Origin of the sequence: Streptococcus sanguinis SK49 (assembly GCF_000212815.1) — a bacterium.
Classification (GTDB): Bacteria; Bacillota; Bacilli; order Lactobacillales; family Streptococcaceae; genus Streptococcus; species Streptococcus sanguinis_C.
On sequence record NZ_GL890986.1, the window covers coordinates 402,123 to 459,475 of the forward strand.

Genomic DNA, 57,353 nt, shown 5'->3' on the forward strand with positions numbered 1-57,353 from the left:
GTTCCTTGCCGCGTCATTCGACCAATCACTGACCAAGACAAAAGCAATTATCAACCATAAAACTGAGGTAGGTGAACCTACCTCAGTTTTATTTTTCCAGCAGCCGCGCGATGTCTGCTTCTAAGTTTTCCAAGGAAGTCGGATATTCTAGGGCAAGATAGCGCACATGGCTAAAGCGCTTCATGAGGCTAGGAGCATCTAACTCACCCTCAAATAAACTAGCAATCTCCACTTGACCATTTACATGACGGTAATTTTTGCAGTGGAGGTAATCGGTAACTTCTGCCAAGCTAGCAAAAGCCTGCTCTATATCTTCTCCCAGCCAAGCCCAGTTGCCAAGGTCAAAGACGAAAGCAATAGGCAGGTCTGCTGCGCTGACCTTGTTCATCATCAAACGGCAATTCTTGATACTGGCATAAAGAGAGTCTTGGTTATTTTCCAGCTTAAGTCCGACAGATGATTGAAAACTAGGCGCCAACTCTGCCAAAGAAGCCACCGAAATCTGACCGGCATCGCCCGTGTTTAATTTGACAAAGGGAGCGCCCAAGAGCTCCGCTTCCTGCCGCAAAGTCTTAAGTTTCGGATTGACCCTATCTCCTATGACAAAATCCTCATTGACACTGTAAAAGAGCGACAGCCCTAGCTGGTCGGCTTTTTTTCTGATGTTTTTTAACTCTACATCAATATCCCCTAAAAACTCTCGCCGAATTTCAACCCTTGAAAGTCCTAGCTCTTTGACGCTTTCTAGCAAATCTTCTTGCTTGACTCCCCTGTCTAATTCTTCCTTAAAAGCAATCGTGTTGATAATCAATTCTTCTCGCTTTATTTTCATCCTAACCCTCTATTCTAATGTCGTCCGTAGCTGACAAAGCTCTGCCCAAGCAGGCTCCATGGCTGCAAGCAAACTTTGGTAAACGCGATATTTCCTTTGGTAAAGCTCATGTTCCTTAGCCTGAGGCTCAAAGCGCTCCTTGACCCGAACCATTTTTTCGACAGCTTCTTCTAGGCTTAAATCATCCACCGCTTGCAAGCAAGCAATGGCGCCGCCCAGACCCCCCAATTCTGGCGCTTCAACCGTCTCTACTGGGATATTTAAAATATCAGCGAACATCTGCATCCAAGCTGACGAATTTGTCGCACCGCCTGACAAGCGCAAAGCGCGCGGTCTTTGCTCAACCGTCGCTAGCAAATCATCGATATGCTGCTTGTGCGCATAGACAATCCCCTCATAAACCGCCCGAATCATCTCTGACTTGCTGGACTGGGTTGTCAGACCAAAGAAACAAGCCTCAGCAGCTCTGCCGATATTGTTGCCATAAAGAAAAGGGAAAAAGAGAATCTTGCTGTAAGAAGCGTCCGTCTCCTGCAAAAACACTTCCAGTACATCGTAAATAGAGGAATTTGAAGCCTTGAGATGTTGGATTTCCTCCATCATCAGCATTTTTATCATAGTATCCAAATTGCCCGCCGAAGTTGGGCTGCCTGCCTCTATCAAAAAATCGCGATTGGGAAAATAAGAGTGCATCAAGCCGCTATCTTGGCTGACTGCCGTCTTGCTGGGATAAGTATTGATATTCCAAGTGCCTGAAATCACGCTAAAAGTGCTGGCGTCTAAGACGCCAGAGCCGATTGCGCAAGCATCAATATCAAAGAGCCCACCAACCACAGGCGTTCCTGCAAGAAGTCCCGTTGCTGCGGCAGCTTCTTGGGTCAAGCCACCAACAAGCTCTGCATAGTCCACTTGGGGCGCCAAAAGCTCGTACATTTCTTCAATACCAAAGAAAGCCGTAATTCTTTTGTCGTAAGTGCCCGTCTGGAAGTTAATCCAGTGATTGCCCGAAGCATCTCCTATCTCTTGCTGAATACGCCCAGTCAGCTTGAAGCGGACATAGTCCTTGGCCGACAGAATTGCCCCAATATTCTGGTAAATCTCTGGTTCATACTCTTTGAACCAGCGAAGCAAAACGGGATTTTGCACGGCAGCAACATGCTGGTGCGTCAAGTCCCAGATTTCGTCTAGCCGCTCCTCAAATTCTTGAGCCAGCTCGACCGCTCGCTCATCTGTAGACAAGATACCGCGCGTAAATTCCTGACCGTTTTTGTCCAGCAGATAGAGGCCTTTCCCATGACCAATACAGGCAAGAGCGCTGATGTCTTCTGCCTTAAGCTGGGCATTTTTGACAGCTTGCCTCATAGCCTGACGAATCCCCTGCCAGGTCTCTTTCAAATCCACTTCGCGATAGCCTGCTTTTTCCTCAATCTTCTTGGTACTAAAAGCAGACTGCCCTAATTGTCGCCCTTCTTCATCAAATACGATTGCCTTGGTATTGGTGCCCCCATAATCGATACTTAAAAAATATTTCATTTTTCTCCTCCGATTTCAAGTATAAAAGAAGCTGAGATTGCCTCACAGCTTCTTTATGAACAAGCACATGCGGCTTTAGTACAAGCCTAATTCCTTAGTCGCTGCATCAACCGCTTCACGGTTTGCTTGAACAGCCGACGGCTTAAAGTAAACGCGCTCTGCATTATTGTAGAGGACATCTTCTAGCTCTTCTGGCGTGAAAATATCCACGTGCTCCAGCCAAGTTGCCAACTCTTCATAAGTGTTAAAAGTAGCTGACCAAGGCGAATCTGTGCCCCAGATTATGCGCTTCGCTCCCAGCACTTCCTTAGCAATCCGAACATTCTTTTCAGATTTAGGGAATGGGAAAGTATCTGGACGGTCAATATCTTGGATAGCAGAAATATCTGTGTAGATGTTTGGTAAATCTTTCCACATGCTGAGTTCCGCCCGCAGACGATTTGGTGTATCTGCATGCGGGAATGACAAATGGCAGACAACAAAGTCAAGGCTTGGGTGCAAACGAGCAAGATTGGCAATAGCATCCGGCTGGTGGCTGATTTGGTCAAAGTTGCCATAGTCCACAGTGATAACGAAGCCTGGATAATCCAGCAAGTAGCTCAAAATCAAGCTGACATGCGGGTCGCTGTCCAAGCGGAAAGGCGTCTTTTGTCCACGATAGCCGTGGATACCACCACCTTGGCTGATTTCAAATTTGAGTGCTCTAAAGCCCAGCTCTTCTACATGACGGCGAACAATCTGCATGGCATTTTCAGCAAATGGATCCACCGAAAATGCGCCTGTAAAGCGGTCTGGGTAGCGCTTAATCGCCAGATGAGTATAGTAGTTTTGATAGCCATTCAAGTGTCCTTGCAAAATCACCGCTTTCTCAATATCATTGGCATCCATGTACTTCAAGAAAGCCTCTGCTGTAAAGTCCTTGTCGCCATAGCCGTCTGGAATGAGCTTAATCAATTCGCCGTCGTCCCAAATGGCATAGCCATTGCCCAGAGCATTCAGTCTGCCCTTGCCGTTAAAACCAGCAATGGTATTTAAAATATGTGCATGTCCGTCAATTTTCTTCATGATACAGTCCTCCAAATTCAAATCTGTCATTCATTAGTCTTCGCTAATCATAATCTTTTCTTTACTTCCTTCAAAGCCACTATTTTTATCTGCCATTTTCCGCAAATAAGCGTAGATAGACTCGCGTTTTGTCCGTAGGAAGAAAAGAGACACTAGGTAAACAGCAATCGTCACGCCAATCCAAAGCGGATTGCCCGAAATCCAAGCAAAGAAGACGAGAGCCGTCAAAGGGTGAGCCAAAAGATTGAAACTCATAATCAAGACCACTCCTGCTGGCAAGACCGCTCCATATTGCTGCACAGCTTCCGTATAAATTGGACCGAGGGCGCTGGCCGCATAAAGTCCCAGTGAAAACCAAACGATTCCGTTTAGGATCGCCTTGAGGATATTTCCTTTTGATACGGCAATCATGGCTTCAATCATAAAGGGAATAGCAATCAAGTCAACGACTGGAAGCGCGCGGTTGCCCGGCAAAATCAAGGAAATCAAGACCATGATTGGCACCAGAATGAGCCCCGCAATGATAGTGGCAGGTTCACCAAAACCAACTCCGTCATCCACTGCGATAAACCAGCGTTTCTTGTCTGCCAGTCCGTCTTCTTCTTCGCTTTCTTTTTTCTTGTTCTTTTCGACCGCTTCAGCCAGAGGTCCGAAAGCGCTTGCAAAGACGCCTGTAATCAAGGGGAAAATGGTCATAACGGCTGCAAGTGACATGGCAAAACCTAGAATGCCACCCCAGACTTCCAAACTCGCCAGATTTTTCAAGCTACCGAGAATCCCGATAATCATCCCCAGCAAGAAACCGAGAGTCATGGGTTCTCCGAAAATTCCCAGCTTGGTTTTCAGCGATTCTGGATTGAGTTTGACCTTGTTAATACCGATAAGGTTCCACAGCGGATCCAATACTAAGGCTGGAATCAAGGTTTCGATATTGTGAATAGAGTTGATTGTTGCATTTTTGACTCTGTAGTATTCTGACCAGCGCTCTGCTACCACTTCTGACATAATCAGTGAGTAAAGAAGGACAAAGACCATGAAAGCAAAGGAGAGGATAAAGTTTCCTGTTGCCGCATAAGCCATGGTTCCCCAAATCATGTAACCGAAGTTATTCCAGAGATTGGACGGTACAAAGACCCGCGTAATCCCAAAAAGGAAAAGAAGCAACTCAATCAGCAGACCAAAAACGAAGAAGGACAGACCGATTGAAGAAGAGAAGGCAGTCAGAGAACCCGTTTGCCAACCGATGTCAACGATAGGCAAATTGAGCCCTGCCGTGTCAACCATTTGCTGGATGTACTTGGTTACCAGCGGTGTAAAAGCAGAGATGACCCAGCCAAATCCTGTCAAACCAACCCCCGCGCGCAGGGCACTGAAAAAAGCGCGCTTGGGACTGACTTTCAAGAACAGACTAACAATAAAAATCATTACTGGCACAACGATTGTTGCACCAAAAACATCGAAAAATTTTTGTAAGGCTTCTAGCATAGTTTTACCCTTTTTCCTTTATTTTATTTGTTTACGACATTGACAGGGTTCCCTTCGAAGAAGGAAAGAATATTCGCTGCGGCTTCTGCTGCCAAGGTACGGCGACCTTCAATCGTTCCCGTTCCTGCATGCGGCGCCATGATAACATTGTCCAAAGCGCGAAGCTCTTCAGAAACTTCTGGCTCAAACTCAAAGACATCCAAACCAGCTCCCGCTATCTCTCCAGTTTTAAGCGCTTCAATCAAGTCTTCTTCAGACACAATCGGACCACGCGCTGCATTGATTAGATAGCTTCTGTTCTTCATTTTCTTGAACACTTCTTTGTTAAATTTGTGGTGAGTGGACGGTAGAGACGGAGCATGAATGGTAATGACATCAGCCTTCTCAACCAAATCATCAAATTCCACATAGCTAACGCCCAATTCTTTTTCCCTCTCCTCTGGCAATCGATAGAGGTCGTGATAGAGCACTTTCATCCCAAAAGCCTTGGCGAAGCCAGCCACAGTTGAACCAATACGCCCCATACCGTAGATACCAAGCGTTGCGCCCTCAAGTGTCAGCCCTTGATAGCGTCTTTCGCTCGGGTCAATCCAGTTTCCTGTACGGACAATCTTGTCATAGAAGGCTAAACGTTTGGTAGCGGCTAAGAGAAGGGCAAAAGTCATTTCAGCTGTCGGTACCCGCACGGCTTGCGGCGAATTGGAGACCACAATCCCTTTTTGTTTGGCGTATTCGATGTCCACATGGTCAAAACCAACCGCATTAAGAGAGATGATTTGCAAGTTTTTCCCCGCATCGATCATTTCCTTGTCCCCTTTTTGTCCCATTAAGAGCCAAGCGTCGTACTCAGGCAAGTGTTCCAGCACATAGTCGCGTGAAAACGGCTCCCCGTCTGAGTAGGTCACGTCGTACTTTTCCATTAGCTTGACCAAGCCTTCCTTAGGCACAATTCCCGTCACAAGAACTTTCTTCTTAGGCATTCTTTTCCTCCTTTTGTAGTTCGTAAAGAGCAACTGTATTTTTCCCATTATTCGCCGAAAAGATATAGGATTTTCCAGCTTTTTCAAAAGCCAAACAGTTGCTAGAAGCAACTTCTGGAGCAATCATGTGTTCCAGAAAACGTCCATTTTCATAGGTAAAAGCAAGCAAGTGCTTCTTCCCTGAGCGCCAGCCAAAGACAAAGGTTGGCTGACCGAGTAAAGTCCCCGACCAGATAGCGTGCCCAAAAGGCGTCGCTTCTGGATAGGCAAATAATTCCTCCTTAAAATCTTCTGACAAAATTCGCAAGCTATCGCCATGGAAAGCCTGGATAATCATATTTTCCAGACGACCGTCACCGTCCATGTCCAACTGCACAATATCGCTCGTTTCTTCATCAAAGAGCTGGGTCAAAGTCCAGTCAGACGCACCCTGCGGATAGTCCAAACGATAAATCCCTTCCACCGCTGTGATAAGCGAGTAATGCTCCGCGTGAACAGGATAGTAACCGTGATTTTTCTTGAGCCGAAGTGGCAATTCTTCTACATTTGTCAGCTGCCTTACCTGTTTATCAAAATGACCGACAAAAATTTTCCCGTCATCCGACCAGTCCTCGACAAACTGCTTGGAATTGGCAATCGTACAACCGATAAAAAGAATAGCTCCACGCTCATTGTCAACTAAATCAAAGCGATGCAGATAAGGAAAAGCCCCCACTTCCGTGATTGTCCACTTGCCCTCGCCCTCGAACTGTCCGTGAACAATCCGGCAATCCTTGGCATCAAAACCGGGATAAAAGCGCTGGGTTGCCAAGAAATCCAGCGTCCCTGGCACTTGGATAATGGACATGGTGCCACCAACCTCGCTCCAAACCACCGTCCTTGCGAAATCGCGATTGACATCATAGGCCAAGCAGGCATTTTCGGTCTCCGAAGCCACCAAAAGATAGTCGTTAGCGCTATCGGTCAACCTTGCAACGGCATAGCAGGCATCCAAGGGGTCGCTTAATATTGTTTTACTATTCACTTGGTCTCCTTTCTAGACGAGCAATCAACCTTTCACTGCGAAATTATTTTCAAACTCTGGGCGAAGCGGTTAACTTATTTTCAAAAAATAAAAGTGAACTACGTTTCCCTTATAAAATAATGCTTTAATTATGGTTAACCGTTTCACTTTTCTACTGTCATAGTATACACTATTCTCTTTAGAATTGCAAGCGGTTTCAAAAAATATTTTAAAAAAAGTATCCACTCGTGCGAATACTTCATTTCTAAAAAGAGCTTCTAAGAACTGTAAAGCTAGGAACGACAAGGAGTTGAGCAGGTTCCGCCGCTAGCTCTCCTCTTAATTTTTTGATTAGATGTTCTGCTGCCACTTGACCAATTTTATAAGAATCTTGGCGAATACAGGACACATTCGGATTTAAAACCTCCATCCATTCCAAATCCTCGTAGGAACCCAGACCAAAATCACGGGGATAGCTGTAGTCGGTCTTGTTCAAGATTTTCATAAAATCAAGTAGGGCTGGGCCGTTCATGGTGAAAAAAGCGATTTTTTCTTGCCTTTGCTCAATCAACTGAAGAATTTTTTGAGCTGTCCCGTCTTGTCCCAAAACCAAAAGTTTCTCTGGGTCAGCCGAAACCTCTTCTTTAAAGCCCTGATAACGCATTTCCCGCGTCGAAATCCCCTCAATCGGAAAGGTGACAAAGTAAATGTCTTCATAGCCTGCCTTCTTCATTTCTGCCAGAAAAGCCTTGGTCGAGTTACGATTATTAGATACAACCGTGTCCAGCGTCACTTCTCTCGATTGCCTGTCCACTAGAACCGTCCGCTTCTTACTCAGCTTTTGAATCAGGAGCGAATTGGCATCCACCGTATCGAGAATAATCCCTGAGACATTCTGCTGCTGAAGCCGCTCGATATTTTCCTGCTCAATCAGCTGGTCATTGTCCGAATTGGTAAAGTTAACCGTGTAGCCGTATTTCTTGCAAGTGTCATGAATTCCTTTGATAACTGAGGAAATGAAGGGGTTGGTGATATCCGCAATCACAACGCCAATCGTCTTGGTGTCTCTGGTCACCAAACTCTGCGCCATTTTGTTGGGTTGATAGCCCGTTTCTTCAATGGCCAGCCGGATTTTCTCCCTCGTCTCCAAAGACATTTTCCGCATATTTCCATTTAAGTAATAGGAAATCGTCGCCTTGGACACCCCAACCAAGCTAGCAATATCATTGATTGTTACTTTTTTTGTCATTTTGTTCTTTCTAACTCATCAAATTGCATTTATTATACCACTTTAAAAATCAAGATGCCACTTAAAACCAACACAAAAAAGCAATCCCTGGGACTGCTCTTTGTTTTTTTAATGACTAGCGCCTTTTTGCCCATAGTAAGCGTTCGGTCCGTGTTTGCGGAGGTAGTGCTTGTCCATGAGGTATTTTGGTGCTTCTTTGACATCGGGTTTGATTTGCTCGGTGAAGCGCGCCATTTTGGCAACTTCTTCCAAGACAACGCTGTGGTAAACCGCAGCTTCTGGCGTCTTGCCCCAAGTAAAGGGACCGTGGTTGCGCACAGTGACACCTGGCACTGCCATGGGGTCAATGTCGCGCTCGCGGAAGGTTTCAATAATCACGGTGCCTGTTTCTTTTTCGTAGGCCGTGTTGATTTCGCTTTCTGTCAATGAACGTGCCGCTGGAATGGGACCGTAGAAATAATCCGCATGCGTCGTTCCGTAAAATGGAATATCGCGCCCAGCCTGTGCCCAGCCAACCGCTTCCGTTGAGTGCGTGTGAACAACGCCACCGACTTTTGGGAAAGCCTTGTAGAGCTCCACGTGGGTAGCCAAGTCAGATGACGGATTGAGGTCGCCTTCAACGATATTGCCATCCAAGTCGACCACAACCATATTTTCCGGACTGAGCTTATCGTAGTCCACACCGCTCGGTTTGATGACAATCAAGCCCGCTTCGCGGTCCACCGCAGAGACATTTCCCCAAGTAAACTTAACCAAGCCATGTTTTGGTAGGTCACAATTAGCCTTGTAAACGCGCTCTCTTAATTCTGGTAACAGCATTAGTTTAACCCCGCTTTCTCAATGAGTGGATAAAGGAAATCTTGGGCTTCTTTGATAGCCGCCTTGGTTTCCTCTACCGTTGGACAATTTTCAGACCACATTTCAATCAAAAATGGCCCTTGATAATTGGTTTCTTTTAAAATTCTGAAAGTATCTTCCCAGTTGACACAACCTTGACCAAAAGGCACATCGCGGAATTGCCCCTTGGACTGCTCGGTCACGGCATAGGTATCTTTCAAATGCAGGGCTGCAATGGCTTGATGGCCCAGCAGAAACTCGCTGTAAAGGTCATTGTGCCAAGCAGAGACATTGCCCGTATCCGGATAGACAAAGAGATAAGGCGAATTGATTTCTTTCGCGACAGCCAGATATTTCTCAATGCTGTTGATAAAAGGATCATCCATAATCTCAATCGCCAGCATGACCTGAGCCTGCTCCGCCCAATCACAAGCTTGACGGAGGTTTTTCAGGAAGCGAGCACGAGTTGCAGGAGATTTCTCCTCATAATAAACATCGTAGCCTGCTAGCTGAATGACCCGTACTCCCAAGTCCTGAGCCAACTCGATACATTGCTTCATGGTTTCCAGCGACTTGGCTTCGAGGGCTGGATCGTTTGATCCTAGTGGATAGCGGCGGTGCCCAGAAAAGCAGATAGTCGGAATGCGGACACCCGTTTCATAAACGGCCTTGACCACTTCAAAGCGTTCTTCCTTACTCCATTCCAAGCGCGCTAAGCGAGCATCGCTTTCATCCACCGACATTTCAACAAAGTCAAAGCCTAGTTCTTTGGCAAAAGCTAAACGCTCGCTCCAAGAAAAATGCTTGGGTGTTGCCTTTTCATAAATTCCAATTGGACGTGCCATGGCCTACCCCCAAATTCGCTTGATTTCATCTTTAAAGGCCCGCGCAGCAGCAGCTGGATCTTCAGCTTCAGTAATACCGCGTCCAGCAATGAAGGTGAAGACATCAACTCCTTCAAAGAGTTTGAGCGTATCAATATTCAGACCGCCTGTCACTGATACGCGGAAGCCCATCTCAATCAGTTTCTTGACCTTATTAAGATCCTTTTCTCCCCAAGTTTCCCCAGCCAAGAGAGCATCGCGGGATTGATGGTAAATGGCCTGCGAAATACCGGCATCCAGCCAAGTCTGAGCTTGTTCATAAGTCCAGTCTCCGTAGAGTTCGACCTGAATTTCCCCACGTTGGCCGCGCTCTTCCTGAATAGCTTTCAAGGCCGCCTTCATAGTTGGAAGGGTGGCTGAGCAGATACAGGTCATCCAGTCTGCACCACGCACTGCATTGTTCTTAGCTACCGTTCCGCCGGCATCCGCACACTTGGTGTCAGCTACGATGACTTTCTCTGGAAAAAGACTGCGGAGCACTTCGACGAGCTCGCTTCCCACTTGCAGGAGACAAACCGTTCCTGCCTCAATCACATCCACTTCATGACCGACAGAGACAGCAGCCTTGATAGCTCCCTGCAAATCTGAATGGTCCAACGCCACCTGTAAATTTGGAATCTGTTTTGACATCTTTTTACCTCATTTCTTAGTTTCAGTTGCAATCAATTATCTCTAAGCATGCATTAGGAATCTAAATCCAGACCCTGCAAGTAAGGGCTGTCCTTGGATTCCTCTATCAGAGCCAGCACTTCTTCTTCTGATTGGCAAGCCTTGAGGCGCTCAATGGAATTTTCCAACTCAAACAGAGCAATAATCTGCGGAATGGCCACGCTGGTATGAATCTTGGAACTGGTAGCCGCCAAAGAAAGCAGAATACTAACCTCCTTGCCATCTGAAAAAGTGACTGGTTCTGTCAGTGTAATCAGGGAGAAGGCGTCGCGATTAACCCCTGCTTCTGGTCTGGCATGAGGCATAGCCATGCCTGGCATGAGAATGTAATAAGGTCCATATTCTTCTGTCGACTCGACGATGGCATCGTAGTACTGAGGCTGAACAGCTCCGCTCTCAATCAAGGGCTCTACTGATAGCTTGACTGCTTCCTGCCAAGTCTCGGCTGAAAGACCTAAACGAATGGATTTGTTGTCTGTCAATGCTTGTTTTAAATTCATTTCTCTTCCTTTCATTAGATACAAGGGGCATCTTCAATACTTTCCAGAATTTTAGCCCCTGCGCAATCTCACAATAGACAATAATAGGAAGGTGGGGCAGCCTAACCACCCTACCCTAACTGAGAACCCATCTTCATAGATAGAAATTCTTACAATACCTGACTTAATTTTTCAGTGATTTCCTTATCATCCATCAGGTTGTCCAAGCCGATTAATTTCCCATTGGTGCGGCCTTCCAATTCATTGATTAAATGCAGAGAAGCAATCACGATATCGTAGCCTGAAGCTAAACTTTTAGCCTCCCCGACACTGCAGGAGTTGACTGTGAAGTCTGTCTGTCCCAAATTACGCAGCGCATTTTCCACTTTCATTTTAATCACCATAGATGATCCCATGCCGTTTCCGCATGCTGTTAATACTTTAACCATTTTAGTTTCCTCCGAAATCTTATTTTATAGTCATAGAAGTTTATTCTTCTGCCTGTACCTGACCTTGATAGTAGGCTTCCTTATCCTTAGCTCTAGCGAATTGCAGCTGAGGAATGAGCAAGAAGAAGAAGCAAACCAGAGCATAACCTATAATACCCAGATATTTGAAGATGTAGCCAAAGCCTAACCATGGAATTTCAAAGTCGATATTACCGTGATATCCGCCATAAGAAGCCAAGCCCAGCAGAGCCACACAGAGAGCACCAAGGGCTACCTGCAGCACACCTGAAATAAACGATAGGACAAGGGCTGCTTTCCAGCCACCACGTTTATCAGCATAGACTGCAATCGCTGCATTGTCAAAGAAGACAGGAACGAAACCAGTGATAATCAGGATTGGATTTTTGAAAATAATCAGCAGTACAATGGTAATCAGCTGACCAACCAAACCAAAGACAAAGCCAGAGAGAACGGCATTTGGTGAGCCAAAGCCATAAGACGCTGCCACATCCACCGCAGGGAAGGAACCTGGTAAGAGCTTGCTTGAAATACCTTGAAAGGCATTAGTCAGCTCAGATACGAACATACGCACCCCTTGCATGAGGATGAAGAGATAGACAGAGAAGGTAAAGGCTGTCTGAATGATATACATATAGAAGTCTTGCTTAGCAGGGTCAAATGGTGTACCAGTCGTGATAACTTCTTTGTTGGCCATAACATCTGGGCCCAATACTAAGAGAATAGCACCGAAGAAGACTAGCATCAAAGTTGCAGAAGCAACAACTGTATCATGGAAGATAGACAGAAACTTAGGCAGCTTCAGATTGTCCAGATTTTCTTCTTTTTTACCAAAGAAAGGCGCAACCTTATCAACGAACCAGATAGCAAATTGCTGCTGGTGACCGATGGCGAAACCACCACCGCCAGTCAAACGCTGAGTAGCTTCGACAGTCATATTGGAACTGACAGCCCAGTAGAGACCACAGATGAGGCCGATAGCCAAAGTTCCCCAGCTATTGCGCAGCTGCGGTACCAGCAAGAGCACCATCAGTGATACAGTAGCAGCCTGCTGAACCATGATGTGACCAGTGATGAAGAGAGTCCGAATTTTAGTGACCTTACGGAAAGCTACTAGTAGGATGTTGAAGCCAAAGCCAATCAAGAGCGCTGTTGTAGCTGTTCCGACAAAGTTTGGAAACTCTTCCGCAATCTTTGTATTCGCCGCTGTCAATCCAAAGTAAGGATCAATGACCGCCGCCCCGATTTTGAACTTAAAGTTCAGGGCTGCCAGAATTGGCCGGAAAGTATTCACCAGACCGGCTGCTCCGGCATTAAGAATTAAATAGCCGACCGTTGCTTTAATGAAGCCAGCGAACACATCGTGAGCCGGTTTCTTAAGCAGTGCATAACCGATTAGCACCAAAAGGCCGACGAAGAAAGCTGGATTTTGCAGAATGTTCTGCGAGAACCAATTTAGAATATTAAGAAGGATATTCATGGTAACTCCCCTTTATTTTTTATTTTTCTTATTCTTATAGATTTATTATAAATCTTGAAAACGGTAACAAAAAGACCAAGAATTACACAGGCGACTGTTCACTCTTGGACTGTCAAAAAAATCTGCCCATAAGGACAGAAAAAAGTAAGAAAGTGAGCATGGCTGCTCCTAAATTCGACTGCGCCTCTGGCTTGTCTCATTAAGTTTTTACAGAACCTAGTTTTCGCTTACGCTCAAACTGCATCTATGCCTCTAAGCTCTGCTCGACTCTTCTAGCTGGCAATCACTAAGAAATTAGCGGAACGTAGACTTCGCTTGCGTTCAGTCTGCATCAATGCCTCTAAATTCGACTGCGCCCACGGCTTGTCTCATTAAGAGGCATAGAAAAACCCAGCTAGCCAAATGGTTAACTGGGTTAGGGTTGAGCTACATCATAATTTTAAACTATCCTGCAGCCTTTTGATGAATGGTGATACCATATTTTTCATGGTTCTCTTCATACCAATTAATTAAAGCCATCGCAGTTTGATAGGTTATGTTTTTAATTTTACTAGTTCCTTTAGTTAAAGTCAGGATACTCATCTTGCTGATGTTTGCATCCGTCGCAATTCTATAACTAGTTAAAGTTCCATTAACCAACAACTGAACAACAGCCTCAACTTTTTGGTAGTCAGGCATCGTTGTAATATCCAACTTTTTCATAATTAAATCCTCTCCTAAAATTTAATTTACTAATCTATTATACACTTTTTTCTGATATTTCCATATATAAAAACTTGAAAATATACAAAAAAATTAGAACATAATGTATTGAACTGTCAACTTATGCTATTTTATAGGCTTTTGATGTTTTTTTATAACTACTTTTAAAAAATAGAGATTTTTTTTACTTTCATATATGAAAACAGCTTATAAATATAGATTTTATAAAATATGCTGAGAAATTTTCTCAGCATATGGTTTAGTAAGCTTTATTCTGCCTGCTTGTCTTTTTCAGATGCGGCAGCACCCTTTTCACGAATAACTAAGACACCATCTTCTAAATCGGCTGTCAAGTGCTTAGCATCTAGATTATCCAAGTGGAAGTCAGTCACCTTGTCACGAATTTGCTGCTCGATGACACGGCGGAGCGGACGAACACCCATGACTTGGTCATAACCAGCATCGCGCAGGAATTCCTTAGCTGCATCAGATACAGCCAGATCAATTTCTTTCTTGCTCAAGGTTTGATTTACTTCGATCAGCATGAGATTAACAATCTCCATCAAATCTTCTTTCTTGAGATGAGAGAACTCAATAACCGCATTGAAACGATTGAGGAACTCTGGGCGGAAATAAGCTTTGAGTCGATCCATCAGATCAGGCTTTTCAGCATCCTCTTCCAAGCCTGCTTCGTAGCCAAAGCCAGCATTGGAGGTCGCAATGATAACTGTATTCTTGAAGTTGACTGTATTCCCTTGACCATCTGTCAAACGACCGTCATCCAGAACTTGAAGGAGAAGGGTAATCACTTGTGGATCCGCCTTTTCAATCTCATCCAAGAGAATGATAGAGTAAGGATTGCGGCGTACACGCTCGGTCAAAGTGTTATTGTTGTCATCATATCCGACATAGCCTGCAGTCGTACCAATCAGCTTGGAAACAGCAGTCCGGTCAGAGTATTCAGACATATCCAGACGGATAATGGCCTCTTTAGTACCGAACATATCTAGAGCTAGTTGCTTAGCTAGCTCAGTCTTACCAACACCAGTTGGTCCAACAAAGAGGAAGCTTCCGATTGGACGGTTGCCTTCATCAAATCCTGCACGGTTACGGCGAATAGCTTTAGCCACAGCTTCTACAGCCTTATCTTGGCCAATCACCTTGGCTTTGAGACGGTCATTCATGCCCTTGAGGCGCTCAATGTCGCTGGCACCCATCTGAGATACTGGTACACCCGTCATCCGTTCAACAGACTCTGCTACGTCGTTGACTGTAGCTGTCACCTTCATATCCTCAGTGTGATTTTGAATTTTCTTTTCTAGCTCTTCAATGCGAGTCTTAGCATTCAGAGCTGCTTCATAATCTTCTTTCTCAACAGCCGCTTCCTGCTTGTCTTTCTGTTCAGCAATCTCATTTTCAACCGCATGAACATCAGTCACTGGATGCTGGGCTGCCAAGTGGGCAGCAGTCACGTCGACCAGGTCAATCGCCTTGTCTGGCAGGCTTCGTTGTGGAATATACTGAACAGAGTAATCCACAGCCGCTTTCAGCACTTCATCCGGCAGGATGACATTGTGGTGCTTTTCGTACAAGTCCCGAATGCCTCGAAGGATCTGATAGGTATCTTCGGCCGACGGTGCATTGACCTTGACTTCATTGAAACGACGAGCCAAAGCTGCATTTTTAAGGATAGTATTACGGTACTCGTCCTGAGTAGTAGCCCCGATAACTGTCAACTCACCACGAGAAAGTGCTGGTTTAAGAATATCCGCCATGCCCTTAGAGCCACTATCTCCACCGATAGATCCTGCTCCTAGGATTTGATGGATTTCATCAAAGAAGAGGATAATGTTGCCGGCTTCCTTGACTTCATTGACTAAGTTTTGGATATTTTCTTCAAAGCTACCACGATATTGAGTACCAGCTTCCAGACCGGAAATATCAACAGAGATGATTTCCTTATTCTTGATAGCCGCTGGCACATCACCATTGACGATAGCCTGAGCCAATCCTTCTACGACGGCTGTCTTACCAACTCCGGCATCTCCGACCAATACAGGATTGTTCTTGGTCCGACGAGAAAGGATTTCAGCAGTTTCTTGGATTTCCTTATTGCGTCCAATGACTGGATCTAACTTACCATCACGAGCTTCCTGAGTTAGATTGCGACCTAGCTTAGCCAGGATACCATCCTGCTTAGGTCCTTGAGCAGCAGCTTGTCCAGTTTGCTCACCTGTTCCTTGACCAGGGAGCTTGCCAGTAGCCCGGTACTGAGCAAACTCTTCCGGTGTGACCTCTCTACCATTAATCAAGTAGCGCCGGTGTTCGCTGTTGTAGCCACCCATGCGTCCCATAAGTTGGTTGAAAAGGTCGTCCATATTGTTAAAATTGTTGTAGTTGTTGTTCATAGCATTACCTCGCTGTTTTCATATTTTGCTTTACATAATTTTTGATTTTACCAAAGTTTCAGATAAGAAATCTCTTCCTTATCCACTATAAATATTCATTTGGGAGATCTTCTCCAATCAATTATTTTACATAACTTATTTCATTTCCAAAAATCAAGACTGATTCAGTCTCTATTTTTATGAGTGAATTAAATCTCTTTCAGAAGAAGATGATTTTACATAACTTTAAATCCTCCCAAAAATAATTGCCTTCCGGCTGTATTCATATCTTCTGATTAAATTTACGTAAACTTTTTTGTTTACAGTTGTAATTTTATCATGACAGAATCTATTTGTCAATAGATTTTACATAATTTTTTAAAATAAATTTACAAATGTAATCAAAATTATCATTGAGGCCCTTTTTATCCCTATAAAGACGCTTTTTTATAATAAAAATCTGGACAGAATCCAGATTTTAAATCATATACTCTACACTATAGCTGGCATCCGACAGAATGCGGGACAGAAACTGTTTGGTCCGCTCTTCCTTCGGGCTAGAGAAGAATTCCTGAGGAGGATTTTCTTCGACGATATGGCCTCCGTCCATAAAGATGACATGGTTGGCCACATCACGGGCAAAGCTCATCTCGTGGGTCACAACGACCATGGTCACTCCCTCCTGAGCCAGCTGCTTCATGACACTAAGAACTTCGCCGACCAGTTCCGGATCTAGCGCCGAAGTTGGTTCATCCAGCAGAATAACGTCTGGCTTGACAGCAATGGCGCGGGCAATCCCAATCCGCTGCTGCTGGCCGCCTGATAGCTGGGAAGGATAGTAGTCTTTGTAGGCCAAGAGACCCACGCGCTTCAAGGACTTTTCCGCAATCTCAAGCGCTTCTTCCCTCGGTATCTTACGAGCGATCACTAAGCCCTCTAAGATATTTTCAAGGGCTGTTTTATTGGCAAAGAGATTATAATGTTGGAAGACAAAGGCTGTCTTTCTACGAATTTCCAAAATCTCCTTTTTGCTGAGTTTAGCCAAATCATAGTCCTTACCAGACAAAGTCAGCTGGCCGCTATCCGCTTTTTCTAAGTGATTCAGACAGCGCAGAAATGTTGTTTTCCCAGAGCCTGAGGGTCCCAGAATAACCACAACATCACCTTGATTGACCTTGAGACTGACATCTGCCAGCACCTGGTGCTCTCCAAATCGTTTGGAGATATGTTTTACTTCTAACATAATCATTCCTTCCTAAGCAAGAGCATAGCGCTTTTCCAAGCCCCTAAAAATCCACTGAATCAAGCCACAAATAATGAGATAAATAACAAAAATCACCAGATAAGACTCTGAATACTGGTAAGAATGGGAGGCCTCTATCTTAGCCAAGGCTGTGATATCCTTGACCGTCATGACAAATACCAGCGAGGTTCCCTTGACTAGATTGATAACCAGATTGGCCAGATTGGGCAGGGCAGAACGCAATGCCTGAGGAAAAACAACTCTCCGATAGGCTTGAAAATTCGTTAAACCAATCGCTTGAGCCGCCTCCAACTGCCCTTTATCCACCGTCAAAATGGCAGAGCGCAGAATTTCCGACAAACTGCCTGTCGTCATCAGGCTATAGATGATGAAAGCATAGTAAAGCGGATTGAACTTAAAGACGTCTACCTGACTGCCCAGACTTTTAAAAATTTGATTCAGTAAACTAGGAAAAAGACTGTAGAAAAAGAGAATAAGCAAAATAGGAGGCGTCGCCCGAATGAAGGCCAGATAAACCACCGAAAAGGTCCGCACACCCCAAACTTTATAAATCTGCCCCAGAGCTAGAAGCAGAGCTGGAATAAAGCTGATCAGAATAGCAACCACCATAATAATCAGGGTTACTGGTATGCCTTTCAAAGTAACCAGAAAGGTATTTACAATATAATTCAAATCCATGCTTTACCTCTCCTTGACTGTCAGACTTTTTTCCAGAAGCTGGGAAGCCAGCGAAACCACTAGGGCAATCCCCCAGTAAATCAAGGCCACCGCTGTATAGGTTTCTAGGGAATAATTGCCTAGATTACGGCTGATGAGATTTTGCCCCGCTCCCATGACATCAACAGCTCCAATCGTATAAGCCAGCGCAGCATCCCGCATGAGATTAAGAAGGGCAGTAGTAAGATTGGGCAGGGCGATGCGAAAAGCCTGTGGCAGGACGATGCGCAGAAAAGTCTGCACCGGTGTCAAGCCAATACTGAGACCTGCCTCGGTCTGTCCCTTGGGAACAGCAAGATAGGCTGCCTTGAAGACTTCCGCAATCATAGCCGCAAAGAGCAGAATCATGGTGATGATAACAAAAACAGTCCGCGACCAATTATTGATATCCAGCCCCAGCCACCATTCTAAAAACTCTGGAATGCCATAAAAAACCAAGAAAAGCAAGACGATAGGCGGTGTACACCTAAGGATAAATATATATCCTCTAGCCAGACCAGCGAAAGACTGCTCCTCAGAAATCTGAGCCCAAGCCAACAGACCACCTAGCAAGGAGCCAATCAAAGCTGTCACAAACATAATCCATAAAGTGGTCGGCAGAGCCTGCAGCAGACTAGGCAGCAGACCAAAGACACGGGATAAGTCATATGAGACCATAATTTTCTTCTCCTTCGACAGTAATTAGATAGAATAAGCTTCTCTTGGACGGGCACTTTCAGCTTGGAGCAGCCATGCTCTCGCCTAGCTATCCTCTTTGAAAATTCCTTCAAACAGCAGCAAGGTCAGCTTAGAAACCACCAACTCTATATTCAGCTAGCTTCTCAGTCAGCCTTTTGATTTTCCATAATCAGCAGACAGCAGCAACTAATCCTTGTCCACATAAGAGAAGACATCTTCTCCGAAATACTTTTCAGATAGTTTAGCCAAGGTTCCGTCTTTTTCCAGTTCCTTAATTGCTTTCTCATATGCCTTGGCAAATTCTTCATTTTTTTCGTTTTTATGAAGCAGAGGATAGGTCGGAATCCCCTTGTAAGGGAACCAAGTCAGTTGATCCGCATACTGATGGTATGAACCTTCCTTGTCTGTCACTGCTTTTTCAAAAGACAGCTTGATGTCAAAGAAGGCATCGTAGCGCCCTTCCAGAACCCAAGCATAAGCATCAGCCACCTTGAAGGACTCTGCTGCAGTCAAATCAATAGGAGCACCGCTATGCTTTTGGTTATACTCTTCGATAACGGCCCATTGAGCATTCTGCGGAGAGATTGGTACCAGCTTGCCCTTTTCCTTGGCAAAATCATCAATGGTCTTGTATTTTTCAGAGTCTTCCTTGCGGATAGTGAAACCGATAATGCTAGCGCCGATTGGGCTTTTTGGAATGATGAACTTCTTCGCCCGCTCTTCGGTGTACCATGCTCCCTTGGTTCCGATGTCATATTTTCCAGATTCCAGACCGACTAAGAGATCTTCATCACTGGTACCAGTATATTCAAACTGATAGTCTGGCAGCTTTTCATCAATGGCCTTGAGAACAGCAACCTCATAGCCATCTGATTCTCCCTTTTCATCTACAAAGTCATAAGGAACATAGTTCTGTGTATGAGCCACTTTCAAAGTCGTGACCTTGTCACTGCCTGATGCAGAGCTGCTCGTCTTGCTAGATGAAGCACCTGTCAAGGTCCGCCCCAAATAAGTCGCCGCTACAATAGCAATCACTGCTGCTCCACCAATAATCCATTTTTTCTTGCTCATTCTTTCGTCTCCTTCTTATGCTAAGCTTGCTGCTTGGCGAACCCACTGAATCCGCTCTGCCTCAATATCGCTTGGAATAGTACAGTCAGCCCCGATAATCAAAGCTTCCTTGCCAGCCTCTGCTATCAACCGCTTGGTCTCATCTTGAATAGCCGCTTGGCTGCCCGTGTAAAGCAGGCCGTCCTTGCCATTTTCAAAGCCACCCAGAACAGTCCGGCCGCCAAACAATTTCCGGCCCTCTGCTAGGCTGATGCCTTCTGGCCCCACTGCCCAGTTGATGACCTGAGCTGGATAGTCAGTGAAAAGATGAACATCGTTTCGCGCGCCTTCGTAACCGCAAATATGCAGGATATTCACTCCGCCAGCCGCGTTGGCTGCTTCCAGCACCGCCAATTCACTCGGAGCAATAAAAGCCTTATAGTCTTCAGCCGACACCCGCGCATCCTGAATGCTCTGAACGCTGAGGTAGATTCCATCCGCACCAGCTTCCTTGATAATTCGCTCCGTCAGAGCTGCAATATCTTGAGCAATCACATCCAGCACCCGCTTCGTGAGCACTGCATCCTCTGCCAGGAAATCTGCAATGATATCATCCCCTCCGGCAACCTTACCGACCAACCATTTGAAGTAGGTCACTGGCGCAAAAATATTGTAAATAGCGACCAAGTCCTCTGTAAAGCCAGCCCTAATCTTCTGAACCAGTTCCACCTGCTCACTAATCCAAGGGTGATCAGCACCTAGCGGCTCAATAGCTGCCAACTCTTTGATAGATTGGACTTTTTTCAAGTGCTCGTTAGGATAGGCAAAATAACCATCACTCATCAGCTTGATAAAGTCTGGCTCGACTTCTGCCAGAAAAGCTTGATGACCGGACAGATTTTTATCAATAATGGCCTGATTTCCAAAACCAGCCAGCCACTCCTCTTCGCTGGTAAAATGATGCCAGAAACCAACTGGCACTCGGTCAACGGACTCTCCTCTGAAAGCCTTCAGTACTAATTCTCTTTTTGAAGTCATCTTCTCTCCTTTTTTATTGTTCCTATCTAGCCAATGAGTTGTTTTTTAGCTTTTTCATTGGACTAATTCATCATTTTAAGTAAAATTCTAATCCGACAAGAGCAGAGCAGCGATATCATTGGGCTGCATCAAGCCAGTTGACTGCTCAGGCAGTTTCTTGAGCAACTGTAAATCATCTTCTTTTTTGTCTGAAGACTGATGAGCATAAATCTGACTGATGCTCAGAAAGGTTCCTATTATCAAGAATATCAGAGCAAGAGCTGCAAGCCTTTTTTGATATCGATTCATCTATCTTCCTCCTTGAAAGAGTTGAAAATTGCTCTTTAGGACTTTAGCAAGTCCGTCAGAACTGTCTAGCAGCCTGACGGATCCAGTCCAATCTTTCTATTTCAAAATCATCTGGTACAGTACAGTCAGCCCCTAGAATCACTCCCTGACTGCCAGCTTCAGCCAGCAGCCGCTTGGTCTCAGCCTCTAACTCTGCTCGACTGCCCGTATTCAGAAGAGCTGCTCTGCCATTTTCAAAGCCGCCCAGGACAGTCTGACCGCCAAAGAGCTTGCGCCCTTCCGCTAAGCTGACCCCTTCATGATGGGTTGCCCAGTTAAAGACTTGAGCCGGATAGTCCTTGAACAGTTCCAAATCATTGCTGGCTCCTTCAAAGCCGCAGATGTGGAGGATATTCACTCCGCCAGCCGCATTAGCCACTTCCAGAACCTTAACCGTACTAGGCTCAATATAACGACGATAACTGGTCGCATCTACCCGGCTGTCTTGGACTTGCTGGGTACTGAGATAAATCCCCTCAATGCCCGTTTCCTTAATGATGCGTTTAGTCAAAATAGCAATATCGCCGGCAATGACATCTAAAACATGTCCTGTCAGCTCAGAATCCTCTGCCAGAAAATCTGCAATTTCTCTATCTCCTCGTGACCCTTCCCTGCGGAACCAGCGCTTGAGATAGGAGACCGGCGCAAAGATATTGTAGAAGGAAGCGAAGTCTTCTGGATAGCTTGCCTTTACAGCTTTAACTATCTCAATCTGCTGCTCAATCCAAGGATGATACTCTCCGATAGACTGGATAGCTGCCAAGTCCCGAATGGACTCAATATGATCCGAATAAAGCGCGCTAGGATACTTAAAGAAGCCATCGCTCATAATCTTGACAAAGTCTGGCCGTGCAGCTCGAACATAAGCAGCATGCCCCTCAACACTTTTATTGAAAATCACTGGATTATCCAGGCCCAGCATCTTTTCCTCTTGGCTTACAAAGTGAAACCAAAAACCAACAGGCACTCGGTCAACTTCTTCACCCCGAAAAGCTCTCAGCACTAATTCTTTCTTGCTGACCATTACTTCCTCCTTCTTTGAATTTGTAATATATCTTACCATCCTCTCTTTCTCCTGGGAAATATATTTTCCCTATCAGCCTGATTAAAAATATTTATCAAAGCAAAATAAAAAAGCTAGACTAAGCTAGCTTTTTCAAGGTTTTTCAGCCTCCGCTGAATAACCTTATTTTTTGTACCCTTTTTAGATAAGTACCATATATATTTTCTATAGATGAGATAGGTAATTTTTATCAAAAAACTGCTACTCCGATCTTACTTGCCCTTGGCCGCAAAATACTCCCGCACGAGCGGTGCAACCTTGGTGCCAAAGAGTTCGATAGACTGGAGAACCTGCTCATGCGGAAGCGATCCCAACGGCAGATGCAACATGAAGCGGTCCAGTCCCAGCTCCTCTATCATCTTGATCAATTTCTGAGCGACCTTTTCAGGGCTACCGACAAACATGGCCCCCTCTGGTCCTACCTGATCTAGGTATTGCTCATAGGTCATCTCCCGCCATTGAGGACGGTCCTTAGAGATAGCGTCCACTACCTGCTTGGTCGGATGGAAGTAAGTCCGGACCGCCTCCTCATTATCCTCCATGACCCAGCCCCAAGAGTGGGCAGCGATCTTCAACTTTTCATCTGAGTGGCCACTTTCCTGCCCAATCCGGCGATACGCATCCAGCAAGGGTTTGAAGCGCTTAGGCTGTCCACCGATAATGGCATACGCAATTGGCAGGCCCTTCTGGGCGACCTTAATGGTGGACTCGACATTGCCCCCCGTCGCTACCCAAACTGGCAATGTTTCTTGCACCGCCCGTGGGTAGACTTCCCGATTGTCAATAGTCTGCGTCAGCTTGCCCTTCCAATTTAGCCGAGTCTCGGCACTGGCATAGAGGAGCAGATCCAGCTTTTCATCAAAAAGCTCTTCATAATCCTTCAAGTCATAGCCAAAGAGCGGAAAGGACTCGATAAAAGAGCCACGGCCAGCCATGACCTCTGCTCTGCCATTTGACAATGCATCAATCGTCGCATACTGCTGGTAGACTCGAATAGGATCCAAGCTCGACAGGACACTGACAGCACTGGTCAGACGAATCTTCTCCGTCTTGATCGCACCAGCCGCCAGCACAATCTCCGGCGCAGAGACCGCAAAGTCCTCCCTGTGATGCTCTCCAATGCCATACACGTCCAGCCCCACCTTGTCTGCCAGCTCAATCTCTGCTACCAGCTGCCGAATCCGCTCATCATGAGTATAGGTCTGCCCTGTCCCCTCCAGCGGCGTTGTCTCTCCAAAAGTAGAAATACCTAATTCCACCATGTTTTTGTCCTCCTGATATTTAAGATAAAAACATTTTATAACTAATTAGTGATAAATACAAAAATGATGCTCATCCTATTTGTCCATCTGTATGAAATAGGATGACTGTCGTCATCATGGCTTTGCCATGGTCGAAAGAGACTTCCAAAGAGCATGGTCACAAAAATACCATACCAAAAGCCCCAGAAAAATCTGAGGCTTAGTATTATTATCAAGATTCGTTAGAAAGCTTACTCTACAGTGACAGACTTAGCCAGATTACGCGGTTTATCCACATCCAATCCACGGTGCAGGGTCGCAAAATAAGCAATCAATTGAGTCGGTACCACCATAGAGATCGGTGACAGGTAAGGGTGAACTTGGCTCAAGACAATATCGTCTCCATCCTTAGCCACATTTTCCTCAGCAATAGTCAAAACTTTGGCTCCACGAGCTACGACTTCTGAAATATTGCCCCGAGTATGGCTAGCCAAGACTTCATCAGAAAGCAGGGCCAAAACTGGTGTCTCGTCTTCAATCAGAGAGATTGTACCGTGTTTGAGCTCACCAGCAGCAAAACCTTCACACTGGATATAAGAAATTTCTTTGAGTTTTAAGCTAGCTTCCATCGCCACATAGTAGTCTTGACCACGGCCTATATAGAAAGCATTGCGAGTTGTTTCCAGAAGGCCACGGACCTTATTGTCAATCAACTCCTTTTCTGACAAAGTGGACTCAATAGACTGCGCAACTATGGACAGCTCGTGAACCAAGTCAAAGGCTGCCGCTTTTTCAGAAGCATTGGCATCACCAACAGCTTTAGCCAAGAAAGCCAAAGCAGCGATTTGAGCTGTATAGGCTTTAGTAGAAGCAACAGCAATCTCAGGACCTGCATGCAGCAGCATGGTATGATTGGCTTCCCGAGAAAGCGTAGAACCCGGAACATTGGTCACGGTCAAACTTGGAATGCCCATCTGATTCGCCTTGACTAAGACCTGACGGCTGTCAGCTGTTTCGCCAGATTGGCTGATAAAGATAAAGAGGGGCTTCTTGCTAAGGAGCGGCATAGCATAACCCCACTCAGAGGCAATGCCCAGCTCAACAGGTGTATCCGTCAGCTCTTCTAGCATACGCTTAGAAGCATAGCCAGCATGGTAAGAAGTTCCAGCTGCAAGGATATAGAGACGGTCAGCTTCCTGAACAGCTTTGACAATATCTGCATCTACTGATACTTGCCCCTTATCATCTGTATAAGCGCTGATTAGCTTACGCATCACAGTTGGCTGCTCATCGATTTCCTTGAGCATATAGTATGGATAAGTTCCCTTACCAATATCGGACAAGTCAAGCTCAGCTGTATAGCTTTCACGCTCCAGAGTATTTCCGTCATAATCCTGCACTTCCACACTGTCTTTACGGACAATAACCAGCTCTTGATCATGAATTTCCATAAACTGATTTGTCTCACGAATCATGGCCATGGCATCTGAACAGACCATATTATAGCCATCACCCAGTCCAACTAGAAGAGGTGATTTATTTTTAGCAACATAGATAACATCTGCATCTTGTGAGTCCACCAAAGCAAAGGCATAAGAACCACGGATGATGTGGAGAGCTTTTTTAAAGGCTTCTAAAGCAGACAAGCCTTCTTCTTCAGCGAATTTGCCAATCAGATGCACTGCAATCTCTGTATCTGTCTGCCCCTTGAAGTCATGACCAGCTAGATAAGTATTCTTAATATCAAGGTAGTTCTCAATCACACCGTTGTGAACCAAGACAAAACGGCCGGTCTGTGAAGTATGAGGATGGGCATTGTTTTCACTTGGTTTTCCATGAGTAGCCCAACGAGTATGTCCGATACCAGCAGTCCCAGCAACATCAATGCCAATTTTAGCATGCAGGTCAGCGATACGACCGACCGACTTGATCAGACTAGAAGTTTTTCCTGTTGTTACAAAAATTCCAGCCGAGTCATAACCTCGGTATTCCAGCTTTTCCAAGCCCTGCATCAAGATATCAGTTGCGTTGCGATTTCCGACAACTCCGACAATTCCACACATAACGTTACTTCTGATTTCTGGTCTTAGAAACCAGCCCTTCTTATTGAAAATTGGTATAGTCTTCTTGGAATCTAAAAACTCCAACAAAACTAGTATACACACTGTTTTTTGGTTTGTCAAGCATGAAATTGGTATAGTTGAAAATAAGATACGATTTTTTCTCTGCCATACAAAAGAAGTTGGGTTCCCCCAACTTCTTCTAGTTTGATTTCTCCGAATATTCTTTATATCCGTCAGTTGCAAGCTCTGCCTTCAACCCTTCATAGTCTTGAGTCCCCCAACTAGAAATTTTTTCTGCAGTTTCAAGGTCTAGATTGCCATCCTTCAATAAGTAAGCTTCATAACCATAGTACTTGTAACGTACATCAGTAGATCCACCAATTCCAGTGTGAGTTACTTTATAAACTGTAATCAGCGCAATTTTGCCAGTTGATGTTTTATCCTCACCAGGAATAACTTTTAAGTAGCTTCCCTGTGATTCCAAAACATAAGTATTAAATGAATCGTTTTTGTGTTCAGACTTGCTGTAATCTTCATTCTTCTTCAAAAGATCAGCAAAATTCTTCACATCTTTCAACTCTTTCAAACCTTCAACAGTCACTTCAACAGTCTTGCTATCAACCATTTTCCCTGAAGATTTCAGAGTATCGATATAATCTGAGCTAACGGCTAACGTTACTTTATCCCCATTTTTGAGGTTAGTAGGACGTTTACCATTTTCAAAATCGAAATAAGTTTCGTCGTCATCATTTTTGTCAATAGAGATCGTACCATAACCGTTAAATCCTGAGAAGGTTACTGGGGTCTCTTTAAGCAAATCAGCTGCTGAAACCTTTTCATAATCTTTCAAGTCTTTAACTTCGAAGGTTTTCTTTTCAGCTTTAAATGGTGAATTTTTTGAACTTGTTGTTACAGTGAAAGTAATCTTATCCCCATTTTTTAGACCAGTTGTTTTATCAAATTCATAATGAACACTATTAATCATAGCTTCTGCTTGAACTAGTTTAGAAGCCAACTTAGTGTCTCCAGATACTTGTGCGTAAGTAATAGAGTCTCTCTTAGCCAAGCCAGTTGCCTGCTCTTTATTAAAACCAGCTCTTTGGTAAGATAACTCTGCCACTTTTTCAGTAATATCTTGACTATTATAAGTCACTGTTCCAGATCCATCATAACCAGAAAATTCAACTTTTACAATGTCAATCAAACTTTTTGGTTGAGATTGAATAACATTATAACCTATAAATGCTCCCACGATAACGGCCAAAGTTACCAAAGCCGCAATAACTTCCTTCCGTTTCGTTGCAAATAATCCTTTTGCTTTTTCAACCACTTGTTGGGCATCAAACTGTTGAGCTTGACTTGCAGCCGTCTCATTTTTTACTGGCTCAGTGTTTCCCTTTTCTACCACTTCTTTAGACTGATTATCTTGAACTTGCTTATAATCTGTTGATTTTACTTCCTCGACAGGTTTGTTTTCAACCTTCTCTACCGATTCTTCATTATTCACATTATTTACCGAATCACTCATAAAAAATCTACTTTTTATTTTATTAGTATCATTATTAATATCATTCTAACAAATGAATGAATATTTGTAAATGCTTAATCAAACTTTATTGAGCCTGCATCTTTTTAAAATCCATTGATTCATGATAGACTAAACAAAAACTTTTATGGACTATTTTTAGAAAAATAATTTCATAATTAAAACTTTTATATAATTAAAAGCCAGTAAATCTACTGGCTTCAATATTTTCTACTATCTAAATTGCAAACACCTGTCCTACTGCATAGGTGACCGCCATGGTTAAAAGACCGATCACGAGGTTGCGAATCATAGCATTTTTGAGCGGTGCTTTGCCCAATCTAGCACTGGTATAGCCTGTTCCCAAGAGGGCCAAGGCCACAATCAGAACGGTTGCCCAGATACGGATAGTGGCTGGAAGCAGGATAATGGTAATCATAGGAAAAATCGCACCAACAGCAAAGGCTAAAAAGCTTGATACGGCAGCATGCCAAGGATTGGTAAACTCCTCAATCTCGATTCCATACTTTTCCTCCACCAAGGCCTCCAACGGATCCTGAAGAAAGGCCCGATTGGTCATGAGCTGGGCAGAAGTCTCACACTCGCCATTTTGAACATAGGCAGCATAGAGAGACTGCCTAGCAATATCTGGATTTTTTTCTAATAACTCCCGCTCTCTAGCAACAGCAGCTTCTTCTGTATCCTTTTGAGTAGAAACTGATACATACTCTCCGCCAGCCATAGAAAAGGCGCCCGCAAAGACTGCCGCCAAACCAGACAGAAAGATCATCCAAACATTGTCCGTCGCACTAGCTACCCCAATAACCACACCTGCTATGGAAATAATACCATCATTGGCTCCTAAAACCCCGGCCCGCAATATATTCAGCCGCCCACTAAAGTTCGTATCAATTTTATGTTCTTCCACTATTTTAATTTTCTCTTTCTTTTTATTTATAATGATTATAAATAAAACCCAAAACTAATACAAGAGAAAATCGAAAAATGAGAAAAGTTCTACTATTTAAGAGAAAGAATGGATTAATAAAAATATTTCTCAAAGATAAATCTTAAACTTCATTAATATAATGCAAGTATCATCTCCACAAGCCACCTAAGATCTGTTTTTCTATCAAATCTAAGTCTTCTTCCCTTATTTCGCCATTGTCGCTAACGATATAAAGCTGAGCGAAGTAAGCCAACAATGGACCAACACAAATACGAACCATTTGAGGAATCGTTAACTCTGGATTTACACGTGGATCTGCTAGCAATTCCTTATGAAGTACTCGAAGTTTATCTTGAATAGCATTCCAGATAAAAATCTGTTCATTTTTTAGTTTTTTATTTGAAAAACTCTCCTGCAGAATGATTTTCATCAAAGCACGATTTTTTTTGAGATAGCTCATACGATCGTGGACGAGATAACGAACCCTCTCTTCTGTCGTTTCAAAAGCTAAGAGTTCCTCAAAAAAACTACCGAAAATGCCTGGGACTACAGGATGTAAAATAGCCGTCAGTAAATCATCCTTCGTCTTAAAATACTTAAACAAAGTTGCCTGGCTTAGTCCAGCACGCTCAGCTATGTGAAGAGTTGAGGTCCCATGGTAACTCCTGGTTGATATGAGATCCACTGCTGCCTGCATGATTTTTTTCTTTCCTTGAGGGTAATTCGCTTCTTCTAAGTAATCTTCAAACGATTCAAAAACAGTCTTATCCATCTAATCTTCACACCTTTTTAGCATTATTTATGTTGATTTCTAAACTTTACGATAACGACGCAATCCAACAATATTAAGAATTGTTAAAATGATCAAGAAAACCATTAAAACACTAAGATTTGACAAAATATCACCAAGATTGTGCCCGTAAAGAATAATCTGGCTTATTGCATCACCAGAATAGGTTAATGGCAAAAATTTCCCCACAGTTGGAGCCCATTCTCCCATGGATGACAATGGAATAATTCCTGAGAAAAAAAGTTGGGGCATAATCACGAGAGGAATAAATTGCATCATTTGGAATTCTGATTTTGCTAGAGTAGACAAGAGAATTCCAAATGCCAGTGCTACAAGAGCCAGTACCACATTAACTATTATAACATTTAAAATACTTCCTACAACTTCTACATCTAGTAGCCAAATTGCTGCTAAGACGACAACTGCCGTTTGAAAAATCGCAATAATACCGTAAGACAACATATAGCCATAGACGATTTCAGATCGTTTCACTGGTGTTGCTAACAAACGTTCTAGTGTTCCACTGGTGCGTTCTTTCAAAAGCGCCATACCAGAAATCAAAAAGACAAAGAAGAAGACCACAAAGCCAATTAAAATTGGAATCATACGTGCAAAGAATCCAGTATTTTTATCTCCATATTGGTAAGATTCTTTGATTTCAGGCGCCTTTGCATCTAATTTCAATTGTGGAAGAGCTTGTTTGACACGAGATAATAACTGATTGGTGCCTTCATTGACGATACTTGTTCGTAACACTTGTCGTATCATAGATGTCTTGGAGGCATCTGTGTTTGCGTAGTCGACCTGATACTCACCGTCTTTATAAGAAATCACAGCATCGACTTTTTCATTTACTAGCGCTTCTTTGGCTTGATCTAAGCCTTGATAAATCTCGACGTCCACATGATCGAGCTCATCCATTTTCGTTACCAAACCAGTTGGTAGATCTTGTGTTGCCAACTTGACATTCACGGTTGTACTAGCTGAAAACATGAGGTTCATCAACCACATGATAAAAACAGGTGCTATAAACATCAGGGCTAGAGTTCGTTTGTCACGAAGTAATTCTTTGATGACTTTTTTTGCAATCGCTATTGTTCTCATTTTACTCACCTTCTGCTTTTAAAAATACTTCTTCAATACTTGAAACTTGATAACTTTCTTTTAAGTGTTGCGGTGTATCAAAAGCAATGATTTTTCCGCCTAATAATAAACCGACCTTATCCGTCAACTCTGCTTCATCCATAACATGGGTAGTAACTAATATCCCAACCCCATTATCTCTAAGCGCGAATAATTCTTTCCAGATTTTCTTTCGAAGAGAAGGGTCGATTCCAACTGTCGGTTCGTCCAAAATCAAGAGCTGAGGATTCCCCAGAAGTGCGATGGCCAGAGATAAACGCCGTTTCATTCCTCCAGAATAACCGGATACCGTTTTATTCAAATGCTCTGTCAAATCCACAACTTGAGCCACATGGGAAATTTCAGCTGTCAGATCTCTTTTGGATAGCCCTTTTAGCTGACCAAAAAATTCTAGATTTTCTTGACCTGACAAAGCCTCATATAAGGCATCTGACTGGGCCATATAACCAATATCTCCTAAAATATGGCGATTGGGCATAGTGTGATTTAACACTAAAGCTACGCCTCCATCAGCCTTTTCCATTCCTAACGTAGTCTTAATCATAGTTGATTTACCAGCACCAGACGGACCAATTAATCCTATAATTTCTCCTGTCTGCAATTCAAAGCTGACATGATTCAGAACTATTTGATGGTCAAAAGATTTTACTAAATCTTGTAAATGTAGTAATGTTTTCATTTACTTCCTCCTAGGTGAGTGTATACTCACTTTTTAAATCACAAGAGCTATTATAGTGAGTGTTTACTCACTTGTCAAGAAAAAAGTTGAAATTCTTTAAAAAATAAAAACACCAGATGATATTATCTGATGCTTATAATCGATATCTCTAATTTTAGGAGTGTTTCTGAATCTCTTCTCGATACTCTGAAATGGTCTTTCCTGTCCACTTTTTAAAGGCCCGCGAGAAGGAGGACACTTCGGAATAGCCCAGCAGATAGGCTACATCATCCGTTGTCATGTCAGGATTCTTGAAGTAACCAAAGGCTAGGAGCTTCTGCACATTTTGCAATTCTTGGTTAAACTTAGTGCCTTCTGCCGTCAGATTTCGTTGCAAGGTTCGGCTACTAATCCCTAGCGTCGCTGCGATATCTTCGATACCAAAGACCCCACTTGGGATCGCCTGATAGAGTTTTTGCTGAACGATACCGGTAAAACTTTCACTAGTCACGGCTTCTGCCAAGCGCTCTTTGAGTTGAGGCTCTAGGTAGTCTAGCATGACATTATTGGCAGTTAAAAATGGTTTCTCCAAATCTGACTTTTTAAAGACGACTTCATTGCCTTCCATTTTTTCCACGTGACAACCAAATACCGCAATACTCGCTTCTTCATAGACATATGGAGTCCCAACGTGTGCTGGAGTGATGTTTTCTCCTGTCCCTGTCCGAACCAAATCGACCAATAACAGCTGTTCGTTGAGGAGAGCGAAACGAGGCAAGTCAAACCCTGGATAATCATAGCGATAGCTCACACGGACTAAGTCATCAAAGGTCTCAATACAGACAACAATAGGACCTGTGATTTTCTTATATTTGGCAAAATGTTCAATCGCTGCGAGGCCATTTTTTGACGAAAGTGCCGCAAAGAAAGGTGGCATGAACATTTGAATATCCTTGATGCGGCTCATAGCGATAATCTGCTCATCATTGGCTACCTTATCAAAAGCCATCAAAAGATGGTAATAGTCCAGAGTTGAGAGGTTCATCTCTTCCTTCCATGTGGTATCTGGAAGATTGGCTAGTTCCAGAATCATGTTCAGATCTAGCCCGATCAGTTTTAAATTGTCAATATATTGCTGACTGAGATTCAGACGCATAGGGTTTCTCCTTTTTCTCTTAAGAAGCCCGCTTCATGAGGGCATCAAACCAACGATCTGGCAAGATAGCATGCAAGAATACCAAAGGTTTAGCTCCCATACCTACTAAGTAGCGGGTTTTAGGGCGATGGCTGTTGACTGCTTTTGAAATAGCGTTTGAAATAACTTTAGGATTTGACATCATATTGCCAGAGTATTGCTTACGCATCCCTTCTGCTGCCTTGGTGGCTGCTACTTCATAAGCACCACCTTTAGCTGATTCGGCCAGTTTGTCAGCAGCGATGAAGCCCCAGTCCGTTTTAATACCGCCTGGTTCGATGATAGAGACATCAATGCCATAATCAGACACTTCCATACGAAGACCATCTGAAAAAGCTTCGAGAGCATATTTGGTCGCATGATACCAAGCACCAAAGTAGGATGTCAAACGACCACCCATTGAGCCCACATTAATAATGCGACCTGATTTTTGGTTACGCATATAAGGAAGAACGAGTTGTGTCAAGCGAGCTAGACCAAAGATATTGACTTCGAACTGCATCTTAGCTTCTTCAATCGTTACATTTTCAACTGCACCATAGGATCCGTAGCCAGCATTATTGACTAAGACATCGATACGATTTTCTTTCTTGATGATGAGATTAAGAGCTTCTTTAATGCTAGCTTCATCTGTAATATCCAAACTAACTGGTGTCACGCCAAAGGCTTCAAGTGGTTTCATGGCATCCACACGGCGGGCAGCGCCATAGACAATATGACCTTCTTTAGCAAGTTGTTCAGCAGTTTGGTAACCGATACCTGATGAAGCGCCTGTGACTAAGATAACTTTTTTGTTTGACATGTTCATTTCCTCTTTTGTTTCATTTGATTGATGAGACTATTATACGATACAGAATCCGACAAGAAAATGACAGATTCTGACACGCCAATGACAATTTACGCCAAAAATTCTGGTAAAAAACAATCTGCCTCATTCTATCCATTTTCTGTTATAATAAACTGTTAGAAATTTCTATGAAAGGTCTTCTTATGTCAAATCTTATCAAACACAAACGGGTGGAGTTTAGCGAACTCTTTTATGATCTGGTCTTTGTCTACGCGATATCTAAAACGACTGCCCTCATCCATCATCTTCACCATGGTGTCTTATCCCTAGATGCCATCTTTGGTTTCCTGATGTCGCTTCTGGTTCTGGTCAATTCTTGGATGATTCAGACCGTCTACACCAACCGCTATGGAAAGAATTCTCTTTTCAATATGGTCGTCATGTTCGTCAATATGGCTATGCTACTCTTGATATCAAACATGATTACCAATGACTGGCAATCCTATTTCCATACCTTCTGCTGGACGATTGGGACACTGACCTTGACCTTATTTTTCCAATACTTGGTTGAATATCTTCGAAAATCTACAAGCTCTGCCAATCGTAAAAGCATCAAGGGGTTTCTTTGGATGACTGGTCTCAGAACTGTCCTGGTCTACCTAGCTGCTCTCTTGCCAATTCATCTTGGGATTCATGTCTACATGACTGGGATTCTCCTAACTTTTATCATGCCTGTCCTATTGACCCGAAAAGTTTCCCATTTTCAAATCAATCTGCCCCACCTGATTGAACGCATTTCGCTTTTAGTTATCATCACTTTTGGTGAGATGATTATGGGTCTAGCGGATTTCTTTACACTGCAACATTTTTCCATTCATTCTATCCTATACTTTATCATCATGGTCAACCTCTTTATGAACTATTTCGGTCAGTTTGACCATGCCATTAATGAGAAAGGGGAGAATAAAGGAATCTTCCTAATTTATAGCCACTATCCGATTTTTATCGGCTTAATTATGATCACTGTTTCCATGAGCTTTCTGGTTAATCCAGAAGCTCACCATCTCTTTGCGACTAGCTTCTTCTATGCTGGTATCGGGCTCTTCCAAGCTGCGGTCTTGTCAAATGGTCGCTTCAACAAGAGTTATCTCCGCTATAACAAGTTCTTTTATGGGTTCCAAGCAGGAATCTTCCTTCTCGGATTGGCCTTTTCATTCCTTTTTTCAGCCAGCCCAACCATCGTCATTGCTATCGCAACTCTGATGACCTTAGCAATGGAAATTCATTTTACTCATTTTTATATGACACAGACCAAGAAATTCTCAACACCTAATTGGGAATTGTTCTAACAAAAGACCTTGAGAAAATTTTCTCAAGGTCTTCTTTGTATTTGATAGCAATAGCATTTGTTGTCTAATGCAGACTTGATTGAAATCTCCTGCAAATGCAATAAGCAAACTAATTATTTCACTACAATGTTAACCAGTTTATTTGGAACACTAATCACTTTGACGATTTCTTTGCCAGCGATTTCGGACTTGATTTTTTCATCTGACAGAGCGATTTCCTGCAGTTCCTCACGGCTCAAGTCCTTAGTTACGACTAGCTTAGCACGAACTTTACCCTTGATTTGAACAACGATTTCGACCTCTGCTTCGACCAGTTTGCTTTCGTCATAAGTTGGCCAAGTTACATAGGAAATGCTCTCGCCAGTTTGAGCAACTGCCTGCCAGAGTTCTTCAGCCAAGTGCGGTGCAAAAGGCGCCAGCAATTGGATAAAGCCTTTGGCATATTCGACATAGAGCTTTTCTTCCTTGTTGGCTGCATTGACAAAGATCATGAGCTGGGCAATGGCTGTGTTAAACTTGAGCTCCTCAATCTGCTCTGTGACAGACTTGACCGTTTCATGGTAGACCTTGTCCAAAGCTCCGCTATTTTCAGTGACCAGCTCCTTAGAGTTAAGGAGACGATAAACCCGATCAAGGAACTTACGGCTGCCTTCTAACCCTTCTTCGCTCCAAGCGATAGATGCATCCAGCGGCCCCATGAACATTTCATAGACACGAAGCGTATCGGCACCATATTGCTCCACTACATCGTCTGGGTTGACTACATTCTTCAGAGACTTAGACATCTTAGCAGGCGCTTGCTCCAGTTCTTCTCCAGTTTCGATATTGAAGAAAGAACCATCGCGTTTTTCCACCTTGTCTGTCGCCACTAGAGCACCGCGACTATCACGGTAGCTAGTCCCCAGAATCATCCCTTGGTTAAAGAGTTTTTGGAAAGGCTCTTTGGTCGGAACCACTCCGATATCATAAAGGAACTTGTGCCAGAAGCGAGCGTAGAGAAGATGGAGCACGGCGTGCTCCGCACCTCCGATGTAAATATCAACTGGAAGCCAAGCCCTGAGCAAGTCTTCGTCTGCTAATTTCTCATTGTTGTGCGGGTCAATGTAACGCAGGTAATACCAGCTGGAACCAGCCCATTGAGGCATGGTGTTGGTTTCACGGCGTCCTTTGACACCATCTTCCCTAGTCACTTCCAGCCAGTCAGTCAGATTGGCCAGAGGGCTTTCACCGGTACCAGAAGGGCGTATATCCTTGGTTACAGGCAAGACAAGTGGCAATTCATTTTCAGGGACAGCTGTTGAAGTCCCGTCTTCCCAATGAATGATTGGAATCGGCTCACCCCAGTAACGCTGACGGCTAAAGAGCCAGTCGCGCAGACGATAGGTGACTTTTTCATTTCCGACACCTTCTGCTTCCAGCCAAGCAACCATCTTTTCGATAGCGGCAGCCTTGTCTAAGCCATCTAGGAAGCCAGAGTTAATATGCGGACCATCTTCTGTGTAAGCAGCGTCAGCAACATTGCCCCCCTCTAAAACAGGAATAATCTCCAAATTAAATTGCTTAGCAAACTCCCAGTCGCGCTCGTCATGCGCAGGAACGGCCATGATAGCTCCTGTTCCGTAGCTTGCAAGCACATAGTCGGCAATCCAGATTGGGATTTCCTTGCCATTGACAGGATTGATGGCATAAGCTCCTGTCCAGACACCAGTCTTATCCTTAGCCAAATCAGTCCGAGCAAGGTCAGATTTGAGACTGGCTGCATGTTTGTAGTCTGCAACTGCTTGGGCTTGTTCTGCACTTGTAATGGCATCGACGAGAGCATGCTCTGGAGCCAAAACAGCATAGGTCGCTCCAAAAAGGGTGTCCGGACGAGTCGTAAAGACGGTGAAGTCCTTGTCTGTGTCCTTAATCTTGAAGGTTACATTGGCACCGGTTGACTTACCAATCCAGTTGCGCTGCATATCCTTGATAGACTCTGGCCAGTCCAGCTCTTCTAAATCATTGAGCAAACGTTCTGCATAGGCTGTGATTTTCAGCATCCACTGACGCATAGGCTTTCGGACAACTGGATAACCACCGCGCTCAGATGTTCCGTCTGGCAGGACTTCCTCATTGGCGATAGCCGTTCCCAGCTCTTCAACCCAGTTTACTGGCACTTCAGCTTCATAAGCCAAGCCTTTTTCGTAAAGCTTTGTGAAAATCCACTGGGTCCACTTGTAGTAGTTAGGGTCAGTTGTATTAATCTCCCGGTCCCAGTCATAGGAGAAGCCAAGAGCGTTGATTTGACGCTTAAAGTTGGCAATATTTTCCGCTGTAAAGTCAGCCGGGTCATTGCCTGTATCCATGGCATATTGCTCAGCAGGCAGACCAAAGGCATCCCAGCCCATAGGATGCAGGACATTATAGCCCTGAGCTCGCTTGTAGCGGCTGAGGATATCTGTTGCCGTATAGCCCTCCGGATGCCCTACATGGAGCCCCGCGCCTGATGGATAAGGAAACATGTCTAGCGCATAAAAGTTAGGCTTGTCCTGGTCCGTACCTGTCTTAAATGTATGGTGCTCTGCCCAATATTTCTGCCACTTGGGTTCGATTTCTTTGTGATTATAATAAGCCATTCTTTTCTCCATTTTTTGTACTGTTTCTATTATACCATTTTCAAGGGATTTTGAAAGATGGAATCCAGTTTTCACTGACAAAAACTATAACTCACTTCTAAAGAGTTAATCTCTGATTGACCTCTAAAATTAAAAGTTGTATAATTCTGACCGGAGGAATAATCATGAATTTACAAACTATTTTCACTTATATTTTCTTTGTTATTTTTATTAGCACAGAAATGTGGATTAAAAATAAAACTAAGTCAAACAATGTAAACGACTCTGCAGATAAAGGGAGCCGCTACATCATTATCGGCAGTGTTATCAGCTGCTTATTTTTGATAAACGGACAATTTCTCGACTTTGTCCCCCACTTACCCAGCCTCACTATCTATCTTGGAATCCTCATCTCTCTAGCAGGGTTCGCATTGCGGGTCTATGCAGTCAATTATCTCGGAAAAAACTTCACACTGGCCGTTCAAACAACCGATAGTCAACAATTAGTAGACCATGGCCCTTATTCTATTGTAAGAAATCCTGCCTATACTGGCAGTATCTTGTCTATCCTTGGCCTATCGATTACCTCATTAAATCCTCTGACAATCATTATCAGTCTTATTTTACTCGTGTTAGGATATAGCATTCGACTTAGAGTAGAAGAAAAAGCTTTAGGCAATCACTTTGGGAAAAATTACGAAGCTTATTGCCAAAAGGTTAGATACCGAGTTTTTCCTTACATCTGGTAATCTCACCAAAAAACAAGCCACGCTATCAACCCTATTGTTGAAAGGTAGCTTGTTTTGTATTTTGCTTTTATTTATCCAAATCCCTGACATATTGGTCGACTGCTAGGATGGCACCTGCAATGTCAGAAGCTGAAATCTCAAATGGCATCTGATGAATGGTTTCGCCCTCAATCGTCGCTTGCTGACCAACTTTGAGCAAGTCTTCATAGCTGGCATTTTCTAAATGCATTTCTTTCAGAGTTGTCGGCATACCAATCTTTTGATAGAAGCGGATATATTTTTCCAATTCTTCTTTAGGTCGGTTTTCTAAGAAGAGTTGGGCCAAGGTTCCATAGGCAACTTTTTCTCCGTGGGTCAGGTGATGAATATCGCCTGTGAGAGCTGTAAAGCCGTTGTGGATAGCATGGGCTGCTGCTAAACCGCCGCTCTCAAAGCCGACGCCACTGAGAAGGGTATTAGCTTCAATGATATTTTCCAGAGCTGGGGTCACGACTTTTGCTTCACAGGCTGCAATAGCCTGCAGGCCATCTGCAAACAGTGTTTCTTCACACTTTTTCGCAATTGCTACACCAGCTAGACTCTGTCTTTGTCCCAACATGGTAGTGCCATTTTTTTGCTGGACAGCACGCGCCTCTACCCAAGTCGCTAAACCATCTGCAATCCCAGAAGCCAGAAGCCGTTTTGGCGCTCCAGCAATCACTTTCGTATCCACCAAGACGAGTTCAGGATTTTTACTATAGAAAATATACTTTTCAAAGGCGCCGTCTTCTGTATAGATAACAGAAAGTGCTGAGGTTGGGGCATCTGTAGAGGCAATGGTTGGCGCAATGACCACAGGACGTCCTAGTATGTCCGCAATGGCCTTCGCACTGTCAATGGTTTTTCCACCGCCTAGACCAATAACCAGGTCTGCTCCGTCTTTTTCAGCCAGAGCAACGACCCGATCAATTTCAGCATCAGAAGCTTCTCCGTTAAAAGCGACATGCAGCACATGAAAGCCATAACGGGTAAGGTAGTCATTGAACTTTTCCCCAACAATCTGGTAAACCATATCATCACAAAGCAAGACTGGATGGCTGCCTAACTGAAGAATCTGTTTTGCATTTTCAAACAGGGCATTTTCTCCCTGAATATAACGAGACGGGCTTGCAAAAATTCTCATAGAACACCTCTTTCATTTATTCATAAATAGAGCATTAAATATGCCTTTTAAATGCATTCCTGACTGTGAATTGCTGACCAGTCAGCAGCAAAGTCATCTACTGCCTTAGCGATAGACGGCATGGCAAAGGCTGCTGCAAAGACATCAGGTCCTGCTGTAATAGCTTGAGCCCCATCAGCAAAAGCACGATTGATTTGACCGACATTCTTAAAGGAAGCTGCCAATATTTTGCTGGTGGAATGATCCCGCTCAATCGCCTGAGCCAGCTGGCTGATGACAGCATCTGAATCAATATTGAGATTTTCCATGCGGTTATAGTAAGGAGCAAGGTAATCAGCCCCTGCTTCAATGGCTAATAGCCCTTGAAAGGTTGTATAAATGGCTGTCGCTGTAATCTTGTAACCTTCTGGTTTAAGAGTTTTGATAGCTGCCAGCCCAGCCGGTGTGACCGGAACTTTAATGTAGACAGCATTGCCGCATTTTTTTCGAATTTCAGCAGCATCTTTCAAGATTCCCTCATAATCCTTGGCAACAACCTGCACATGGATAGATGGACCTTCTCCTATGATTTCCCGAACGGCGCGAATCCGTTCAAAGAAATTTATTTTTCCTTCTTTTTTTGCGATGGTCGGATTAGAAGTCACTCCCGCCAAGGGGAGGACTTCCGACCATTTTTTTATCTCCTCTAAATTTAAGGTATCAAGCATGAATTCCATAAATTGGACCTCTTTTACAATGTGTGCTCCGTACGTCCAATAATATCATCTTGTGTCGCCTTGGAAAGCACATTGAAGAAAGCAGAGTAGCCTGCAACGCGAACAATCAAATCGCGGTGTTTTTCAGGATGCTTCTGAGCATCAATCAAGGTTTCCCGAGAAACGACATTGTATTGGATATGATAGCCATGCAGACGGTTAAAGAATGTACGAAGCAAGGCAATAAGTTTCACTTTATCTTCTTCCTTAGACAGGGTCTGAGGATTGACTTTTTGATTGAGCAGAACGCCTCCTACGATTTCGTCTGTCGGTAATTTGGAAACAGATTTCAATACAGAGGTCGGGCCGTTCTTGTCCATATTGTGGGATGGAGAGCAGCCTTCAGCGAGCGGTGTTCCGGCATTGCGGCCATCTGGTGTCGCCAAGGTACCGCGACCTTGACCTACATTGGCTGAAATAGAAGATGTTCCAGAGTATCGGATACCGCCAATTGGACCGCGGCCATAACGGGTATTTGGATATTTAGCGATTTCATCCACATAAATATCATAAGCATCTGTCACTAGCTTATCTGCGTAATCATCATCATTACCATATTTTGGTGCATCATGAATCAGCATCTCTTGAATTTCTTTACCACGCTCACCTGCATAGTCCGTTTCAAGTGCATGCCAGAGTTCAGCCGGAGTCAGCCTGCCTTCCTCAAAGACCAGCTTTTTGATAGCCGCCAATGAGTCTGATAGATTGGCAATACCGACTTGAAGACCGGAAATATAGTCATAGACAGCTCCGCCCTCTTTCAAATGCTTACCGCGTCCGATACAGTCATCTGTCAAAGCTGAGCAGAGGATATCCGGCACTTCTCTTTCAAGAGACAGGTCAATAGAATTTTCCACGATGACACTCATGCGGGTCAAATGGCGCAAGGTCTTGTCCCAAGCCGTTTGCAGCTCAGCAAAGCTCTTCATATCTTTAAAATGACCGAAGCTTGGTGCAAAGCGCTTGCCAGATGCTGGATCAATTCCATCGTTCATAGTAATCAGGAGTACCTTAGGGAAGTTCATGTAGCTCATGCCTGTACAACGGTAGCCCCATTTACCAGGCACAGCAGTTTCCACACAGCCGATAGCACTGTAATCGTATGCATCTTCTTCCAAAACGCCTTTGGCGATAAAGGACGGAATGATGATTTCATCATTATTGAAAGCCGGCATACCGAAACCAAGCTTCATGACTTCGATACACTCATTCATAAAGCGAGCATCTAAGCCTGCATGATAGCGAACAGTCAGATTCGGCTGAGGAAGATGAGTTTGAGCTACAGATTTCAAGACAAGGTAGGAAAGTGGGTTGACTGCATCTCTCTTATCTCTCGTTTGGCCACCGATTGTCACATTTTGATAAAGGGGACTGCCCGCAGATGAGAATGTGTGGGCCTGGCTGCGCACTTTATTAATGGTAATCGTCTTAATCCAGAGATTGGTTAAGCGTTCTACAATGCTAGCCTCTGTCTCACGTCCAGCTTCCAAATCCGCCTTGACATAAGGATACATGTACTGGTCAAAGCGTCCATAAGAGAGTGAATGTCCGTTGGACTCAATCTGAAGGATACACTGGATAAACCAAACAGACTGAACAGCTTCAGCAAAGGTTGATGCTGGCTCGTACGGCACTTTAGAACAGATTCTAGCGATTTCTAAGAGCTCTTGACGGCGCTTAGGCTCTGCTTTTTCAGCAAGCTGATTGGCCAAGGCCACAAAACGCTCCGCATAAGCTTTCACAGCATCTACTACGATGAAAATGGAATCATAGAAGTGGTATTTGTCAAGACTAGCCGGATCGGTCAAATCCAAGGCTTCCTTAGCTGCGCGAGCTTTTTCTTCAAAACCTTTCAGTCCATAGGCCAAGAGTTTTTGATAGTTGACCGCCAAGTGGGCGTCCCCAGAGTTCATCTTTCCTTCCATACCAAAGAAGCCAGTTTCCATATAAACCTGAACTTCCTCTGGAAGTAAAGCTCCAGCTCTCGCACGGAGGTTATTGTTTTCCCAGAAAGGAGCGATGCTGCGGAGCTGCTCTTTGGTTTCCTCTGTAATGTAGAAGACGTCTCCGTCCCGCTTCTCAAAAAGATCTAGTTCATTGAGTACAAACTCTAAAGTATACTCTGGGAAGATAGGCGCGTCTTTATTAGATGAAGCCTGATTGCCGACGATCATCGTTTCATCTTCGATATAAAGCGTCATATTTTCCAAAATCTCTTTGAGCATATAAGCACGTTTCAACACATTTGGTTTTTCCTTATGCTTATCATAAGCCTTGGTAGCTAAGACAGCGCGCTCTGCATCAATATAGGGCTTTTTATTTAAAACATCTTCCCGATACTTATCCATCCGCTCTGTTAAGCTGCCAAAATAGGCTGTTTTTATTGTTGTTTTTTCTACTTCTTTTACTTGGATCATTTGGCTACAACCTTTCTTATGAAATTCAATTTATTTCTTTCGTAACTATTGTAACATGCAAAATCCTAGAATTCAATCATTTATAGGCGATTACAGAATTAAAGATTTTTTGCACATTTGTGCCATCTGAGCCAAGAAACTTTTGTGTTTTTATTCATCAAAATCAGATTATTCTTCATTTTTCAATTCGTTATTGTAGGCAATCTTATCCTGAAACTTCACAAATGGGAAATAGACAAAGGCGGACATGGCTAAGATGACAATTTGAATGACTGCCCCTTGCCAGCCAGCGACCATAAAGCCAGAAATGATAGCCGGCGTACTCCAAGGCAAAGTCACACCTGCGAATGGCTGCATAAAGCCGACCGCAATCGCCATGTAGACAATCAAAGCAGCCAGAACCGGTACCAAAACAAAGGGCAGGAACATGACCGGATTCATCACAATCGGAAAACCAAAGACAACTGGCTCGTTGACATTAAAGATTGCCGGGAAAGCAGCAACTTTCCCCAGAGCCTTATACTGTTTGGACTTGGCAGCAAAGAGCATGGCCACGACCACTCCGAAAGTAATACCGGATCCCGATAAGATAAGAAAACTATCCAAGAACTGTTGGGTCACAATATGAGCGCCTTGACTAACGGACAGCTTATCTGCAGCAAGCAGGGCCTTATTGGCATCTAGATTTGACAGTAGCAAAGCTGTTACGACACCATTAACAACGGACTGACCGTGGACGCCGAACCACCACAGGAAAGAAATAAAGAAAGCAATACCGATAGCTCCATACAGAGAGCCTGTCAGACCTTGCAGAGGCACCTGAATGACATCGTAAATCATCTCAATAAAGGTACCGCCACCTGTCACTATCTTGGCAATAATATAAACAAGCATTGACAGCAAGAAAATAACGAAAGCAGGAATCATGGCTTCAAACTGCTTGGCAATCGCTTGAGGAACTTGCTCTGGCATTTTGATGACAATATGCTTTTGAATGAAAATCGTATAGATACTGCCAACTGCCAAACCAATAAGAATGGCCCCAATGATTCCTTGACCGCCAAACCAGACCTTGGCAATCGCATCTGCAATCGCTTCACCCTTTTCTGGTATGTAGGAGGATTTCAAAAGGATAAAGAAAGAAGAAAGAGACAACACCCCTGCCGGCAGAGGCTCTACACCACTGTTCTTAGCATAAGAATAGCCAATTGAAAAACAGGAAATCAGCCCCATAATGGCAAAGGTACCTGAATAAACCTGCATAAACGGTTCTGTCCAGTCAGCCCCAAACACACCAGCAATGGCTTGATTTAGACCTTCAAACGGCAATTGCCCTACAATCAAGAATAGACTTCCCACAACTGTAAGGGGCAAAATTGCCAACATACCATCTTTTAAGGCGATAATCCCGCGCATATTGACAAACTTCATAATCGGCGCAATGATTTTTTGAGTATCCACTTTAGACATAACGAAGCTCCTTGATTTTAATGTTTATCCAACAAACTCAAAGCGAGATTTAACACTTTTTCGCCATCTAGCATACCGTAATCAGCCATCGGAATAACTGCAATCGGAGTATGGCAGCTGTCGCAAATAGCTGTAGATTTGTCCAGAGTATAAGCTACCTGCGGGCCCAATAAAGCGACATCCAGATCCGCTGCATAATCAGCCAACTTAGCCTGAGAGTAGGCTTCAATCTCAGCTTCCAGCCCTTTTTCAGCTGCAGCTATTTTCATATTGTTGACCAACATTCCTGTTGAAAAACCTGCCGCGCAAAACAAACCAATCTTAACCATCTTTTCATCCTCCTGATGATTTATTTTTCCCCTTGTAATTCTCTTCTCAAGTCGATGATTTCTTTGATGAGGTTAATCTCTGTAATGCTAGTCATCAAATGATCTTGAGAATGAACAAACAGTGCTGTAATCTCTGTTTTCGTTCCTCCAGCTTCCTGAGCTAGAAACTGTGTCTGCAAGTTATGAGCCTCTAACAGCGCCTTATCTGCCAGCTCAATCTGCTCATCGCATTCTGAAAACTTACCATCTTTAGCTAGTGATAAAGCTTGATAAATATGCTGCTTGGCATCACCAGCGTCTAAGATAAGACCCATGATAATTTGATCTGCTACAATCATTTCCATATGCTACAACCGCTCCTATCTTTATAATTAACAAAAACCTGTTCTTTTGTTTGAAAGTGATTTATTTTTGTTTGTAACTAGAATGTATCACCTTTATCTCAGTCCGTCAATATATTATAGAACAAATTAGCTTATTTAAATTATTTTGCACATTTGTGCAGGACAAAAACTCCCCCCATAAAGGACAGTTCTGTACAGCTGTATTCATCTGCGATTCAAAGGCACTCTATATTAGATAAGAACGATAAGCAGATTCGGCACAAAAAAGAAGCAGCAGCTATTTGCTTCTACTTCCTCATATATGCTATTTTAAGAAACCGAAACTTATCTTTTTATACGGCCTTCTCAATTTCCTTTGCTATTTTACTTTTCCGCAATTTCCTCTGGAGGATGTATTTCAATAAAACAGCAGGATTCAGACTGTAGGATAATTGCCATTTAAAATAATTAATCCACTCGATGACAGCAAAAAACCAAATTGCTACAGAGATTATGAAGGTGGAAAAATCACTGGAATTAAAAATGATTATCAGGGTTCCCACACCCAGTAAAATAAGGTCTAAAATCTTTAGTACCCTGTAAATCTTGCCTGTATATCTTTCAGCAAATCTTGGATTGGAAATCCTTTTTATCAAAAGCCACCAAAAAACAGAGCCCTGTATCAGAATAAAACTCAGTACAAACAAGGAGAAAGAAATAGAAATCAAAGCTCCAGTAGTAAGAATCCATCTTTTGAGCAGGAAAAAATTCAGCCAAAATACTAGTACAGCGACTAGCTCTCCTGTGGCTAAACTAACCAATTTTTGTTTCATCGGCTTTTTCAAATCAACAATCCACCTCCATACATAGCTGCAAATCCACTATTAAAAAATAGGATTCCTAAATTTAGTTTTGGAAATCTCTTGCACCTGAGATGCCGCTACTATCAAGAAGTGAAGAAACTCCTATCTCCATCCAAGTCAAGCATTTTTAGAATCGTCGCTTCATCCGTAACCAAATGATTGACATAGCCAGCTCGCAACACCGCTAAGATAGCAGCAGATTTTTGACTGCCATAGGCAAAGGCCAGACTAAGCGGCACCTTTTTCAAATTTTCCAAAGAGATGGCAATCGTTCGATTTTGCAAATGCTGGTAGACCATATCCCCTTTTTTATTAAAGAAGCGACAGCAGATTTCTCCGACAGCATCCTGACTCTCTAGAGCAAGAAAATCCTCTGAAGTCAGCATGTCCAGCCATTGACGATTTCTCGTGTCAACCTGCCCGCCAATACCAACCACAGCCACATCTAGCTCCTGCCAGCTGCTTTTTAGATCTTCAAAATATTTAGAATCTAAAATTCCATTTGCTAGTTGCTCATCTTCCTGAATAATCGTGGAATTCATAAAACGGCAGTCCCCATGGTATTTTCCAGCCATGCTATAGATGAGGGTGTTCACATGGTAGCGTGCATGGATATGACTGGGACCACCTGCCAAAGGAAAGAAATGAACATTTGTCAAATGCTTGCTGCTGGAGTGCTCTACTAAAAGGCTCAAGCTCTTTCCCCAAGAAAATCCCACTTTATCATTGTCTTTAATCAGGCCGCGCAGCATACCTGCAGCAGCTTGAGCCAACCTCTCTTCCAGGTCTGCTGGAGATTCATCTACTAAGTTACTGACAATTTCTATTCCCTTGAGCCCGTATTTTTCTTTTACATAGTTTTCCAAATGGAACAAGCGGGTATCGAAATCTTCAATCTCAATCTTCACAATGCCTTCTTTTTTAGCTTCTGCCAGCATTCGGCTGATAGTGGTGCGATAAATCCCTGTCTCAGCCGCAATGTCAGACTGGCTTCTTTCTTCGATATAGTAGAGATAAGCAATTTTTGCCAATAGTTTTTTTCTTTCATTTTTCATCTTATCTCCTTCTCTGCTAGATCAGAGTCAGTTTGATATCCGCAGCTTTCAAGCGCTCAACAGCCTCTTTCGGAATCGCCTTGTCAGTCACCACTTGAGCAATCTGCTTGAAGCCAAATCTCTTTACCGTACCTTTTCTGGTAAACTTACTTGAGTCCGTCAAGACAATCATCTGGTCAGATGCCTCTGACATATACTGCACAACCTCACTCCGCATCAGATCCTTGCCTGTAAAGCCTAGATTTTCATCATAGCCATCTGTTCCGACAAAAGCATGTTCTACGTGGAAAAAGCGGATCATTTCCTTGAGAAGAGGCCCTACTGTCACTTGAGAATCTTTCTGAAATTCTCCGCCCAGTAAGATAATTTTACAAGAATCAGTTTGTTTTATATAATCCGCAATAAAATAAGAATTGGTAATAATCTTGACATTCTTCTTCGTCCGGCAGATTTCCTCAGCTAGCAAGGCACAGGTCGAACCTGATTCGATCATAATGGTTTCATTATCCTGAACGATTTTTGCTGCTTCCTGGGCAATTCGGCGCTTGGTATCATAATGAAAGGAAAGCCTGACATTCAGATCATCGCCGCTATTTAAAACAGCATAGCCATGCTCTCTGCGCAACAGACCTTTGGTTTCCAGCTTATCCAAGTCTTTGCGAATCGTTACTTTGGACACTTTTAAGCGGTCAGACAAAGTATTGACATCAATTCGTTCAAATTCAGATACTAATTTAACAATTTCATCTAAACGTTCCATTCTATCACCTCTGCTATTATTGTAACAAAAGACGCCTTAAAAATAAAATAAAAATAACTTTCATTCGTAATTGTTTTTCTTTCTAAAATAAGTTATAATGATTGTATCCAAAGGAGGCCTGAGTATGGAAACAACAAAAGGAATTATTTTCAACATCCAACATTTCAGTATTCATGATGGACCAGGGATTCGTACAACGGTTTTCCTCAAGGGCTGTCCTCTGCGCTGCCCTTGGTGCTCCAATCCAGAATCACAGCAATTCAGACCCGAGCCTATGCTGGATGCTACTACCAAAAAAAGCATCACTATGGGGGAGGAAAGAAGTGTCGAGGAGATTATCAACGAAGTCCTAAAGGACAGAGATTTTTATGAAGAATCTGGCGGTGGCCTAACCTTATCTGGCGGAGAGATTTTCGACCAGTTTGAATTTGCCAAGGCCATTCTCAAAGCGGCTAAGGAAAAAGGGATTCATACCGCTATTGAAACAACTGCCTTTGTAGAACATGAAAAATTCGTGGATCTCATCCAGTACGTTGATTTTATCTATACAGACCTGAAACATTATAACTCTGTCAACCACCGCAAGGTGACTGGAGTAAAAAACGAATTAATTGTTCAGAATATCCACTACGCCTTCACTCATCAAAAGATGATTGTTCTGCGCATTCCTATCATTCCAGATTTTAACGACTCTTTAGAAGATGCAGAGCAGTTTGCGACTTTGTTTAATGAACTATCCATCGATCAAGTCCAGCTGTTGCCTTTCCATCAATTTGGCGAAAATAAATACAAATTACTTGGCCGAAAGTATGCCATGGAAGATGTCAAGGCCTTGCACCCTGAAGACTTATTTGAATACCAAGATGTCTTTTTGAAGCATGACATTAATTGTTATTTTTAGTCTTTAATTTTTCAAACACCAAAAAACAAGCCACGCTTTCAGCCCTGCGGTTGAAAGGTGGCTTGTTTTGTTTATTCTCCAAATAGTTGGAGTTTACTTTCAATTTCCTGATAGACCAGACTGGACTGCATACCGACGGCTGCAGCGCTGTCGCGACAATACTGGAGCAGGAAGGTGTAGTACTTGTAGTAGAAGCTCAGGTCATAGCCTAGCTTACCCAAAATGGCTAGCTGCTCCTCAAAACCTACAATCAAGTCTCGGAACCACTGCTCATTCCAAGTCATGGAGATGCTATTTGGCCGCAAGCGATAGTAATAGAGCGGTTCATTGAGGTAGATAATCTTCTCCGACTGAAGGTACAGCTTATAAGTTGTGAAGGCATCTTCGGCCACTCGGCCGACTGGATAGCGCACTGTATCAAAGAGCTCACGCTTATAGAGCTTAGCCCAGGCACAGAGAAAGACACCGTCTACCATGCGACGTCTAGGGTACTCCTCGATTATCTCTTCTCGCGTATAGAGGGTTTCAAAATGCTCTGTCGAATAGTAGAGGAAGGCTGAATCCTCAGCACGGAAACTACAGTGGTGACCAATGGCAATGTCCGCATCATACTCCTTGAGCTTTTCATAGAGGCGGGCAACATGCTGCTCAGGCAGCCAGTCATCCGAATCCACAAAAATCAAATAGTCTGCACTAGAGTGCTCAATCCCTGTGTTGCGGGCACCGGACAAACCTTGATTGTCCTGATAAATGAGACGAATCCTCGCATCCTGATCAGCTAGCTCTTGGCAAATCTGACCAGAAGCATCTGTTGAACCATCATTGACTAGAATAATTTCCAGATTTTTATAGGTCTGACGACAGACGCTGTTCACACATTCTGCTAAATACTGCTCAACATTGTAAACAGGGATGATAACACTGATTAATTCCTGAGACATGATAACTCCTATTCTTTTCCTGTCTTTTTATTATACATGATTTTTTAGGTTTGTGAGGTGTTTTTGACATCGTCTTTTCTATCAGTAATCGGGTACTTAAATACAAGGAAGATACGGAATCTGATTGATTGCCATTAAGACTTCTTTCATATTTAGTCTCAGGCAGTTGTTTGGAAAAAGCATATTGAAGAGATGGCTGCTGATTTTGAAAGAATTTCTAAATACTAGCCAGCGACACAATACTGTTCATAAATACTTCTTGTGAAATCTCACTTTCTCCAACTACATCCTAAATACCAGAAAGACTAACAAAATAGCCTGCTTTCACAAACAAAAGCAGACTATTGAAATGCACTCGATTATTTTTGATTTGAGCAGGATTCGATAAGTACTCTTATCTCTGCATCACCAGATGACCACCCGCTCTTCTGGGCTCCGCCACATGCCGTCTCCCTCTTTCACATCAAAGGTCGTAAAGAAGTCGTCAAAGTTTGGCAGCTGAACATTCGTCCGAAGCTTAGCTGGTGCATGGACATCGACGCTTGCCAGGAGCTTCATATATTCCTCCCGGCCCTTCATTCGCCAGATGCGGGCAAAGTTGGTAAAGAATTCCTCAGCAGAGAAATCTGCTTCTTTCTTAGCTGCTTCTAGGGCTGCTGCAATGCCGCCCAAATCTGCCACGTTTTCTGAAACGGTCAGCTTGCCATTGACCTTAGCACCATAGGAATCCTGTCCTTCGAACTGGTCAATGACCTTTTGAGTCCGCTCGGTGAAGGCTTGGTAGTCGTGCTCCGTCCACCAATTATTAAGGCTGCCATTTTCATCAAAGGAAGCTCCGTTGGTATCAAAAGCATGAGAAATCTCATGGGCGATGACCGCTCCGATACCACCGTAATTGGCTGACGAGGATTGGTGCAGGTCATAGAAAGGAGCCTGCAGGATAGCCGCTGGAAAGACAATCAGGTTTTTCTGCGGATTATAGTAGGCATTGACCATATGGGCTGGCATTCCCCATTCCTTGTAATCTACTGGTTGATTCCACTTGCTCCAGCTATAAGCAATATCAATCTGGCTCAGCTTCTGAGCATTTTCAAAGAGAGTCAGCTTTTCATCCACGACCTTTCGAGAGTAGCGCTCAGGCAGCTCATCAGGATAGCCAATATAAGGCTTGATGGCATTGAGTTTGACAATAGCCTTGTCCCGAGTTTCTGGTGTCAGCCAGTCATTCTGGGCCAGGCGGTTTTTGTAAACTTCAATCATCGTCGCCACTTTCTGCTCCACATCAGCCTTGGCTTCTGGTGAGAACTTTTGACCAGCATACCAAAGACCGACAGCTTGATTAAAGGGACCTTGGGCCAAATAAAATGCTGCTTTTTTCTTGTCCTGAGCCTGAGGTGTCCCAGATAGAGCACGATGATAAGCTCCTGCCAAGACACGGATATCATCCGTTAGATAAGAGGTTGTATTGCGGACTGCAGAGAGAATCAGCAGAGCATGGAGTTTGTCCCAGTTTGCGACTGTATAGATATCCTTAGCTGCTTTCCAGAAGCGTTCCTCAGGAACAATAACTTGGTCGGGTTCTTGACCGATCAACTTGGTGAAAATATCCGCCAAAGGCAACTCCGGCACCAAGGCTTTGAAATCTTCCCACTTATAAGGATGATAGAGCTTAGCATACTCAGAGCTTTCTTCACTAGACAGAACATACTGAGCAAAAACAGCATCCAACTCCAAGACCTTATCCAAAAGATCCTTGATTTCCTCTTCCGCAAAGTCAAATGTTGCCAGCAAATCTTCCTGAGCCTTGCGCCATTTTGCAAGCAGGTCTTCCTTCTGTGGATGCTCCTCTGCATAGTAGGTCGTGTCTGGCAAAATCGTTCCCGGTCCATCCGCCCAGAGGACATTGATTCGAGCGTCCATAAAGTCAGGCGCCACACCAAAGGGGAAATAAGTCGGCTTACCAGCTAGTTCAAAATCAGCAATCTTAGAAGCATATTCTTCAAAAGATGTTAGGTTGCGAATTTCATCAATGTAAGCACGCGCTGGCTCAATCCCAGCTGCTTCCCGCTTGTCATAATCCGCTGCCAAGCGATGGTAAGCAACAAAATTCTGCAGAATGGCATCTTCTGGTACTCCATCGCCAGCCAACCATTTGTCAGTCGTGGCAAGCATAAGATCTTCAATCTCATCTGCCAGATCCATGAAGCCGCCCGTCACTGGCTTATCATCAGGAATGACCGCCGTCTTGGCCCACTCACCATTAATCGCATCATAGAAATCATCTTGTAGTCGTGTCATCTTCTTCTCGCTTTCATGCTTTTGATATAACCTTATCAAAATCTACTTGTTTTTTCAAACATTTCTTATATTAATTTTAGAGATTTATTAAAAATTAACTTGACTTAATTTTTATTTTAATGTATATTAATCTCATAGAGGTGTATGAGATGATTACGATTAAAGATTTGACTGTCAGCTATCAGGATACGCTGGCTCTTGAGCCCCTTTCATTAACCATTAAGGAGCCAACCATTACTGGGATTATAGGCCCTAACGGAGCCGGAAAATCCACCCTGCTCAAGGGCATGCTAGGGATTATTGACCACCAAGGCCAGACTCTGCTGGATCAAAAGCCGCTGCAGAACTCTCTCCAGCGCGTCGCCTATGTAGAGCAAAAGATTAATATTGATTATCATTTTCCTATCAAAGTCAAAGAGTGTGTCTCTTTGGGACTTTACCCGCAGCTCAAGCTCTTTCAAGGGCTAAAGAGTTCCCATTGGGACAAGGTGGCTGAGGCATTGAAAATTGTCGGTTTAGAAGACTTGGCTGAGCGCCAGATTAGCCAGCTGTCCGGCGGGCAATTCCAGCGGGTCTTGATTGCTCGCTGCTTGGTTCAAGAGGCGGATTGTATCTTTTTGGACGAGCCCTTCGTCGGGATCGACTCTGTCAGTGAAGAGATTATTATGTCTACCCTGCGCAGTCTCAAAGCTGCAGGCAAGATTATCCTGATTGTCCACCATGATCTGAGTAAGGTTGTTGATTATTTCGATCAGGTCATCCTGCTCAATCGTAAGCTGATTGCCTTCGGTCCCACTGAGACTAGCTTTACCAAGGACAATATGAAAAAGACTTACGGCTCCCAGCTCTTTATGAATGGAGGTGCCTAGAATGATTTTAGAATTTTTCCAAGGGCTGCGGGACTTTCACTTCCTGCAAAATGCCCTCATCACAGCCATCGTCATTGGGATTGTTGCTGGAGCTGTCGGATGCTTTATCATTCTGCGCGGCATGTCACTCATGGGGGATGCTATCTCTCATGCGGTTCTGCCCGGTGTGGCCCTGTCCTACATTTTAGGGATTAATTTCTTTATCGGAGCCATCACCTTCGGACTTTTGGCCTCGATTATTATCACCTACATCAAGGGCAATTCCATTATTAAAAGCGATACGGCCATTGGGATTACCTTTTCATCCTTTCTAGCTCTGGGTGTGATCCTGATCGGCGTTGCCAATAGCTCCACTGATCTCTTTCATATTCTCTTTGGGAATATTTTGGCCGTACAGGACATTGATATGTGGATTAGTATTGGAGTCGGAATAGCTGTGCTCTTAATCATCATCCTCTTTTTCAAACAGCTTTTGATTACTTCCTTTGACCCCCTGCTGGCTCAAGCCATGGGCATGCCGGTCAGCTTCTATCACTATCTGCTGATGATTCTCTTGACCTTGGTCTCTGTGACAGCTATGCAGAGCGTGGGAACCATTCTGATTGTCGCTCTCTTGATAACGCCAGCAGCAACGGCCTATCTCTATGCCAACAGTCTGAAAACTATGATTCTGCTGTCCTCAGGACTAGGCGCTCTAGCTTCTGTACTGGGCCTCTTTATCGGCTATAGCTTTAATATCGCTGCAGGCTCCAGCATTGTACTGACCTCAGCCCTCATCTTTCTCATCTCTTTCTTTATTGCACCTAAGCAACGCTATTTAAAACTTAAAAACCGACCTAAACTAAAATAAAAATCAATGGAGGAAGCCCATGAAAAAATTAGGTTTTTTATCCCTGCTTTTGCTAGCAGTCTGCACTCTCTTTGCCTGCTCCGGTCAGAAGAAGGCATCCAGTGACTCGTCCAAGCTCAAGGTTGTTGCGACCAACTCAATTATCGCTGATATTACCAAAAATATAGCTGGCGATAAGATTGACCTCCACAGCATTGTACCAGTCGGCAAAGACCCCCACGAATACGAGCCTCTGCCTGAAGATGTCAAAAAGACTTCTCAAGCGGATCTCATCTTCTACAACGGTATCAACCTGGAAACTGGCGGCAATGCTTGGTTCACCAAGTTAGTCAAAAATGCCAATAAGGAAGAAAACAAGGACTACTACGCTGTCAGCGATGGCGTTGACGTCATTTACCTTGAAGGACAAAGTGAAAAGGGCAAAGAAGACCCTCATGCTTGGCTCAACTTGGAAAACGGTATTATCTATGCGCAAAACATTGCCAAGCGTTTGATTGAAAAAGACCCTGACAATAAGGCCACTTACGAGAAAAATCTCAAAGCCTATGTGGAAAAGCTAACCGCTCTGGATAAGGAAGCCAAGGAGAAATTCAACAATATCCCAGAAGAAAAGAAAATGATTGTGACCAGTGAAGGATGCTTCAAGTACTTCTCTAAGGCCTACAATGTGCCATCAGCCTATATCTGGGAAATCAATACCGAAGAAGAAGGAACTCCAGACCAAATCAAAAGCTTGGTTGAAAAACTGCGCAAGACCAAAGTCCCATCTCTATTTGTCGAATCAAGTGTGGACGACCGTCCGATGAAGACTGTTTCTAAAGACACCAACATCCCAATCCACGCTAAAATCTTCACTGACTCAATCGCTGACCAAGGCGAAGAGGGCGACAGCTACTACAGCATGATGAAATACAATCTAGATAAAATTTCTGAAGGATTGGCCAAATAATGATAAGAGGTTAGGAAGACAAAATCCCAACCTCTTTATTAGTGGAGAAGGAGCTTCACTTGGAGTAGATTTCAAATTTCCAGTCAAATTATTCGAAAAAAATCACTATTCGCTGTACAATGAAGCTATCAAACATGAATGGAGACTCCTTATGACAACTTTTCTCGGAAATCCTGTAACCTTTACTGGAAAGCAACTGCAAGTCGGCGACACCGCACACGATTTTAGCCTGACAGCAACTGACCTTTCAAAGAAAACTCTGGCTGATTTTGCTGGCAAAAAGAAAGTCCTGAGTATCATCCCATCTATCGATACTGGTGTCTGCTCGACTCAGACTCGTCGTTTCAATCAAGAACTCTCTGACTTGGATAATACCGTTGTTATCACTGTTTCAGTTGACTTACCTTTTGCTCAAGGCAAGTGGTGTGCTGCTGAAGGCATTGAGAACGCTGTCATGCTCTCTGACTACTTCGACCATTCTTTCGGCCGTGACTATGCTGTCCTCATCAATGAATGGCACCTTTTGGCCCGCGCAGTTCTTGTCTTGGACGAAAACAACACTGTGACCTACGCTGAATATGTCGACAATATCAATACCGAGCCTGACTTCGAAGCAGCTATCGCCGCAGTTAAGAGCTTGTAAGAGATAAAAATACGGATTTGCTAGTCCGTATTTTTTTGTACAAAAAACTTCTGCCAAAACTGACGGAACCAAGCCCAAGAACGCAAGAGAAAGGATGGTCGATTCAGTAATTTCTTGAACCGAGCAATCTCTGCCCTTACCTGTTTATAAGCACTCCGCCCCTTTCGAGCATAAGGGCTCTTAGCCGAACGATAGCCCAGCGGACCACGATTGTTCTGAGGTGATTTGAACTTGCGGCCACCATTTTCAATGCCAAGCCTGCGAAAGCGAGGATCCCAAACTGCAGGCGTTTTGACATCATAGCGAGTATGAGAAGCCTGATTGCCCGGCCGGTTATGCTCACCATAGTTAAAGCTGGCGCCATTCACAATACCATTTTGGCTAGCCCTCTCTGGATCGATAATATTGAGAAAACGGCCTGTCTGATCCAGAATAAACTCTGTATGAAAATCAATTAGGATTTTTATATTGGCCTGACTAGCTTGACCATCCGGATAGACAGCCTGACCAGACATCTTATCAATATAGGCTTTATTATGCAAGCGCGAGGATTCATGAAAACTATAAGGTAGCCCTGGCCAATCCTTTAGATAGGAAGCCAAAGCTTCTGCATCTGTCATACCAGCCTGACGGTAGTGATCTCTGACCCACTGGGCCTGCTGGCAGGAAATGACATAGCGAAACTGATGCAGCTGTCTCTTAAGCTTTTGATTGCCATCCCTTTGGCTGAAATCATCTGCCGGAAAAGCTTGGCGCAAGGTCCTTGAAAAAATCTTCCAAAAGCCATCATGTGGTGTTAGGTTTGGAGCAATCCGAGCCAGCAAAAAATCTGTCTCTGACTTGTCTCCGCTCAGCTCCTCAGGCATATTAACAAGATTCATAGCCAGAACCAGCAGCTCTTGAGCTCCTAACCTGCTGATCTGAGCCTGCTCAGCCTGCCAGAGCTTTTGAAAAAAGGGACTGCCAAAAAGCTGAGCCTCCTGCAGGTAATCTCTTTCTTCTGACACTGTTTTTCCTTGCCCGTTATTTAACCCTGCAAAAACTTGTTCTAGCGCTGTCTGAGACCAACCGATTGATTGCAATTGCTGAAAGAGCAACTCTTTCCCTTCTTTCGGATACATGGCTCCCTCCTTTCTTTTTTCTATTATACCCACATAGAAAACCGCCCGTCAAGCAACGAGCGGTCTTCTTATTCACGAATTTCTCATCCTTTGATGGCAATGAAGGGAGAGCCCTCAGTATTATCCGTCGGATCTACACTCTTGACTCCAAAGAGATAGTCTACTGGATACCAGCCATTATTAGCTGCATTATAAGGGTCACGTACATAGGTTTTTCCATTGTCATAGCCTTTGAGAACCAGCTCATGAGTGACTGGATAATGGGCAAAGATGCTGGTACCAACGGCACCTAGGACATGATGCCCCTGCGAAAGCGCTTCTTTGACTGCAGAAGCTGTAAACAGGGTCTCAGTCGTCAGATCCCAGTGCTGGGCAGCTCGGACAATACCACGACTGCTGGTGCCAAATCCATCTTTATTAAATTCATTGGTATGGTTATATAGGTAATCCGCAACAGTTGTCGGAAGCACTTCTGTCCCAGTAATCCCAGAAATAACCATGGCTAGCGTTGTCGGCACGCATCCTGTCGCATCCATGCTGTAAGGACCATACTTCCTGCCACCCCAGCGACCATCGCAATGAATAAAATCTAAACATCAAAGAAAGGCTTAGACACTGTATTCTTGCAGCGATTTTTGTTATACTAATGATATAAAGTTCAGCGAGGATGCAATATGACCCCAAATAAAGAAGACTATCTCAAGTGTATCTATGAGATTGGCAGCCGCCACAAAAAAATCACCAATAAAGAAATCGCCCAGCTCATGCAGGTTTCACCTCCGGCTGTGACGGAAATGATGAAAAAAATGCTGGCGGAAGAACTTCTGGTCAAGGATAAAAAAGCCGGCTACCTGTTGACTGATTTGGGGCTAAGGCTAGTTTCTGACCTCTATCGCAAGCACCGGCTGATTGAAGTCTTTCTGGTCAACCATCTCGGCTACTCGACTGATGAAATCCATGATGAAGCTGAAGTCCTAGAGCACACTGTTTCTGAGCGCTTCGTTGAGCGTCTGGATGCCATGCTCCAGTACCCCAAGACCTGTCCACACGGAGGTACCATTCCAGCCAAGGAAGAGCTTCTGGACGAAGAAAACCAACTGACTCTGGAAGAGGCTTCTGCCCCTGGCGACTATATCATCAAACGGGTGCATGACGACTTTGACTTACTCAAATACTTGGAAAAATACAACCTGCAAATCGGCCAAACCATCACCTTCATCCAATACGATTCTTTCGCTCAGGTCTATTTTCTCAAGACAGAAACCCAAGAAATCCAAATCAATCCTATGATTGCCCAGCAGATTTATGTAGAAAAACTATAAACAGAACCCAGTTCGGACTTTTTAGTCTAAACTGGGTTTTTATTGACAAAAATAAGATGTCAGATTACAATAAGTGTACTTATAAAATATCTAGAGGGAAAGCTAATGGAAAAATCGCAGTTTAACTCCATCTACAAGGATGAATACAAAAAATCAACCGGTCTGCTCTTTATCCGTACCTACCACAAGTGGCATGGGCTGATAAAAAACAAACTGAGAACGATTGATTTGACCCATCCTCAGTTTGTCGTTCTGACCACTCTTGCTGCACTCCTACGTCAGCAAGAATGGGTGAGTCAGACCGATATTGCCCGATTTTCTGACATGGATGTTATGACCGTATCCCAAATCATCCGCCTCTTGGTCAAGAAAGGTTTGATCATGCGGGAAGTCCATCCCAAGGACAGCCGCGCCAACATCATACTTCTAACGGATACGGGGCTGCAAAAGGTCAACCAAGCCCTCCCTCTAGTAGAAGGCATTGATCAGGCATTCTTTGGAAAATTAGGAAATAAAACAGAAATATTAAACCAACTCTTAATAAAACTGGAGGCAGAAAATGACTAGATTTTGGATTGGTGTCGTATCAAAAGAACACGTCCTAAGAGGTGTAGAAGGTGGATTTTGTCAAGTCTGCCATGGAAAGAAAGCACCATTGAACCGAATGAAAAAGGGGGACTATCTTATATACTACAGCCCCAAGTATCAGCTGAATGGTCAGAAAAAGCTGCAGGCCTTTACAGCAGTTGGCAAGATTCTAGATGACACTGCCTACCAAGTAGAGATGTTTGAAGGCTTTGTCCCATTTCGGCGAGATGTCAGCTACTACCAGCCTGTCAAAGACTGCACCATTGACCAAGTCCGACAGCATCCTCAGTGGCGCCAATATGCTTCTCAGATAAGATACGGACATTTCGAAGTTTCGAAAGACTTCTTCCTTTATGTTTTTGAGCAAATGAAACTGGACAACCCTACAAATCAGTAGAAGCAGCTTCGTTTGACTTACACCTAAACCTTTGCTCACCGGTCATCAAATCTAAAGTTCCGATTCTCAAGGGAAATCGGAACTTTTTGATTTGAAGTGAAATTATCG

General features: G+C 43.8%; 56 protein-coding genes (1 of these 56 only partly in view). 11 read left to right on the forward strand and 45 right to left on the reverse strand.

Annotated elements, in window-relative coordinates; translation table 11 throughout:
- On the forward strand, nt 1-60 hold the 3' end of the coding sequence (locus HMPREF9380_RS0111140; protein WP_050540545.1) for a sugar O-acetyltransferase. It extends 531 nt beyond the left edge of the window; the window shows 60 of its 591 coding nt (coding positions 532-591); the start codon falls outside the window, past its left edge; it ends in the stop codon at nt 58-60.
- A gap of 28 nt (nt 61-88) precedes the next feature.
- On the opposite strand, the gene HMPREF9380_RS01400 is transcribed toward HMPREF9380_RS0111140, so the two are convergent.
- The 31 genes from HMPREF9380_RS01400 to HMPREF9380_RS01250 all read right to left on the reverse strand — a co-directional run bounded on the left by HMPREF9380_RS01400 (nt 89) and on the right by HMPREF9380_RS01250 (nt 32,561).
- Entirely contained in the window at nt 89-832 is a 744-nt protein-coding gene (locus tag HMPREF9380_RS01400; RefSeq protein ID WP_004193500.1) for a sugar phosphate isomerase/epimerase family protein, read from the reverse strand.
- A gap of 9 nt (nt 833-841) precedes the next feature.
- Entirely contained in the window at nt 842-2,365 is a 1,524-nt protein-coding gene (locus tag HMPREF9380_RS01395) for an FGGY-family carbohydrate kinase (protein ID WP_004193502.1), read from the reverse strand.
- A 75-nt stretch (nt 2,366-2,440) separates the two neighbouring features.
- Entirely contained in the window at nt 2,441-3,430 is a 990-nt protein-coding gene (locus HMPREF9380_RS01390; RefSeq protein ID WP_032907832.1) for an amidohydrolase family protein, read from the reverse strand.
- A gap of 33 nt (nt 3,431-3,463) precedes the next feature.
- Entirely contained in the window at nt 3,464-4,915 is a 1,452-nt protein-coding gene (locus tag HMPREF9380_RS01385; RefSeq protein WP_004193506.1) for a PTS galactitol transporter subunit IIC, read from the reverse strand.
- 23 nt (nt 4,916-4,938) lie between these two features.
- Nucleotides 4,939-5,895 (reverse strand): 2-hydroxyacid dehydrogenase family protein, encoded by a 957-nt coding sequence (locus HMPREF9380_RS01380; protein WP_004193507.1) that lies wholly within the window; start codon nt 5,893-5,895, stop codon nt 4,939-4,941.
- Nucleotides 5,888-6,919, reverse strand: coding sequence for a hypothetical protein (locus tag HMPREF9380_RS01375; RefSeq protein ID WP_004193509.1), 1,032 nt, complete (start codon nt 6,917-6,919; stop codon nt 5,888-5,890). Before HMPREF9380_RS01375 ends, HMPREF9380_RS01380 begins: the two co-directional genes overlap by 8 nt.
- Before the next feature lie 244 nt (nt 6,920-7,163).
- Entirely contained in the window at nt 7,164-8,147 is a 984-nt protein-coding gene (locus HMPREF9380_RS01370) for a LacI family DNA-binding transcriptional regulator (protein WP_004193510.1), read from the reverse strand.
- Nucleotides 8,148-8,255: 108 nt separating this feature from the next.
- Nucleotides 8,256-8,966: an L-ribulose-5-phosphate 4-epimerase gene (locus tag HMPREF9380_RS01365; protein WP_004193512.1), complete on the reverse strand. Its 711-nt coding sequence runs from the start codon at nt 8,964-8,966 to the stop codon at nt 8,256-8,258.
- The gene (locus HMPREF9380_RS01360; protein ID WP_004193514.1) at nt 8,966-9,829 is read right to left on the reverse strand and encodes an L-ribulose-5-phosphate 3-epimerase; all 864 of its coding nucleotides are present in this window, start codon (nt 9,827-9,829) and stop codon (nt 8,966-8,968) included. Before HMPREF9380_RS01360 ends, HMPREF9380_RS01365 begins: the two co-directional genes overlap by 1 nt.
- A gap of 3 nt (nt 9,830-9,832) precedes the next feature.
- Entirely contained in the window at nt 9,833-10,498 is a 666-nt protein-coding gene (locus tag HMPREF9380_RS01355) for a 3-keto-L-gulonate-6-phosphate decarboxylase UlaD (protein ID WP_004193516.1), read from the reverse strand.
- Between the two features lie 53 nt (nt 10,499-10,551).
- Complete coding sequence (locus HMPREF9380_RS01350) at nt 10,552-11,037, reverse strand: PTS sugar transporter subunit IIA (RefSeq protein ID WP_032907732.1); 486 nt, start codon at nt 11,035-11,037, stop codon at nt 10,552-10,554.
- Between the two features lie 149 nt (nt 11,038-11,186).
- Nucleotides 11,187-11,465 carry a PTS sugar transporter subunit IIB gene (locus tag HMPREF9380_RS01345; RefSeq protein WP_002899074.1) on the reverse strand — a complete coding sequence of 93 codons (279 nt, stop codon included), beginning with the start codon at nt 11,463-11,465 and terminating at the stop codon, nt 11,187-11,189.
- Between the two features lie 40 nt (nt 11,466-11,505).
- The gene (locus tag HMPREF9380_RS01340) at nt 11,506-12,963 is read right to left on the reverse strand and encodes a PTS ascorbate transporter subunit IIC (RefSeq protein ID WP_004193521.1); all 1,458 of its coding nucleotides are present in this window, start codon (nt 12,961-12,963) and stop codon (nt 11,506-11,508) included.
- 444 nt (nt 12,964-13,407) lie between these two features.
- Entirely contained in the window at nt 13,408-13,665 is a 258-nt protein-coding gene (locus tag HMPREF9380_RS01335; RefSeq protein WP_004193523.1) for a hypothetical protein, read from the reverse strand.
- Between the two features lie 269 nt (nt 13,666-13,934).
- The gene (locus HMPREF9380_RS01330; RefSeq protein WP_004193525.1) at nt 13,935-16,073 is read right to left on the reverse strand and encodes an ATP-dependent Clp protease ATP-binding subunit; all 2,139 of its coding nucleotides are present in this window, start codon (nt 16,071-16,073) and stop codon (nt 13,935-13,937) included.
- A 457-nt stretch (nt 16,074-16,530) separates the two neighbouring features.
- On the reverse strand, nt 16,531-17,295 hold the full coding sequence (locus HMPREF9380_RS01325; protein WP_032907733.1) for an amino acid ABC transporter ATP-binding protein: 765 nt from the start codon (nt 17,293-17,295) through the stop codon (nt 16,531-16,533).
- A gap of 12 nt (nt 17,296-17,307) precedes the next feature.
- Nucleotides 17,308-17,994, reverse strand: a complete 687-nt coding sequence (locus HMPREF9380_RS01320; protein WP_004193529.1) for an amino acid ABC transporter permease — start codon at nt 17,992-17,994, stop codon at nt 17,308-17,310.
- Nucleotides 17,995-17,997: 3 nt separating this feature from the next.
- A complete protein-coding gene (locus tag HMPREF9380_RS01315) occupies nt 17,998-18,690 on the reverse strand; it encodes an amino acid ABC transporter permease (RefSeq protein ID WP_004193532.1) in 693 nt (230 codons plus the stop codon).
- 207 nt (nt 18,691-18,897) lie between these two features.
- Nucleotides 18,898-19,782, reverse strand: coding sequence for a transporter substrate-binding domain-containing protein (locus tag HMPREF9380_RS01310; protein ID WP_004193534.1), 885 nt, complete (start codon nt 19,780-19,782; stop codon nt 18,898-18,900).
- 15 nt (nt 19,783-19,797) lie between these two features.
- The gene (locus tag HMPREF9380_RS01305; RefSeq protein ID WP_004193536.1) at nt 19,798-20,799 is read right to left on the reverse strand and encodes a uroporphyrinogen decarboxylase family protein; all 1,002 of its coding nucleotides are present in this window, start codon (nt 20,797-20,799) and stop codon (nt 19,798-19,800) included.
- A gap of 87 nt (nt 20,800-20,886) precedes the next feature.
- Nucleotides 20,887-21,087, reverse strand: coding sequence for a hypothetical protein (locus HMPREF9380_RS01300; RefSeq protein WP_004193538.1), 201 nt, complete (start codon nt 21,085-21,087; stop codon nt 20,887-20,889).
- Nucleotides 21,088-21,142: 55 nt separating this feature from the next.
- Nucleotides 21,143-22,189 (reverse strand): uroporphyrinogen decarboxylase family protein, encoded by a 1,047-nt coding sequence (locus tag HMPREF9380_RS01295; protein ID WP_004193540.1) that lies wholly within the window; start codon nt 22,187-22,189, stop codon nt 21,143-21,145.
- A gap of 212 nt (nt 22,190-22,401) precedes the next feature.
- Entirely contained in the window at nt 22,402-23,451 is a 1,050-nt protein-coding gene (locus tag HMPREF9380_RS01290) for an LLM class flavin-dependent oxidoreductase (RefSeq protein ID WP_004193542.1), read from the reverse strand.
- 230 nt (nt 23,452-23,681) lie between these two features.
- Nucleotides 23,682-25,493, reverse strand: a complete 1,812-nt coding sequence (gene glmS / locus HMPREF9380_RS01285; protein WP_032907736.1) for a glutamine--fructose-6-phosphate transaminase (isomerizing) — start codon at nt 25,491-25,493, stop codon at nt 23,682-23,684.
- Between the two features lie 199 nt (nt 25,494-25,692).
- Nucleotides 25,693-27,021 (reverse strand): hypothetical protein, encoded by a 1,329-nt coding sequence (locus tag HMPREF9380_RS01280; protein ID WP_004193546.1) that lies wholly within the window; start codon nt 27,019-27,021, stop codon nt 25,693-25,695.
- A gap of 235 nt (nt 27,022-27,256) precedes the next feature.
- Nucleotides 27,257-27,946, reverse strand: a complete 690-nt coding sequence (locus tag HMPREF9380_RS01275; RefSeq protein WP_004193549.1) for a VIT1/CCC1 transporter family protein — start codon at nt 27,944-27,946, stop codon at nt 27,257-27,259.
- Nucleotides 27,947-28,115: 169 nt separating this feature from the next.
- Entirely contained in the window at nt 28,116-28,739 is a 624-nt protein-coding gene (locus HMPREF9380_RS01270; protein WP_004193551.1) for a TetR/AcrR family transcriptional regulator, read from the reverse strand.
- A 39-nt stretch (nt 28,740-28,778) separates the two neighbouring features.
- Nucleotides 28,779-29,861, reverse strand: coding sequence for an ABC transporter permease (locus tag HMPREF9380_RS01265; RefSeq protein WP_002901578.1), 1,083 nt, complete (start codon nt 29,859-29,861; stop codon nt 28,779-28,781).
- 1 nt (nt 29,862) lies between these two features.
- The gene (locus tag HMPREF9380_RS01260; protein ID WP_002901579.1) at nt 29,863-30,579 is read right to left on the reverse strand and encodes an ABC transporter ATP-binding protein; all 717 of its coding nucleotides are present in this window, start codon (nt 30,577-30,579) and stop codon (nt 29,863-29,865) included.
- Nucleotides 30,580-30,733: 154 nt separating this feature from the next.
- The gene (locus tag HMPREF9380_RS01255) at nt 30,734-31,714 is read right to left on the reverse strand and encodes a helix-turn-helix domain-containing protein (RefSeq protein ID WP_002901580.1); all 981 of its coding nucleotides are present in this window, start codon (nt 31,712-31,714) and stop codon (nt 30,734-30,736) included.
- A 19-nt stretch (nt 31,715-31,733) separates the two neighbouring features.
- Complete coding sequence (locus HMPREF9380_RS01250) at nt 31,734-32,561, reverse strand: oxidoreductase (protein ID WP_002901581.1); 828 nt, start codon at nt 32,559-32,561, stop codon at nt 31,734-31,736.
- A 182-nt stretch (nt 32,562-32,743) separates the two neighbouring features.
- Here HMPREF9380_RS01250 and HMPREF9380_RS01245 point away from each other — a divergent pair, with 182 nt between their 5' ends.
- Nucleotides 32,744-33,889: a low temperature requirement protein A gene (locus HMPREF9380_RS01245; protein WP_032907835.1), complete on the forward strand. Its 1,146-nt coding sequence runs from the start codon at nt 32,744-32,746 to the stop codon at nt 33,887-33,889.
- 113 nt (nt 33,890-34,002) lie between these two features.
- Here the strand turns inward: HMPREF9380_RS01245 and leuS are convergent, their stop codons facing one another.
- Complete coding sequence (gene leuS, locus HMPREF9380_RS01240; RefSeq protein WP_032907739.1) at nt 34,003-36,504, reverse strand: leucine--tRNA ligase; 2,502 nt, start codon at nt 36,502-36,504, stop codon at nt 34,003-34,005.
- A gap of 164 nt (nt 36,505-36,668) precedes the next feature.
- Here leuS and HMPREF9380_RS01235 point away from each other — a divergent pair, with 164 nt between their 5' ends.
- A complete protein-coding gene (locus tag HMPREF9380_RS01235; RefSeq protein WP_004193558.1) occupies nt 36,669-37,232 on the forward strand; it encodes a methyltransferase family protein in 564 nt (187 codons plus the stop codon).
- A gap of 67 nt (nt 37,233-37,299) precedes the next feature.
- Here HMPREF9380_RS01235 and HMPREF9380_RS01230 read toward each other — a convergent pair whose 3' ends face one another.
- From HMPREF9380_RS01230 to HMPREF9380_RS01190, 9 genes are all read right to left on the reverse strand, one after another.
- Nucleotides 37,300-38,394: a glycerol dehydrogenase gene (locus HMPREF9380_RS01230; RefSeq protein WP_002903439.1), complete on the reverse strand. Its 1,095-nt coding sequence runs from the start codon at nt 38,392-38,394 to the stop codon at nt 37,300-37,302.
- Between the two features lie 47 nt (nt 38,395-38,441).
- Nucleotides 38,442-39,110: a fructose-6-phosphate aldolase gene (locus HMPREF9380_RS01225; protein ID WP_004193560.1), complete on the reverse strand. Its 669-nt coding sequence runs from the start codon at nt 39,108-39,110 to the stop codon at nt 38,442-38,444.
- 14 nt (nt 39,111-39,124) lie between these two features.
- Nucleotides 39,125-41,566, reverse strand: a complete 2,442-nt coding sequence (locus tag HMPREF9380_RS01220) for a glycyl radical protein (protein WP_004193562.1) — start codon at nt 41,564-41,566, stop codon at nt 39,125-39,127.
- 168 nt (nt 41,567-41,734) lie between these two features.
- The gene (locus HMPREF9380_RS01215) at nt 41,735-43,036 is read right to left on the reverse strand and encodes a PTS sugar transporter subunit IIC (RefSeq protein WP_002896657.1); all 1,302 of its coding nucleotides are present in this window, start codon (nt 43,034-43,036) and stop codon (nt 41,735-41,737) included.
- 17 nt (nt 43,037-43,053) lie between these two features.
- Complete coding sequence (locus HMPREF9380_RS01210) at nt 43,054-43,365, reverse strand: PTS sugar transporter subunit IIB (RefSeq protein ID WP_002896658.1); 312 nt, start codon at nt 43,363-43,365, stop codon at nt 43,054-43,056.
- Between the two features lie 20 nt (nt 43,366-43,385).
- On the reverse strand, nt 43,386-43,709 hold the full coding sequence (locus HMPREF9380_RS01205) for a PTS lactose/cellobiose transporter subunit IIA (protein WP_002911150.1): 324 nt from the start codon (nt 43,707-43,709) through the stop codon (nt 43,386-43,388).
- Nucleotides 43,710-44,041: 332 nt separating this feature from the next.
- Nucleotides 44,042-44,533, reverse strand: coding sequence for a hypothetical protein (locus HMPREF9380_RS01200; RefSeq protein ID WP_002911148.1), 492 nt, complete (start codon nt 44,531-44,533; stop codon nt 44,042-44,044).
- Between the two features lie 101 nt (nt 44,534-44,634).
- Entirely contained in the window at nt 44,635-45,606 is a 972-nt protein-coding gene (locus HMPREF9380_RS01195; RefSeq protein WP_002901592.1) for a sugar-binding transcriptional regulator, read from the reverse strand.
- Between the two features lie 16 nt (nt 45,607-45,622).
- Nucleotides 45,623-46,366 (reverse strand): DeoR/GlpR family DNA-binding transcription regulator, encoded by a 744-nt coding sequence (locus HMPREF9380_RS01190; RefSeq protein WP_002896662.1) that lies wholly within the window; start codon nt 46,364-46,366, stop codon nt 45,623-45,625.
- Nucleotides 46,367-46,490: 124 nt separating this feature from the next.
- On the opposite strand from HMPREF9380_RS01190, the gene HMPREF9380_RS01185 reads away from it, so the two are divergent.
- On the forward strand, nt 46,491-47,267 hold the full coding sequence (locus HMPREF9380_RS01185) for a glycyl-radical enzyme activating protein (RefSeq protein ID WP_032907744.1): 777 nt from the start codon (nt 46,491-46,493) through the stop codon (nt 47,265-47,267).
- A gap of 71 nt (nt 47,268-47,338) precedes the next feature.
- Here HMPREF9380_RS01185 and HMPREF9380_RS01180 read toward each other — a convergent pair whose 3' ends face one another.
- The gene (locus HMPREF9380_RS01180; protein WP_004193567.1) at nt 47,339-48,208 is read right to left on the reverse strand and encodes a glycosyltransferase family 2 protein; all 870 of its coding nucleotides are present in this window, start codon (nt 48,206-48,208) and stop codon (nt 47,339-47,341) included.
- Between the two features lie 405 nt (nt 48,209-48,613).
- On the reverse strand, nt 48,614-50,506 hold the full coding sequence (locus tag HMPREF9380_RS01175) for a M13 family metallopeptidase (RefSeq protein WP_004193570.1): 1,893 nt from the start codon (nt 50,504-50,506) through the stop codon (nt 48,614-48,616).
- 149 nt (nt 50,507-50,655) lie between these two features.
- On the opposite strand from HMPREF9380_RS01175, the gene HMPREF9380_RS01170 reads away from it, so the two are divergent.
- From HMPREF9380_RS01170 to tpx, 4 genes are all read left to right on the forward strand, one after another.
- The gene (locus tag HMPREF9380_RS01170) at nt 50,656-51,375 is read left to right on the forward strand and encodes a metal ABC transporter ATP-binding protein (protein ID WP_032907746.1); all 720 of its coding nucleotides are present in this window, start codon (nt 50,656-50,658) and stop codon (nt 51,373-51,375) included.
- A gap of 1 nt (nt 51,376) precedes the next feature.
- Nucleotides 51,377-52,225, forward strand: a complete 849-nt coding sequence (locus HMPREF9380_RS01165) for a metal ABC transporter permease subunit (protein WP_032907748.1) — start codon at nt 51,377-51,379, stop codon at nt 52,223-52,225.
- Nucleotides 52,226-52,244: 19 nt separating this feature from the next.
- Nucleotides 52,245-53,174 (forward strand): metal ABC transporter substrate-binding lipoprotein/adhesin SsaB, encoded by a 930-nt coding sequence (ssaB, locus tag HMPREF9380_RS01160; RefSeq protein WP_002910772.1) that lies wholly within the window; start codon nt 52,245-52,247, stop codon nt 53,172-53,174.
- A 151-nt stretch (nt 53,175-53,325) separates the two neighbouring features.
- Complete coding sequence (gene tpx / locus HMPREF9380_RS01155) at nt 53,326-53,817, forward strand: thiol peroxidase (protein ID WP_002896683.1); 492 nt, start codon at nt 53,326-53,328, stop codon at nt 53,815-53,817.
- Nucleotides 53,818-53,837: 20 nt separating this feature from the next.
- Here tpx and HMPREF9380_RS01150 read toward each other — a convergent pair whose 3' ends face one another.
- The gene (locus tag HMPREF9380_RS01150) at nt 53,838-54,938 is read right to left on the reverse strand and encodes a DUF3114 domain-containing protein (protein WP_032907751.1); all 1,101 of its coding nucleotides are present in this window, start codon (nt 54,936-54,938) and stop codon (nt 53,838-53,840) included.
- An 83-nt stretch (nt 54,939-55,021) separates the two neighbouring features.
- Nucleotides 55,022-55,474, reverse strand: a complete 453-nt coding sequence (locus HMPREF9380_RS01145) for a C39 family peptidase (protein WP_004193576.1) — start codon at nt 55,472-55,474, stop codon at nt 55,022-55,024.
- Nucleotides 55,475-55,612: 138 nt separating this feature from the next.
- Here HMPREF9380_RS01145 and HMPREF9380_RS01140 point away from each other — a divergent pair, with 138 nt between their 5' ends.
- The 3 genes from HMPREF9380_RS01140 to HMPREF9380_RS01130 all read left to right on the forward strand — a co-directional run bounded on the left by HMPREF9380_RS01140 (nt 55,613) and on the right by HMPREF9380_RS01130 (nt 57,245).
- A complete protein-coding gene (locus tag HMPREF9380_RS01140; RefSeq protein WP_004193578.1) occupies nt 55,613-56,260 on the forward strand; it encodes a metal-dependent transcriptional regulator in 648 nt (215 codons plus the stop codon).
- Nucleotides 56,261-56,365: 105 nt separating this feature from the next.
- Entirely contained in the window at nt 56,366-56,827 is a 462-nt protein-coding gene (locus HMPREF9380_RS01135; protein WP_004193580.1) for a MarR family winged helix-turn-helix transcriptional regulator, read from the forward strand.
- Nucleotides 56,820-57,245 (forward strand): EVE domain-containing protein, encoded by a 426-nt coding sequence (locus HMPREF9380_RS01130; RefSeq protein ID WP_004193581.1) that lies wholly within the window; start codon nt 56,820-56,822, stop codon nt 57,243-57,245. The genes HMPREF9380_RS01135 and HMPREF9380_RS01130 overlap by 8 nt, the downstream gene beginning before the upstream one ends.
- Nucleotides 57,246-57,353 lie beyond the last annotated feature (108 nt).

What these genes read in the sequence shown, in the direction of transcription:
- HMPREF9380_RS01400 (WP_004193500.1), bottom strand. Translation starts at nt 832, where the DNA reads ATGAAAATAAAGCGAGAAGAATTGATTATCAACACGATTGCTTTTAAG.
- HMPREF9380_RS01395 (WP_004193502.1), bottom strand. Translation starts at nt 2,365, where the DNA reads ATGAAATATTTTTTAAGTATCGATTATGGGGGCACCAATACCAAGGCA.
- HMPREF9380_RS01390 (WP_032907832.1), bottom strand. Translation starts at nt 3,430, where the DNA reads ATGAAGAAAATTGACGGACATGCACATATTTTAAATACCATTGCTGGT.
- HMPREF9380_RS01385 (WP_004193506.1), bottom strand. Translation starts at nt 4,915, where the DNA reads ATGCTAGAAGCCTTACAAAAATTTTTCGATGTTTTTGGTGCAACAATC.
- HMPREF9380_RS01380 (WP_004193507.1), bottom strand. Translation starts at nt 5,895, where the DNA reads ATGCCTAAGAAGAAAGTTCTTGTGACGGGAATTGTGCCTAAGGAAGGC.
- HMPREF9380_RS01370 (WP_004193510.1), bottom strand. Translation starts at nt 8,147, where the DNA reads ATGACAAAAAAAGTAACAATCAATGATATTGCTAGCTTGGTTGGGGTG.
- HMPREF9380_RS01365 (WP_004193512.1), bottom strand. Translation starts at nt 8,966, where the DNA reads ATGCTGTTACCAGAATTAAGAGAGCGCGTTTACAAGGCTAATTGTGAC.
- HMPREF9380_RS01360 (WP_004193514.1), bottom strand. Translation starts at nt 9,829, where the DNA reads ATGGCACGTCCAATTGGAATTTATGAAAAGGCAACACCCAAGCATTTT.
- HMPREF9380_RS01355 (WP_004193516.1), bottom strand. Translation starts at nt 10,498, where the DNA reads ATGTCAAAACAGATTCCAAATTTACAGGTGGCGTTGGACCATTCAGAT.
- HMPREF9380_RS01350 (WP_032907732.1), bottom strand. Translation starts at nt 11,037, where the DNA reads ATGAATTTAAAACAAGCATTGACAGACAACAAATCCATTCGTTTAGGT.
- HMPREF9380_RS01345 (WP_002899074.1), bottom strand. Translation starts at nt 11,465, where the DNA reads ATGGTTAAAGTATTAACAGCATGCGGAAACGGCATGGGATCATCTATG.
- HMPREF9380_RS01340 (WP_004193521.1), bottom strand. Translation starts at nt 12,963, where the DNA reads ATGAATATCCTTCTTAATATTCTAAATTGGTTCTCGCAGAACATTCTG.
- HMPREF9380_RS01335 (WP_004193523.1), bottom strand. Translation starts at nt 13,665, where the DNA reads ATGAAAAAGTTGGATATTACAACGATGCCTGACTACCAAAAAGTTGAG.
- HMPREF9380_RS01330 (WP_004193525.1), bottom strand. Translation starts at nt 16,073, where the DNA reads ATGAACAACAACTACAACAATTTTAACAATATGGACGACCTTTTCAAC.
- HMPREF9380_RS01325 (WP_032907733.1), bottom strand. Translation starts at nt 17,295, where the DNA reads ATGTTAGAAGTAAAACATATCTCCAAACGATTTGGAGAGCACCAGGTG.
- HMPREF9380_RS01320 (WP_004193529.1), bottom strand. Translation starts at nt 17,994, where the DNA reads ATGGATTTGAATTATATTGTAAATACCTTTCTGGTTACTTTGAAAGGC.
- HMPREF9380_RS01315 (WP_004193532.1), bottom strand. Translation starts at nt 18,690, where the DNA reads ATGGTCTCATATGACTTATCCCGTGTCTTTGGTCTGCTGCCTAGTCTG.
- HMPREF9380_RS01310 (WP_004193534.1), bottom strand. Translation starts at nt 19,782, where the DNA reads ATGAGCAAGAAAAAATGGATTATTGGTGGAGCAGCAGTGATTGCTATT.
- HMPREF9380_RS01305 (WP_004193536.1), bottom strand. Translation starts at nt 20,799, where the DNA reads ATGACTTCAAAAAGAGAATTAGTACTGAAGGCTTTCAGAGGAGAGTCC.
- HMPREF9380_RS01300 (WP_004193538.1), bottom strand. Translation starts at nt 21,087, where the DNA reads ATGAATCGATATCAAAAAAGGCTTGCAGCTCTTGCTCTGATATTCTTG.
- HMPREF9380_RS01295 (WP_004193540.1), bottom strand. Translation starts at nt 22,189, where the DNA reads ATGGTAAGATATATTACAAATTCAAAGAAGGAGGAAGTAATGGTCAGC.
- HMPREF9380_RS01290 (WP_004193542.1), bottom strand. Translation starts at nt 23,451, where the DNA reads ATGGTGGAATTAGGTATTTCTACTTTTGGAGAGACAACGCCGCTGGAG.
- glmS (WP_032907736.1), bottom strand. Translation starts at nt 25,493, where the DNA reads ATGTGTGGAATTGTCGGAGTTGTCGGAAATCGCAACGCAACTGATATC.
- HMPREF9380_RS01280 (WP_004193546.1), bottom strand. Translation starts at nt 27,021, where the DNA reads ATGAGTGATTCGGTAAATAATGTGAATAATGAAGAATCGGTAGAGAAG.
- HMPREF9380_RS01270 (WP_004193551.1), bottom strand. Translation starts at nt 28,739, where the DNA reads ATGGATAAGACTGTTTTTGAATCGTTTGAAGATTACTTAGAAGAAGCG.
- HMPREF9380_RS01265 (WP_002901578.1), bottom strand. Translation starts at nt 29,861, where the DNA reads ATGAGAACAATAGCGATTGCAAAAAAAGTCATCAAAGAATTACTTCGT.
- HMPREF9380_RS01260 (WP_002901579.1), bottom strand. Translation starts at nt 30,579, where the DNA reads ATGAAAACATTACTACATTTACAAGATTTAGTAAAATCTTTTGACCAT.
- HMPREF9380_RS01255 (WP_002901580.1), bottom strand. Translation starts at nt 31,714, where the DNA reads ATGCGTCTGAATCTCAGTCAGCAATATATTGACAATTTAAAACTGATC.
- HMPREF9380_RS01250 (WP_002901581.1), bottom strand. Translation starts at nt 32,561, where the DNA reads ATGAACATGTCAAACAAAAAAGTTATCTTAGTCACAGGCGCTTCATCA.
- HMPREF9380_RS01245 (WP_032907835.1), top strand. Translation starts at nt 32,744, where the DNA reads ATGTCAAATCTTATCAAACACAAACGGGTGGAGTTTAGCGAACTCTTT.
- leuS (WP_032907739.1), bottom strand. Translation starts at nt 36,504, where the DNA reads ATGGCTTATTATAATCACAAAGAAATCGAACCCAAGTGGCAGAAATAT.
- HMPREF9380_RS01235 (WP_004193558.1), top strand. Translation starts at nt 36,669, where the DNA reads ATGAATTTACAAACTATTTTCACTTATATTTTCTTTGTTATTTTTATT.
- HMPREF9380_RS01230 (WP_002903439.1), bottom strand. Translation starts at nt 38,394, where the DNA reads ATGAGAATTTTTGCAAGCCCGTCTCGTTATATTCAGGGAGAAAATGCC.
- HMPREF9380_RS01225 (WP_004193560.1), bottom strand. Translation starts at nt 39,110, where the DNA reads ATGGAATTCATGCTTGATACCTTAAATTTAGAGGAGATAAAAAAATGG.
- HMPREF9380_RS01220 (WP_004193562.1), bottom strand. Translation starts at nt 41,566, where the DNA reads ATGATCCAAGTAAAAGAAGTAGAAAAAACAACAATAAAAACAGCCTAT.
- HMPREF9380_RS01215 (WP_002896657.1), bottom strand. Translation starts at nt 43,036, where the DNA reads ATGTCTAAAGTGGATACTCAAAAAATCATTGCGCCGATTATGAAGTTT.
- HMPREF9380_RS01210 (WP_002896658.1), bottom strand. Translation starts at nt 43,365, where the DNA reads ATGGTTAAGATTGGTTTGTTTTGCGCGGCAGGTTTTTCAACAGGAATG.
- HMPREF9380_RS01205 (WP_002911150.1), bottom strand. Translation starts at nt 43,709, where the DNA reads ATGGAAATGATTGTAGCAGATCAAATTATCATGGGTCTTATCTTAGAC.
- HMPREF9380_RS01195 (WP_002901592.1), bottom strand. Translation starts at nt 45,606, where the DNA reads ATGAAAAATGAAAGAAAAAAACTATTGGCAAAAATTGCTTATCTCTAC.
- HMPREF9380_RS01190 (WP_002896662.1), bottom strand. Translation starts at nt 46,366, where the DNA reads ATGGAACGTTTAGATGAAATTGTTAAATTAGTATCTGAATTTGAACGA.
- HMPREF9380_RS01185 (WP_032907744.1), top strand. Translation starts at nt 46,491, where the DNA reads ATGGAAACAACAAAAGGAATTATTTTCAACATCCAACATTTCAGTATT.
- HMPREF9380_RS01180 (WP_004193567.1), bottom strand. Translation starts at nt 48,208, where the DNA reads ATGTCTCAGGAATTAATCAGTGTTATCATCCCTGTTTACAATGTTGAG.
- HMPREF9380_RS01175 (WP_004193570.1), bottom strand. Translation starts at nt 50,506, where the DNA reads ATGACACGACTACAAGATGATTTCTATGATGCGATTAATGGTGAGTGG.
- HMPREF9380_RS01170 (WP_032907746.1), top strand. Translation starts at nt 50,656, where the DNA reads ATGATTACGATTAAAGATTTGACTGTCAGCTATCAGGATACGCTGGCT.
- HMPREF9380_RS01165 (WP_032907748.1), top strand. Translation starts at nt 51,377, where the DNA reads ATGATTTTAGAATTTTTCCAAGGGCTGCGGGACTTTCACTTCCTGCAA.
- ssaB (WP_002910772.1), top strand. Translation starts at nt 52,245, where the DNA reads ATGAAAAAATTAGGTTTTTTATCCCTGCTTTTGCTAGCAGTCTGCACT.
- tpx (WP_002896683.1), top strand. Translation starts at nt 53,326, where the DNA reads ATGACAACTTTTCTCGGAAATCCTGTAACCTTTACTGGAAAGCAACTG.
- HMPREF9380_RS01150 (WP_032907751.1), bottom strand. Translation starts at nt 54,938, where the DNA reads ATGTATCCGAAAGAAGGGAAAGAGTTGCTCTTTCAGCAATTGCAATCA.
- HMPREF9380_RS01145 (WP_004193576.1), bottom strand. Translation starts at nt 55,474, where the DNA reads ATGGATGCGACAGGATGCGTGCCGACAACGCTAGCCATGGTTATTTCT.
- HMPREF9380_RS01140 (WP_004193578.1), top strand. Translation starts at nt 55,613, where the DNA reads ATGACCCCAAATAAAGAAGACTATCTCAAGTGTATCTATGAGATTGGC.
- HMPREF9380_RS01135 (WP_004193580.1), top strand. Translation starts at nt 56,366, where the DNA reads ATGGAAAAATCGCAGTTTAACTCCATCTACAAGGATGAATACAAAAAA.
- HMPREF9380_RS01130 (WP_004193581.1), top strand. Translation starts at nt 56,820, where the DNA reads ATGACTAGATTTTGGATTGGTGTCGTATCAAAAGAACACGTCCTAAGA.